The 52,025-nt window shown below is 52.3% G+C and carries 49 protein-coding genes, 1 tRNA gene, 1 pseudogene and 1 riboswitch; of the genes and pseudogenes, 21 read left to right on the forward strand and 30 right to left on the reverse strand.

The window, feature by feature from the left end; translation table 11 throughout:
* Positions 1-116: 116 nt before the first annotated feature.
* From FHC49_RS05575 to rdrA, 14 genes and pseudogenes are all read right to left on the reverse strand, one after another.
* Positions 117-212, reverse strand: a pseudogene (locus FHC49_RS05575) (TA system toxin CbtA family protein); the annotation flags it as partial.
* A 20-nt stretch (positions 213-232) separates the two neighbouring features.
* Complete coding sequence (locus FHC49_RS05580) at positions 233-550, reverse strand: type IV toxin-antitoxin system YeeU family antitoxin (protein ID WP_220439118.1); 318 nt, start codon at positions 548-550, stop codon at positions 233-235.
* An 18-nt stretch (positions 551-568) separates the two neighbouring features.
* Positions 569-790 carry a DUF987 domain-containing protein gene (locus FHC49_RS05585; protein WP_220439120.1) on the reverse strand — a complete coding sequence of 74 codons (222 nt, stop codon included), beginning with the start codon at positions 788-790 and terminating at the stop codon, positions 569-571.
* An 8-nt stretch (positions 791-798) separates the two neighbouring features.
* On the reverse strand, positions 799-1,281 hold the full coding sequence (locus FHC49_RS05590; protein ID WP_220439122.1) for a RadC family protein: 483 nt from the start codon (positions 1,279-1,281) through the stop codon (positions 799-801).
* 8 nt (positions 1,282-1,289) lie between these two features.
* Positions 1,290-1,748 carry an antirestriction protein gene (locus FHC49_RS05595; RefSeq protein WP_181547638.1) on the reverse strand — a complete coding sequence of 153 codons (459 nt, stop codon included), beginning with the start codon at positions 1,746-1,748 and terminating at the stop codon, positions 1,290-1,292.
* An 85-nt stretch (positions 1,749-1,833) separates the two neighbouring features.
* A complete protein-coding gene (locus tag FHC49_RS05600; protein ID WP_181547640.1) occupies positions 1,834-2,070 on the reverse strand; it encodes a DUF905 domain-containing protein in 237 nt (78 codons plus the stop codon).
* Between the two features lie 77 nt (positions 2,071-2,147).
* Complete coding sequence (locus FHC49_RS05605) at positions 2,148-2,558, reverse strand: hypothetical protein (protein WP_220439124.1); 411 nt, start codon at positions 2,556-2,558, stop codon at positions 2,148-2,150.
* A 66-nt stretch (positions 2,559-2,624) separates the two neighbouring features.
* On the reverse strand, positions 2,625-3,062 hold the full coding sequence (locus FHC49_RS05610) for a hypothetical protein (protein ID WP_038434461.1): 438 nt from the start codon (positions 3,060-3,062) through the stop codon (positions 2,625-2,627).
* A 41-nt stretch (positions 3,063-3,103) separates the two neighbouring features.
* Complete coding sequence (locus FHC49_RS05615) at positions 3,104-3,640, reverse strand: DUF4339 domain-containing protein (protein WP_181547644.1); 537 nt, start codon at positions 3,638-3,640, stop codon at positions 3,104-3,106.
* 25 nt (positions 3,641-3,665) lie between these two features.
* Positions 3,666-4,376 (reverse strand): DeoR family transcriptional regulator, encoded by a 711-nt coding sequence (locus FHC49_RS05620; RefSeq protein WP_220439125.1) that lies wholly within the window; start codon positions 4,374-4,376, stop codon positions 3,666-3,668.
* Positions 4,377-4,584: 208 nt separating this feature from the next.
* On the reverse strand, positions 4,585-5,409 hold the full coding sequence (locus tag FHC49_RS05625) for a DUF932 domain-containing protein (protein WP_220439127.1): 825 nt from the start codon (positions 5,407-5,409) through the stop codon (positions 4,585-4,587).
* 96 nt (positions 5,410-5,505) lie between these two features.
* The gene (locus FHC49_RS05630) at positions 5,506-6,369 is read right to left on the reverse strand and encodes a GTPase family protein (protein ID WP_220439128.1); all 864 of its coding nucleotides are present in this window, start codon (positions 6,367-6,369) and stop codon (positions 5,506-5,508) included.
* A 217-nt stretch (positions 6,370-6,586) separates the two neighbouring features.
* Positions 6,587-9,256, reverse strand: a complete 2,670-nt coding sequence (gene rdrB / locus FHC49_RS05635) for an antiviral RADAR system adenosine deaminase RdrB (protein WP_047358926.1) — start codon at positions 9,254-9,256, stop codon at positions 6,587-6,589.
* Complete coding sequence (gene rdrA / locus FHC49_RS05640; RefSeq protein ID WP_220439130.1) at positions 9,256-11,943, reverse strand: antiviral RADAR system adenosine triphosphatase RdrA; 2,688 nt, start codon at positions 11,941-11,943, stop codon at positions 9,256-9,258. The genes rdrB and rdrA overlap by 1 nt, the downstream gene beginning before the upstream one ends.
* Before the next feature lie 636 nt (positions 11,944-12,579).
* Here rdrA and FHC49_RS05645 point away from each other — a divergent pair.
* Genes FHC49_RS05645 through FHC49_RS05655 form a run of 3 tightly spaced genes read left to right on the forward strand, consistent with a single transcriptional unit; the run spans position 12,580 to position 18,401 of the window.
* The gene (locus FHC49_RS05645; protein ID WP_047359256.1) at positions 12,580-14,889 is read left to right on the forward strand and encodes a TerB N-terminal domain-containing protein; all 2,310 of its coding nucleotides are present in this window, start codon (positions 12,580-12,582) and stop codon (positions 14,887-14,889) included.
* A 3-nt stretch (positions 14,890-14,892) separates the two neighbouring features.
* On the forward strand, positions 14,893-16,209 hold the full coding sequence (locus FHC49_RS05650; RefSeq protein WP_220439132.1) for an ATP-binding protein: 1,317 nt from the start codon (positions 14,893-14,895) through the stop codon (positions 16,207-16,209).
* Positions 16,206-18,401 (forward strand): DEAD/DEAH box helicase, encoded by a 2,196-nt coding sequence (locus tag FHC49_RS05655; protein WP_047359258.1) that lies wholly within the window; start codon positions 16,206-16,208, stop codon positions 18,399-18,401. Before FHC49_RS05650 ends, FHC49_RS05655 begins: the two co-directional genes overlap by 4 nt.
* Before the next feature lie 372 nt (positions 18,402-18,773).
* On the opposite strand, the gene FHC49_RS05660 is transcribed toward FHC49_RS05655, so the two are convergent.
* Positions 18,774-19,751, reverse strand: coding sequence for a hypothetical protein (locus tag FHC49_RS05660; protein ID WP_220439134.1), 978 nt, complete (start codon positions 19,749-19,751; stop codon positions 18,774-18,776).
* 125 nt (positions 19,752-19,876) lie between these two features.
* Here FHC49_RS05660 and FHC49_RS05665 point away from each other — a divergent pair, with 125 nt between their 5' ends.
* Genes FHC49_RS05665 through FHC49_RS05680 form a run of 4 tightly spaced genes read left to right on the forward strand, consistent with a single transcriptional unit; the run spans position 19,877 to position 21,282 of the window.
* A complete protein-coding gene (locus FHC49_RS05665; RefSeq protein ID WP_045268639.1) occupies positions 19,877-20,353 on the forward strand; it encodes a RadC family protein in 477 nt (158 codons plus the stop codon).
* Between the two features lie 8 nt (positions 20,354-20,361).
* Entirely contained in the window at positions 20,362-20,583 is a 222-nt protein-coding gene (locus tag FHC49_RS05670) for a DUF987 domain-containing protein (protein WP_007893437.1), read from the forward strand.
* 19 nt (positions 20,584-20,602) lie between these two features.
* Entirely contained in the window at positions 20,603-20,920 is a 318-nt protein-coding gene (locus FHC49_RS05675) for a type IV toxin-antitoxin system YeeU family antitoxin (RefSeq protein ID WP_045268640.1), read from the forward strand.
* 20 nt (positions 20,921-20,940) lie between these two features.
* Positions 20,941-21,282 (forward strand): TA system toxin CbtA family protein, encoded by a 342-nt coding sequence (locus tag FHC49_RS05680; protein ID WP_045268641.1) that lies wholly within the window; start codon positions 20,941-20,943, stop codon positions 21,280-21,282.
* 161 nt (positions 21,283-21,443) lie between these two features.
* On the opposite strand, the gene FHC49_RS05685 is transcribed toward FHC49_RS05680, so the two are convergent.
* Positions 21,444-21,519: transfer RNA gene (locus FHC49_RS05685), tRNA-Ile, on the reverse strand.
* 126 nt (positions 21,520-21,645) lie between these two features.
* Between FHC49_RS05685 and mug the strand changes: the two genes are divergently transcribed.
* Complete coding sequence (mug, locus tag FHC49_RS05690; protein ID WP_185668408.1) at positions 21,646-22,152, forward strand: G/U mismatch-specific DNA glycosylase; 507 nt, start codon at positions 21,646-21,648, stop codon at positions 22,150-22,152.
* 121 nt (positions 22,153-22,273) lie between these two features.
* On the opposite strand, the gene rpoD is transcribed toward mug, so the two are convergent.
* From rpoD to rpsU, 3 genes are all read right to left on the reverse strand, one after another.
* Positions 22,274-24,118 (reverse strand): RNA polymerase sigma factor RpoD, encoded by a 1,845-nt coding sequence (gene rpoD, locus FHC49_RS05695; RefSeq protein WP_185668407.1) that lies wholly within the window; start codon positions 24,116-24,118, stop codon positions 22,274-22,276.
* Positions 24,119-24,271: 153 nt separating this feature from the next.
* Complete coding sequence (gene dnaG, locus FHC49_RS05700) at positions 24,272-26,014, reverse strand: DNA primase (RefSeq protein WP_185668406.1); 1,743 nt, start codon at positions 26,012-26,014, stop codon at positions 24,272-24,274.
* A 238-nt stretch (positions 26,015-26,252) separates the two neighbouring features.
* Complete coding sequence (gene rpsU / locus FHC49_RS05705) at positions 26,253-26,468, reverse strand: 30S ribosomal protein S21 (RefSeq protein WP_001144069.1); 216 nt, start codon at positions 26,466-26,468, stop codon at positions 26,253-26,255.
* Positions 26,469-26,704: 236 nt separating this feature from the next.
* On the opposite strand from rpsU, the gene tsaD reads away from it, so the two are divergent.
* Positions 26,705-27,718: a tRNA (adenosine(37)-N6)-threonylcarbamoyltransferase complex transferase subunit TsaD gene (gene tsaD / locus FHC49_RS05710; RefSeq protein ID WP_202217157.1), complete on the forward strand. Its 1,014-nt coding sequence runs from the start codon at positions 26,705-26,707 to the stop codon at positions 27,716-27,718.
* Between the two features lie 94 nt (positions 27,719-27,812).
* Here the strand turns inward: tsaD and plsY are convergent, their stop codons facing one another.
* Entirely contained in the window at positions 27,813-28,433 is a 621-nt protein-coding gene (plsY, locus tag FHC49_RS05715; RefSeq protein ID WP_185668404.1) for a glycerol-3-phosphate 1-O-acyltransferase PlsY, read from the reverse strand.
* Positions 28,434-28,541: 108 nt separating this feature from the next.
* On the opposite strand from plsY, the gene folB reads away from it, so the two are divergent.
* Positions 28,542-28,901, forward strand: a complete 360-nt coding sequence (gene folB, locus FHC49_RS05720; protein WP_185668403.1) for a bifunctional dihydroneopterin aldolase/7,8-dihydroneopterin epimerase — start codon at positions 28,542-28,544, stop codon at positions 28,899-28,901.
* A gap of 92 nt (positions 28,902-28,993) precedes the next feature.
* Entirely contained in the window at positions 28,994-29,815 is an 822-nt protein-coding gene (gene bacA / locus FHC49_RS05725) for an undecaprenyl-diphosphate phosphatase (protein WP_220439136.1), read from the forward strand.
* A 10-nt stretch (positions 29,816-29,825) separates the two neighbouring features.
* Here bacA and FHC49_RS05730 read toward each other — a convergent pair whose 3' ends face one another.
* Both FHC49_RS05730 and FHC49_RS05735 read right to left on the reverse strand, forming a co-directional pair.
* Positions 29,826-31,067 (reverse strand): multifunctional CCA addition/repair protein, encoded by a 1,242-nt coding sequence (locus tag FHC49_RS05730; protein WP_220439138.1) that lies wholly within the window; start codon positions 31,065-31,067, stop codon positions 29,826-29,828.
* Positions 31,068-31,135: 68 nt separating this feature from the next.
* On the reverse strand, positions 31,136-31,756 hold the full coding sequence (locus FHC49_RS05735) for a TIGR04211 family SH3 domain-containing protein (protein ID WP_185668401.1): 621 nt from the start codon (positions 31,754-31,756) through the stop codon (positions 31,136-31,138).
* 234 nt (positions 31,757-31,990) lie between these two features.
* Between FHC49_RS05735 and FHC49_RS05740 the strand changes: the two genes are divergently transcribed.
* The 3 genes from FHC49_RS05740 to hldE are packed head-to-tail and all read left to right on the forward strand — an operon-like array spanning position 31,991 to position 37,638.
* Positions 31,991-33,292 carry an inorganic triphosphatase gene (locus FHC49_RS05740; RefSeq protein ID WP_220439139.1) on the forward strand — a complete coding sequence of 434 codons (1,302 nt, stop codon included), beginning with the start codon at positions 31,991-31,993 and terminating at the stop codon, positions 33,290-33,292.
* A 21-nt stretch (positions 33,293-33,313) separates the two neighbouring features.
* Entirely contained in the window at positions 33,314-36,154 is a 2,841-nt protein-coding gene (gene glnE, locus FHC49_RS05745; RefSeq protein ID WP_220439141.1) for a bifunctional [glutamate--ammonia ligase]-adenylyl-L-tyrosine phosphorylase/[glutamate--ammonia-ligase] adenylyltransferase, read from the forward strand.
* Between the two features lie 47 nt (positions 36,155-36,201).
* Entirely contained in the window at positions 36,202-37,638 is a 1,437-nt protein-coding gene (gene hldE / locus FHC49_RS05750) for a bifunctional D-glycero-beta-D-manno-heptose-7-phosphate kinase/D-glycero-beta-D-manno-heptose 1-phosphate adenylyltransferase HldE (protein ID WP_185668398.1), read from the forward strand.
* Positions 37,639-37,759: 121 nt separating this feature from the next.
* Here hldE and FHC49_RS05755 read toward each other — a convergent pair whose 3' ends face one another.
* The 4 genes from FHC49_RS05755 to ubiK form a co-directional block, all read right to left on the reverse strand.
* A complete protein-coding gene (locus FHC49_RS05755) occupies positions 37,760-37,819 on the reverse strand; it encodes a type I toxin-antitoxin system Ibs family toxin (RefSeq protein WP_220439160.1) in 60 nt (19 codons plus the stop codon).
* 242 nt (positions 37,820-38,061) lie between these two features.
* Complete coding sequence (locus tag FHC49_RS05760; RefSeq protein ID WP_220439145.1) at positions 38,062-39,723, reverse strand: flotillin family protein; 1,662 nt, start codon at positions 39,721-39,723, stop codon at positions 38,062-38,064.
* 29 nt (positions 39,724-39,752) lie between these two features.
* Positions 39,753-40,382 (reverse strand): OB-fold-containig protein, encoded by a 630-nt coding sequence (locus FHC49_RS05765; RefSeq protein ID WP_220439146.1) that lies wholly within the window; start codon positions 40,380-40,382, stop codon positions 39,753-39,755.
* A 242-nt stretch (positions 40,383-40,624) separates the two neighbouring features.
* The gene (gene ubiK / locus FHC49_RS05770; RefSeq protein ID WP_185668395.1) at positions 40,625-40,906 is read right to left on the reverse strand and encodes a ubiquinone biosynthesis accessory factor UbiK; all 282 of its coding nucleotides are present in this window, start codon (positions 40,904-40,906) and stop codon (positions 40,625-40,627) included.
* A gap of 121 nt (positions 40,907-41,027) precedes the next feature.
* Positions 41,028-41,177: riboswitch (FMN riboswitch) on the forward strand.
* 107 nt (positions 41,178-41,284) lie between these two features.
* Between ubiK and ribB the strand changes: the two genes are divergently transcribed.
* Positions 41,285-41,938 carry a 3,4-dihydroxy-2-butanone-4-phosphate synthase gene (ribB, locus tag FHC49_RS05775; RefSeq protein ID WP_185668394.1) on the forward strand — a complete coding sequence of 218 codons (654 nt, stop codon included), beginning with the start codon at positions 41,285-41,287 and terminating at the stop codon, positions 41,936-41,938.
* 63 nt (positions 41,939-42,001) lie between these two features.
* Here the strand turns inward: ribB and zupT are convergent, their stop codons facing one another.
* Entirely contained in the window at positions 42,002-42,775 is a 774-nt protein-coding gene (gene zupT / locus FHC49_RS05780) for a zinc transporter ZupT (protein WP_185668393.1), read from the reverse strand.
* A gap of 195 nt (positions 42,776-42,970) precedes the next feature.
* Between zupT and ygiD the strand changes: the two genes are divergently transcribed.
* The gene (gene ygiD / locus FHC49_RS05785; protein WP_220439147.1) at positions 42,971-43,759 is read left to right on the forward strand and encodes a 4,5-DOPA dioxygenase extradiol; all 789 of its coding nucleotides are present in this window, start codon (positions 42,971-42,973) and stop codon (positions 43,757-43,759) included.
* A 3-nt stretch (positions 43,760-43,762) separates the two neighbouring features.
* On the opposite strand, the gene FHC49_RS05790 is transcribed toward ygiD, so the two are convergent.
* The 3 genes from FHC49_RS05790 to tolC all read right to left on the reverse strand — a co-directional run bounded on the left by FHC49_RS05790 (position 43,763) and on the right by tolC (position 47,214).
* A complete protein-coding gene (locus tag FHC49_RS05790; RefSeq protein WP_220439162.1) occupies positions 43,763-44,923 on the reverse strand; it encodes a glutathionylspermidine synthase family protein in 1,161 nt (386 codons plus the stop codon).
* Positions 44,924-44,928: 5 nt separating this feature from the next.
* Positions 44,929-45,609, reverse strand: a complete 681-nt coding sequence (locus FHC49_RS05795) for a DUF1190 family protein (protein WP_185668391.1) — start codon at positions 45,607-45,609, stop codon at positions 44,929-44,931.
* A 180-nt stretch (positions 45,610-45,789) separates the two neighbouring features.
* On the reverse strand, positions 45,790-47,214 hold the full coding sequence (tolC, locus tag FHC49_RS05800) for an outer membrane channel protein TolC (protein ID WP_185668390.1): 1,425 nt from the start codon (positions 47,212-47,214) through the stop codon (positions 45,790-45,792).
* Between the two features lie 210 nt (positions 47,215-47,424).
* Here tolC and nudF point away from each other — a divergent pair, with 210 nt between their 5' ends.
* The 5 genes from nudF to parE all read left to right on the forward strand — a co-directional run bounded on the left by nudF (position 47,425) and on the right by parE (position 51,897).
* Positions 47,425-48,057, forward strand: coding sequence for an ADP-ribose diphosphatase (gene nudF / locus FHC49_RS05805; RefSeq protein WP_220439148.1), 633 nt, complete (start codon positions 47,425-47,427; stop codon positions 48,055-48,057).
* The gene (locus tag FHC49_RS05810; protein WP_185668389.1) at positions 48,054-48,479 is read left to right on the forward strand and encodes a DUF1249 family protein; all 426 of its coding nucleotides are present in this window, start codon (positions 48,054-48,056) and stop codon (positions 48,477-48,479) included. Before nudF ends, FHC49_RS05810 begins: the two co-directional genes overlap by 4 nt.
* 92 nt (positions 48,480-48,571) lie before the next feature.
* Positions 48,572-49,399: a 3',5'-cyclic-AMP phosphodiesterase gene (gene cpdA / locus FHC49_RS05815; protein WP_220439157.1), complete on the forward strand. Its 828-nt coding sequence runs from the start codon at positions 48,572-48,574 to the stop codon at positions 49,397-49,399.
* Positions 49,399-49,974 carry an esterase YqiA gene (gene yqiA / locus FHC49_RS05820; protein ID WP_185668387.1) on the forward strand — a complete coding sequence of 192 codons (576 nt, stop codon included), beginning with the start codon at positions 49,399-49,401 and terminating at the stop codon, positions 49,972-49,974. The genes cpdA and yqiA overlap by 1 nt, the downstream gene beginning before the upstream one ends.
* A 27-nt stretch (positions 49,975-50,001) precedes the next feature.
* Positions 50,002-51,897, forward strand: a complete 1,896-nt coding sequence (gene parE, locus FHC49_RS05825; RefSeq protein ID WP_220439158.1) for a DNA topoisomerase IV subunit B — start codon at positions 50,002-50,004, stop codon at positions 51,895-51,897.
* Positions 51,898-52,025: the final 128 nt, after the last annotated feature.

The raw sequence follows: 52,025 nt of genomic DNA on the forward strand, positions 1-52,025 counted from the left end.
GGCTTTTTTTACGCACTGCGGTTAATGATTTCATGGATAGCGTCCACCATATTTGGTGTCCACTATCCTCTCAGGAATATCAGGATCTGCCAGACGGTGCTGAGACGACGCTTACGTTGTTCCAGCAGGCGTGTCAGTAACATTTGCCAGACAGCCACGGGCGACAGACAGGGCTTCGTCGCCCGTGAAATTGTAGCAGGTAGAGTTTTCATGTTTGCTCTCGTGAAATTCGTTAGCGTTGAGTGGGATAGACGGCGATGTATACATAGCCGCAACTGCCAAGAGTGTCGGCTTCGCAGGTGAAACCGTTGTGGTACAGGGTGACACAGTGGGCATGGCGGGGATTCATTTCACCAGTGGTCAGCATCGATTCCATCTGGCTGATAAAGTGCGGGAATGTTTCATCCAGCTTCCGGCATTCAGCGTCACTGAATTTACCGGTGATACTGGCCCGGTCAGCCAGATAGTACAGCCGGTTGTCCTCCTGTACCAGACGGGCTCCCAGACGCGGCGTGGTATCCCGCTGCAGGCCCCATGTAATGTTGCTCATTTATAACCACCTTTATTGTCAGTTCAGAGTGATACCCATCAGACAGGCATAGGGACCGTTGCGGTCCTGGCGGCGTTCGGCGTATACCGCCAGCACGCCGGGAATGTCAGGAACGGCCAGACCGGTGTAATGACAGATACTGCCATGCCACTGGTATCTGCCGGTGCAGTATCGAAAAATGCGGGAGGCCGGATGCTGACGGTAAATCGTCATCGCCCGGCGTTTACTGATAATTTTCATGTCATACCTCAAAGCAAACCGTGTTCAGCAAACGACAATATCTGCGTGCCACCGACAATGAGATGGTCAGGAACACGGATATCAACGAGCTGAAGCGCCTGCACCAGACGCTGCGTGATGGACTTATCTGCCTGGCTGGGTGTGGTGTCACCGGAGGGATGGTTATGCGCCAGTATCACTGCTGCCGCATTGAAGTACAGGGCGCGTTTGACCACCTCACGGGGATGCACCTCGGTGCTGCTAATGGAACCGGCAAACAGAGTTTCGTGGGCAATCAACTGGTTCTGCTGGTTCAGATACAGCACCATAAACTCTTCGCGCTCCAGCCCCGCCATTTTCAACCGAAGCCAGTCGCGGGCGGCCTGAGTAGAGGTGAATGCCACGCCTGTTTCGCGCAGGTGTCGGTCAAGCAGGGTTAAGGCGCGTTTTACAATATGTTTTGCGGTCAATGGAAGTGCCGGAGCCTGTGGGATAAGTGACTGTTCCATCATGAATATCCTTAATCAATAATGCGAAAAATGGCGTGGAATTCAGGATGCTGCAGGGCGTAATACCGCAGGCGGTAATAGTGCTCTGTCATGGCATCGCATTCGGTGCGACAGGCGTGATGGCTGTATTCAATCATGCAGATAGCAATACCTGCGGCTTCTGCGCTCATTTGCGCACCATTGCCGTTCATGCCGTTGAACAGATACCATTTATCGTCACCGTCAGCATCAGGGGCCATAAACGCGCCGCCATTACGGAGCGTGTAAAAGGACCAGATACCACCGCTGTACTCATCACAAAAGCGCTCCATCCAGGCGAAAATACGGGGTTCCAGCGATATCCACTGCGGGATATCGCCAAAATACAGCGGCCAGAAATCGAGACGCTGCTCGTCAGGTACCAGGGTTGCAGTAAGGTCAAATTGAGGTTCATTAGCGGACATCAATTCGCGCTTAGTTTGTGTCGTCATGGATATTCTCCGTCAATAAAAACGCCAGCGACGATGGCTGGCGTATGGGAAATAAAGGACATGCAGGGATGATGAATAGGTGTGGTCAGTAGGAGGATGCTCTGAGGATGCCTGACTTGCGGATATAACGGTTAAGCCCTTCACCAGCATCAGGTTCAAAGCACCACGCCCGCCAGACCATTCGACCTTCAGAGTCACGAACCACCAGGCGGAAGTGGCTGCGCTGGTCATCTTCAACAGCGATATTTTTATACCGGCGGGTAACCGCTTCAGCCTGCTGTCGGGTGAACGGTCCCGGTGGCAACATATGAGATTCAGACATTCGGTGTACCTTAAAAGCAAAAGCCCCTGACGCAGACGCGTTAGGGGCTTTGGGAGTATGCAGGTGTCGGGTGATTGTCAGTAACCGGTTTGTACCTTATACAGCCGCAGGGTTTTGCTGCCCCGTACAATTTTCACATACAGGGCATTATCTTTCGTGCCACGCACAAAACCGGCCTGCACATCGCCCTTACAGTCACCACCATCGTAAGGAATGTTGACACCGGTCTGGCGCACGAGGTCGATAATCCCGAAGCTTAAGTCTTCACAGGCCGGGCCCGGCAGGTCGTGAATCAGGGCAAATTTATGGTCGTCGCTGACACCGGTCAGTGAGCACATGGAGGTATTGATGTCGTTTCCCTGGCACCAGTACTCCTGGCCGGGATTGTCTTTATCCATAAGGCTTGCCGGAAGCTGAGCGGCACCGGCACTGAAGGCGGTAAGTGACAGAATGAGGGCGGGTATAGCAGAGGTCAGTATTTTCAGCATGGTCTTCGTCCTGAATTAATCCAGCCCACAGTGGGGCAAAATAAGAGTGGTTGATATCGGGTGTTATCAGAAGCGCCGGTAGCGAAACAGCTCTTTGCCCTGGTAAAGTGCCACCAGGTCGTCATATTCCGGCTTCTTCTGGTTGGGCTTAAAGGTCACTACCGTGCCCGGACGGCACAGGTCTTTTACGGTGAGACCGAATTTCTTGTCCGGAGTAATGGTGAATCCCTTCGACACATCGTTGTGCATGATAGTTATCCAGCCCCACAGGCCACCTTCGCAGTCTTTAAAAGGTGCTGAACGCACCGTGACCATCCCGCCCTGACGGTCAACAGACATGGCTTCGCATTTTCCGGTAACCTGACGATGCGCATCACACCAGAAAATATTCCCATTGTTGTCATTGACGACTGCAGGTAGCGTCCGGTTATAGGGCTGGGCCTGAGCCCCGGCACAAAGCAGAAGGCTGCCGGTAATGCCCAGTATTTTAATTAGTGTTTTCATTACGTTGGTCCTTAACAGAGAAAGTATCAGGTAGCGGTGATTCAGGCCCATACGGTCAGGGCCAGCATCACAATCCATACCCAGAAGTAAGCCGGTTTCTGACCGAGGGTTTTCGCCCGACGCCACAAATAGAACGGCACCAGCCAGGCCAGTTTGCCGAACATGGTGGTATCCACTCCGGCATTACGCAGGCGTCGCTCATCGAGATACCCCAGAGCGATATTGAGCAGCAGCGTGATAAACCAGTACTGCCCGCCCGAGACAGCCTCATATGCCTCGTCAAAAGACATTCCGTTCAGCCCTGCAGTCCACAGCTCGAGCGCATAACCAATGAAGGGAGCAAATGCCAGCGTCCATGCCACTCCACCCGGAATGCGGTTCCCCGGCAGCGCTGGTGGTGTGGTGCTGTGGAGTAGCGCTGAAGCCAGCGGGGTGGCGGAGACCGGTTGCCAGTCCGGCATGCCCTGTCGCCACACCAGCGTGGCAGCGGTGAGTTCACCGCGCGCAATCAGGCCAGTGATGTCGTCCTCGGTCACATTGTCGTGACGTATGCCATTTTTCTCGTAATGCCAGGTCATAGCTTTTCCTTCTTAACAGAGGTAATTAAATCATTGTGTTGTCCGGCTTCTCCTCAGAGGGACCAGGAGACAGGACTTCGCGGATACAGCTGAAGTGCGGAAGGGCCTGGATAAAGCCCGCCTGTGTGGTTAACTGGCAGAGACGTTTTCGCGGGGTAAAAGTGGTGTTCAGAACTGTCACCGCATGGATGGTCGCCAGAGGATGCACGGTGATATACCCGTTAAGTTCACCAGTGAGGTACCAGCAGCCGTCGAGTGATATCAGGCGGTATGGGGCCAGCCCGTCACAGCGCTCTCCCTCGGCCAGCAGCAGTACCCGCTGGCAGGCGGTAATGGCACTGACGAGACGGTAGAACACCAGTGAGATGGCCGGGGACACAGAATGTGGCGGCTGCCATACCAGACACGGCATCCCTCCGGCAGTGAGCAGCATGCCAGCCAGACGCCGGTCCAGCCCCGGAAAAATATCGGCCAGTCCTGCCCGGTGAGCAAAGGTCAGTGCATCCAACTCGCCCTGTACGCCCCCACCGGTGCTGCGCAGGCGGCATTGCCCCCGTCGATACTCAAGGTCGAGGTATATCAGCCGTTCGCGAAAATCCCGTCGCAGGGTACGGACTGACACACCAAACTCTGCAGCAAGCCGCGCCATGTTCAGCGTTTCACCGGCAACCAGGCGGCTGATTATCAGTGACAGCCTGACAGCCAGCCGGTCATGACGGCGCTCTGCCTGTGTCATCTTAAATCTCCGTAATAGTTAACTGACTGAATATGAAATGATTCTAAAGAGGGGGGCGGACAGGTTATGGACACGGGATGAACTATTTTTTATCTGCCTCCGGAAGCAGGCCCGACGCGGCACACCGTGAGATGCGGTGAAAAAACACTCAATCCAATGGAGGCAAAACGGACAGGGAGTGTCCTTTCCTAACATGCTGATAACAAGCTCAGGACTGAAACCCACTCAGCATCGCTTCAGCCATCACCCAGAGAGCCCGGTTGAGCCTCACATCTCCGTCGATACTACGCACGGCACGGGTATGCGTTCGCCCGCCTTTTGCACTCCGACCACTGAGCCCGCCCTTAATCAGGTTCTCCTGAATACGCTGGTATGTGGTCCATAGATCATTGCTCTCATCCTGCCAGCGGCGTGGGGATAGTATCTGAGGTGCTGTCACCGGCTGGTGGTCCTCACCGAAACGGTACGTCAGTGCAGCCTGTGCCAGAGCCTGTTGTGCTGGTGGCGGCAGCATCAGCGACTGCATGGCATCTCGCTTCTCTTCCACACGGTCAAAAATACCCAGCACTTCATACGCCCCCTCAATCACCTGACTCACGACATCTCCTTTGTGCGGCACCCGCACCTCGCCAAACGACTCACCGCAGACGAGTCCGTTCTGGCACACCGCACGGAATAATCCCGGCAGCATCTGATACGAGCTGGTGCCGTCATGAGAGTTGAGCAGAATGATTTCCGGGACTTGCTTGTCGGTAATTTGCCCCTCCCGACGCAGGCGCAGCATGTGCTTTGTGTGCTCGCGGCGACCTGGGTCACGCACTCTGGTCTGACAGGCAAAGAAGGGCTGAAAGCCTTCGCACTGCAGACTATCCAGCAGGGATATGGTGGGTATATATGTGTATCGTTCACTGCGGGATTCGTGTTTGTCCTCGCTGAAAACACTGGGCACTACACGAAATAGCTCTTCGCGGGTTAACGGACGGTCACGACGGATAAGATTTGATGCGCCAAAGCGCGAAGCCAGACGTGTCATAAGCAGACTCCTCATGATGGGAAAATAAAGACAGAAAAGCCCTGCCGCTCAATCGCGGCAGGGCTCAGGAAACTACGGGTTAGAGGGAGTAAGTGTTCAGAAGAAGAAATTCCAGACGGCACGAGCGACCGATACCACGGTGTCGCGTGCAGCCTGAATGATTGCCCGTATTGGGGGTGGTATCAGTGGCATGGAACTTATTGTGTCCAGTACCGAGCCGACCGTTTCACCAAAATCGTCACGCGCTTTTTTATTAACGGCATTGGTACGAAGCGGAGCACTAAGCTGTACTGCCACCGGACTGCTGGCCTCACGTGGTAAGCAACGGATCATCCGTTCAGACATCACCCGCAGCCCCCACTGCAAACGTACCGACACCGCACAGACAGGGTTTACAGGTTGGAATAGCTCATGTAACAGGCCGATTTTGCGGCTGATGTTTTGTTTCTGTTCAGTGGATAATTTATCACCACCGCTGGTGGGTTCAGCTTTATCTGCCTGACTGATAACAAATAGCATCTTATGCCGGTATGCCTCACCTATCACCTGTCGGTAAAAATATTCATCCACCGCCAGTGCCCGGTCATCGGCCTTAATCAGCCACAGTATCAAGTCGAGCCGGGGAAATTGTTCACGGTACAGCGTGGCATACTCGCTATCGCGAACGCCACTTTCGCCCACTCCGGGCAGGTCCACGATGGTCATATAGCGCTTTCCCAGCTGCAGGCGAAAGCACAAGGGCTCGCGTGTGCAGGCTGTAATATCATTGACTGGCGACACCTCCCCGGCAAACAGTGCATTGCACAAGCTGCTCTTACCCGCGCCGGTTTTCCCCATAATGCCTATTACAGGCTCGTAGTGGGTTAACTGATTTATCTGCTGCAGAATGCGTTCAGATACCCACTGGGGCAGACCAGAAAGCGAGTTCTGCATGGGCAGCAGGCCGTCAGAATTTTTCATCGCAACTCCTTTAAAATATAGAATAAAAAAACGGCAGAACAGTGAAGTTCTGCCGTAATGTTCAGAGAAATAATATATATTTGAATATTTTTAAAAGTTTAGTATTTGCTTTGATAGAGGAGTGCGCCGAATAATATAAATTGCATATTTTCGCGAAGACTTAGAGTCGCTAGACATAGTCAATTTAAAATTTTTTTTGGCAACATGCTCTCACTAATTAAATTGGCTCAAATACTTGCCGGTGGTTGCGATGAAATTGCTCAAGACTGTACTGTCGCAGTGTTTCCAGCCAGCGTTCGGCTACAGTGCGGCCAACCTTCAACTCCAGTGCAGCTTCACGTAACAATAGGAATTCTGTGCGTAGTGTAGTCGGCATAATACCGGGATCGTCGGTATTCACAAGCACTCGTACCGGCCCACGCCGCAAGCCATAAAGATTGGCTTCCGCACCGTTATCAAGTACAGATTCATCAGGTGGATGCCACCGGAAGATTGGGTGCTCAGCATGCGACTTTAACCGCGCAATATAAACATTGGATGTTGGATTAGCCTCTATGATTAGTCCCAACTGATCGTATTCGTTCAGCAACCAGTCCTGCAATGCATGCATAAAATCTAGTTCGGCTGTGGTTTCCACATCCTCGAGAAGATCGTTGTTGTGCTTACTACCAAAATGGGCTTGCACTAGGCTTTCATCACCCACTCGAATAACCACTAACTGTTTTTCCTTCCCACTACTCAACCATTCATGACGTGCAAAATACAGTTTACTTGCCATACTCGTACCATTGACTAATTGTTTATGGTCCGGTAGAGCGATACTTTCCTTTGATTGCAATGGCCAATCATTACGTAGTCCTTGCCAGCTGTAATGGCAGTTTCGTCGCAATAACCATGATGCAAATAAATCATCTGCTGTCGCGGATCTTAAAGGTGAACTATCAAAATCAGCAGGGCTAGAACCCAAACTATGTAGACTCATTGGATCCGGTACCTGCCACCAGCAGGACTCGCGCCAAAAACGGGCAATACGCCTAGTAAGCAGCGGTAATACCTGCTGAGCCAAGGGCAAACATGCACTCAGTAGGCTAGCGTGGTGCCATAGCCATACAAGATTATCCAGATGCTCATCAAGCGTCAGGATCATCTCACCTTGCCGTTTTGCCCAACGTTTGGGGTCAATGCCTAGCGCTAAGGCATGTCCTAGTCGATCTCCCTCGCGCATTTGACAAAACTGCACTGTTTCGTCTACATGTCGCATTCCTGAGGCGGGATGGGCGTAATCTTCTCCGGCATGGATGCTCAGATGAAAACCAGAGCAAGCCAACTCACCAGCCTGTTTCGATTTGAAGCCACTGCGCAGCCAGCGTAGTACCGGTGCAAACCATTCGATCTTCAACGCATTTTCATCACCAGCCACGTCCAACCCGCGAAACCATCGCGCTGGCTGAAAGCGGAAATTAGAGTTTAGATTTCCTCCCATGAATTCGGATGCAACCCAGCCAGACCCGCTTTGCAGATTACATACGAGGTCTTCAGCTTGTTTCCATAACCCCTTAATATCCGGTCTCGCATGCTGGTTTTTTTGATGTGTGGCAGAACGCAAGAAATGGCCGCAAAACTGCCACTTTTCCAGCGCGTGCATGCTCGCTAACGCCTTTGTATCCAGTGGTATCTCATGTTCGCCAAAAATATATGGTGGCTTGGGTAATTGCAGTCCTTCTCTCGCTATTAATTCTTTGGCGATTCTCTTAGCGAATTTTGGAGCAAAGACTGAAGGTGTGCTTTTTATCTCTGCCACGTCTCCCTGCCCCATCCATACACGCTGGACTCTGCTTGCAATATCACCTCCACGTCCAAGTGCTGGTTTGAAGTAACGTTCAACAAAACGTGTTAGCCCTTGACCATCCATAATCAGAGTACGGCGTAGAAGGTTAACGGTCTGCCAAAAGCACAAAGTGGCGGCACGTTGGAGTGGGTGGGTATTAGGTGAACGGTAGAGGCTGCACAGATACAAATATAGCCATAACCAACGGTTGGCTCGACCATATTGCATAGTACGAGCGAATTCACCCAACAGCCATTCGGACGAACCAATTTTAGCCGCAACGAATCGATTGGCGAGCACTTCCCAGTTGGGTAATTCTTTTGGTTCATCCATTCGAGTGGATAGGGTATTAAGAATACTTGGCCATCCTTGCTCCTTATCAAGGAGCAAAATCAATAACTGCCGCGCCCTTCTTTGTAGAGGCTGCAAAATCTCGTGTTGTTCTTCTTGCCAAAATCCATCTCTTTGACTAAGTGTCTTCTCATTTTTGCTCAATAAATGACCATCAAGGATAATGCAATCAGTAGTGATCCCTCCCCAATGTACATGCCCTTCAGCAAAAGGCTGGGAGGGATTGCTCGAAGGTGCGAAAAACGTTGTTTGGGCAGATAGAACGCGGTGAATATCATGGATGGCTGGCTGCGGGATATCTTCCAACCACTGAGCCAAGTGCCAACCAACCAGAAGAGTTGGATCCAACCCTGCCGCAAGACGCACATATGCCTTAACCTCACGCTCTCGGTAACTGAGCAGATCGCCATTTCGCAGCAATAGTCGTTGTTGTAAGTCATGCAGCCAAGGTAACTCTGGTGTCAGCAACAACTCACCAGCACACATTTTCCCCATCAGCTGACGAACATCGGTAAGTCGATGCTCTCTCGGATAACGAGCCTCTACACCCTCGACTAGTAAATGGTAGAAACGATCTTGAAGTTTTTCCCAAAAACCAGCTATAAATCCTTCAGATGTTGGCTGTAAACTTTGCCACAACCATGCAGCCAATCTTTCATCACCATAAAAGCATTCGGCGGCGTGTTCGCTTAGGGTTCTCTGGAGCATTAGCTATTATTTTCCGGATGCAATTTAGTTAACCGTGTTTTGAGATTTTTCACGATAATATCATTTACCCCAAATTGAGCTTCAAGATTTTCCAAGAGCTCCCTTGCTGAATCAGGATCATCTTTTAGTTGAAGTTCGATTTTCGTCCAAGGGATCCTGTCTGTTTCAGGTAAATTAAGTTCTTCTAACAATACCTCTTTGGCAGTGCGTACAGAGGGCCATTCAACCTCAATCAACTCATCAATCCATTTTCTCAGAGGGTGTTCTGCCAGACAATAACTGATAGTTCGGGTACTTTTTCCGTATGTACTTCGAATTTGGTAGGGCTCATTATCATTTTCAATTTGCGAATTACTAGGTGCAAAAGGGCCCACATTGATGTTGAAATGGTCATTCTTTTCAAAATTATTTAGTTTGTCTGCATTTAGATTGGTAGTTGCAACCACATTAGGTAAACCAAATAATTCACCTTTTTCAAAACTGCCAAATGCAGACCAAGTTGCGTAAAAAGTATGAGCCACCATATTCATTGCAATCCCAACATTTTTCATGCCACTAGGGATTTTCTCGTTACTAGCAAGTTGGCTATATACCTTGTTAAACACTTTATAGACCAGCCAGGGTGAAAGTTCGACTTGCTCAAGATTGTGCTCTTTGCGCCAATTATCAATATCATTTTGCAAAACAACAATTGGATCAAATTCATCACTAGGCTCTGCTACTGTTTCCGCTTCACCAGTTATATTTTGTACTCCTGTTGTGCTTCTATTTTCAGTCTTTAAGTAATCAATCAACAGTGTTTTAGTGGGGGCCAATGCTCGGGTGGAAAAGAATGGTGCACGACTCAATATAGTCTGCAAGTCTTCACGAGAAATAGGGCCTGCAATACTGGAAATAATTAGTTCAAAGATACGACCAATATTCAGAAGCATGGTTTGTTTAGCATTGGTATAGAAGTTGTACTGAACAAGCAGGTTGATCAAAAATGTAGCCTTCTTCTTCCCTTCATCATTTAGAACAATCCTCTCAATCATACCTTGATAATCCCATGCTGTAGCTGCATTAATGCCGACTTCTGCCACAGGATAAGGTAAAATGGTTTGATGAGATTTTAGACCAATAAGCCATTCTTCAGGTAAGCGTTCTTCCAGTGCACTTGCCCATGCTGATAGATCAGAAGTTTTGTCAAAAAAAGCAAGATTAGCTGTATTATGTGTTAGTGGTTGGAATAGAGGTGTATCAAAAATACTGCCTTGACGTACTAATGAATCAGTATTTGTCCAATTTTGCCAGTATTGTTTGGCGATTAGCACCAGATAAACCGCACCAGCTTTGGATTCAAAACGGAAATAGTCCGCCATTTTTACGGCCAGATCATTTTTCGTTATGTTGTTTTTATTATCATTCTCTACCTTGTCAAATGAATAATCAACTGGCGATAGTTCTTTCATTTTTTCGGTAAATAGTTTGTACGCATCGGTATACTCTCGCTTTGATTTTTCGCTTAGCTCTTTATGCTTATCCTGAAACGCTGCTATTACTTCTAATGGCACCGTTGGCATCTGCCAAACTCGGCGAACTTCCAATTCATTTTTAGCGGTACGAATTGCATCAGGTAATAAAGCAATAAAACTGCTGCAATGGCCAATCAGTTGGGTTAAGCTGCGAATAGACGGTATTGGTAAAATAATACGGCTATCCTCTTGTCCATTTACAGGTCCAGATATAAAAATTTCCAACCAGGCGATGAAATTACGCAATGGCATAATGTCACCGAACTTTTCGCTACGTAAATAGATGTCTGTCTGTTGCCAATAGCTGCTGACTGCTGGCATAGTCAGTCTACGCGGGAAAGGTAGAATTTTTCTTTGGTATTCTTCAGCTAATTCCAGTGACCTTTCATACGCTGACTCCGCTAGGTAGTCCGAGTCTTTTATCAAACGTCCATGGAAATCACGCCAAGTCACTTCATGATATAGAGCCCGGTCACCACTGACGATTGGTAGTACATAAGGCGTTGTCATATAGCGGCGGATTATTTCTAGGTTTTCAAAAGCTCGATTAAGAGAAGTGTCTACGTCGTCAATCGGTAGAACCAGCAGCTTTTTACCTAGAAGATGCACAGCTTCACGAAAAAAGTCTTGCACGCTGTCGGCTAGGTGTTTATTACCATACATAGCACGTACTTTGTCCATGCCAGAGTGTTCTTTCTGTGTATCGACCGCTTCCAACGTGTGTGCGAGCTTGTCTAAAGCTCGGTTGAGCGCACGTGACTGTTCAGGTTTGTTGCATTGAGCCTGTTTTATCCCATCGTCGTGCAGAACTGCCGCCACTATGATATGAAGGAACAATGATTCGCCGTCCTCCAGAAGGGTTGGATCGATCGGTTCCATAATGTGGATATCTGAAAGCAGATCATTATGTTCCAGTTCAAGATAACGTTTGAGGTTTACCAGCACGGCTGTTTTGCCAGTGCCACGTGCTCCATCGATCGAGATAGCATTGTGTGCTCGCAACTCGTTTAATGATTTGTCTTTTGCCTCGATTGCACGATTCCTCGCTTGCCGGATCAGTACTGCCAATTGCTCGTAAATTTCCTCACGAGGTAGCAAGGTATTGGCGTCATGAAGCACGGCAGTTTCGCCGACATTGAGTGGGATATATTTGTTTTTCTCTTGCTGAGTCATATGCGGCACCTGGTATAAGCCTCTCGGCAATATGCCGCGGCATGTAATAACTATCTATTATCTTACAATTAACGTCGTAAAGATTGTTAGATGACAAAAGTATTTTCATGATTGATATTCAGATTACTGACATAAGTCAGCGGAGATACTTAGTTATATGTGATCTATGTCTCATTTTTAAGTCACGGAAATGCCACCAATGTCCGCTTTGGTATTAAGAGGGCAAAGTGAATTGCTTCTTGCCCCATGAGTGAAATGGGGAGATTAGAGATGATGTTGATCTGGCCTAAAAGATTTTGCAGCTAAACACATTGTCACTCTGCTCAGCGTATCGGGAAGTTTCACGATGTAGCGACCAGCTCTAGCTCTTTGGAGCAATCGCTTGCATATTAAAGCAGCAGCAACACAACCCGATTCGGAGGCGAATAGCCCAACAGAAATTCGTACATTTTGAACACACCTTCTGGTTCACATGCTTAATCAATAATTATTTCTTTTAAATCAATGAATTAATTTTGATTGCATTTTGGTTTGAACCCTTGCGATTTAGACGTATTATTTTAAGATTAATCCACTTGCCCAACCTTCATTGCTGCTTGTGAGTGTGCGTGAGGAATGATTTTAAGGTTATATATCATGGAGTTATTGAAGTTTCTGGCAGCGATTTTAGTAATTTACTTGTTGTTTTTTAGAAAGAAAAAACGTAAATCTCCAAAGTCTTATGCTTCAAGCCCCGTGAAAGCACCGCCAAAAGAATGGATCGCTGACATCAAGAAAAAAGAGACGGTTGTGCGAAACGATGATAGTGAAGATAACAACCTTGCAACCTTTACATTGAGTGGTGGCCGGGGTGTTGAACTTCGGGAGACAACCAATCATTACCAGAGCACCTCAAAGTCAGTAGGTGCATTAGCTCGCTGGGTACTTCCGGGTGAAATGATAACTGTAGCTGGTGTAACAATTAGCGGTGGCCACATTTACATGGGGCAACGTATGAAGCCCTCTAGTCAGGAGTCAGGCGGCTATTATGACGATGGAAGTGAGGCATCATTAATTGATGATACATGTAAGATACAACCCACTTCGTATCTTTACGAAGACAGTTCATTAGGATACTGGCCCAGTTTTTCCTCTCTTTCCCCTGAAGCACGCGGTGCGTATGTTAGTTGGCTTGCCAGCGATAGGTCCGACCCATCGTGTCCTATAGGCTATGTTTTTATATACCTCTACGGTCTGGAAAGAAAAGCGCTTGTAGATTCCACTTACCAAAAATTCCCTGCTGCTGAGTTCAGCAGCCTGTTCAATGAAGTCGCTCGGTTAAGATCGGTATTCATTGAGAACCGCTCCTTCCGTGTATATTCGACGCAATTGCTCGAAGCCATGTCTATTCTGCGTCCGGATTTGGGTTTAACCACTGTGCTCGATAGCGATTCTGGTTTCAGCAACGGCATGCAATTTAAGCTGGCTCTGGCAAAAACTGTACATGAAGGAGTTCCTGTATCAGCTGAACTGGCATTGAACTGGGTAATAAACCATACCGAGTATTCGCTGCGTACCCCGGCTCGCCGCTGTGCTAAAGAGTTTGCTGCGCTTTTCAAACGGCGTTACACCCTCAAATATGGTGAAGGGATGGTCGTTAAGGCGAATAAAACGCGCCTAAGGTTAGATTACACACCAGCAAGTCCTAGTTTGCGAGGTGTCCGACTTCCTGTTCCTGACCTGCCTGATCCAAGTGCATTGAAGGGACCTGTCCAAAAAATTATGGCCCTTGCTGACATATGTACAGATGAACTTGATGCTTACAGTCGCTACCTTGGCCGGAAAGGTACGTCAGTCAATGATACGGCTGCAATTATGTTGCTCCCTTCAGAGATCGTTAATGAAAGCGCAGAAAAAATATTAAGCTCATTCAAACGCTGGGCTGATGAGGCGATCCTCGAAAAAGAGGGGCGAGTATCAGTTGCTGACTTTTGGGCACATATGAATGCCAGCTGTCCAACTAAAATCAATAAAAAAGAGGCCGACTTGATGCAGGCCTTTGCTCTGAAGATGGGTTACGGTCTGGCACCTGACCCGTATTATCACCATGTGAAGGCGGATGTTGATGGGACACTTGTTCTATTCCCTGCCGCCGAAGGTGGACGCTTCTCACCTTCTCCTGAATTTATCTCAGCAGTAATGACGCTCAGATTAGGGGCGATGGTCGCCTTGATTGACGATTCCCTTGATCAAGCTGAACAGAAAGTTCTTGAGAATGCCATCAACAACAATCCTGTCTTCACCGATGATGAAAAGCGCTCTCTACATGCGTACTTAACGTGGCAACTTCATACCCCAGCCAATATGACGGGAATGAAAAGCAGGGTTGAGTTGATGGGGGCTGCGGAAAAGGCTGCTGTGGGTAAAGTTATCGTTAGTGTTGCCTGCTCAGATGGAACAATAGCGCCTGCCGAAATTAAACAGCTTGAGAAGATTTATTCAAGTTTGGGTCTGGATCCCTCATCTGTCTCGAGCAATATCCATCAGCATTCTGCAACTGAACATGATCTCGTCTCGTCTGTACCAACTGATCAGCCAACGGCAGGGTTCACACTGGATGCTAATGTACTTGCCCGACACGAATCTGCCACGGATGATGTTCGTAAATTACTGAACACAATTTTCACCGAAGAAGAACCGGAAGAGCCAGAAAGCGCACCTGCCTCATTAACGGAGGCGGGGGGCCTTGATTCCGCACATAGCCAGCTTTATCGCAGTTTGCTGGAGAAAGAACAGTGGTCCCGGAAAGAGGCGACAGAATTGTGCGGAAATTTGAACTTGATGCTCGGCGGTGCGCTTGAGGTGATCAATGACTGGTCCTATGCGGTGGTTGATGCTCCGGTACTGGACGATACCGATGATGATATCTGGGTTGACCTGGAAATTGCCAAAGAATTAGAGGGATAGTGAATGTCTGTAACACGTATAAGAGTGAAAGAACGCGACGCTATTATTCAGTCACTTAAGTCAGGTGTAACGCCAAGGATAGGCATTCAGCATATCCAGGTTGGCCGCGTGAATGAGATCACCGCTCTCCATCAGGATATTGAGAGGATTGCTGACGGTGGTGCAAGCTTCAGACTTATCATCGGTGAATATGGTTCTGGTAAAACGTTCTTTCTGAGTGTTGTGCGCTCTATTGCGCTGGAGAAGAAGTTGGTGTCAGTCAGTGCTGACCTTTCTCCTGACAGACGTATTCACTCATCGGGAGGTCAGGCTCGTAATCTTTATTCTGAGCTCATGAAAAACATGTCCACCAGAAACAAGCCGGATGGTAATGCGTTACTTAGCGTTGTTGAAAGGTTCGTTACGGAGGCAAGGAAGGAAGCTGACACGGACGGCTCCGAGGTTTCATCAGTTATTCATAAACGCCTGGCAGCACTATCAGATATGGTCGGTGGATATGACTTTGCGAAGGTCATTGATGCATTCTGGCGGGGGCATGAGCAGGATAACGAAACGCTAAAATCCAATGCCATTCGCTGGTTGCGTGGAGAGTACAATACTAAAACTGATGCCCGTCACGATCTCGACGTTCGGACTATTATCTCAGACGCTTCATTCTATGACTCTTTGAAGCTGATGAGCCTTTTTGTCCGCCAGGCTGGCTATGCCGGTCTTTTGGTCAGCCTCGACGAAATGGTGAACCTCTTTAAACTGAATAATACGCAAGCAAGAACAGCGAACTACGAACAGATTTTGCGGATCCTGAATGACTGCCTGCAAGGTTCAGCCGAGAACATTGGTTTTATCCTCGGGGGGACGCCAGAGTTCCTTTTCGATCCGCGCAAAGGTCTTTACAGCTATGAGGCGCTCCAATCACGTCTGGCGGAAAATCGGTTCGCGCAAAAAGCAGGAGTGATTGACTACTCGTCTCCTACTTTGCATCTTGCCAGCCTCACCCCTGAGGAACTGTATATTTTACTGAGAAATCTTCGCCATGTTTATGCAGGCGGAGATCCAGAGAATTATCTGATTCCAGATGAGGCACTGACTGGATTTCTGCATCACTGTAGTAAAACCATTGGAGATGCTTACTTCCGTACCCCCCGTAATACCATAAAAGGTTTCTTGGACATGCTGGCCGTGCTGGAACAAAACAGAACGATGAATTGGCAAACACTAATCGAGGGTGTGGCGATTGAAGAGGACAGGCCCAGCGATATGGATGACGCCATTGTAGAGGAAAGCGATGACGATGACGGACTGGCGAACTTCAAACTATGAGCAGTGCCTATGATAGTCTCGATCCTCGCGTCCGTAAGTGGGTTTACAAGCAGGGGTGGTCTACATTAAGGCCCTTGCAGGAGAGTTCTATCCCGGCAATTTTAGCCCGTGATCGAGACGTGCTAATCAGTGCAGGCACAGCAGCGGGTAAAACAGAGGCTTTCTTTCTTCCTGCCTGTTCGGCAGTTGCAGATCTCACTAATGGATTTGGCATCGTCTATATCAGTCCGTTGAAGGCATTGATTAACGATCAGTACCGTCGTCTTGAGAGCCTTGGAGATGCATTGGAAATGCCAGTGACTCCCTGGCACGGGGATGTGCCACAAAGCAAAAAGAAGAAGGCTCGGACAAACCCTGCTGGCATTTTACTGATTACACCTGAGTCACTTGAGTCTTTGCTCATAAATTCAATGGGCTGGCTCAAACAGGCGTTTTCTTCAGTCGCATACATCGTTATTGATGAGTTTCATGCTTTTATTGGCTCAGAGCGTGGTGTACAGCTGCTTTCTCTGCTCAATAGAATTGACCATGTGCTAGGACGCCAGGTAAATCCAATTCCCCGCGTTGCGTTGAGTGCCACGCTGGGGGAACTGGAGAAAGTGCCCGAAATGTTGCGCCCGGACAAACGACTTCCCTGCGTAACTGTTACAGATAGTAATAGCACGGCCACTCTTCAGGTACAGGTCAAAGGGTACCTGGAGCGAGTGAACCAAAAAGAGGAAGAACTTCAGAGTTCAGCTGAACATGACGTTTGCGCTGACATTTTTAGACTTTGCCGTGGCGATTCTCATTTGGTCTTTGCAAACAGCCGAAAGCGCACTGAAAGTATTGCGGCAACGCTGAGCGACATGTGTGAGGAACAAATTGTTCCGAATGAATTTTTCCCCCACCATGGTTCCCTTGCCAAGGAATTACGTGAGGCGCTTGAATCTCGTCTTCAGAAAGGTAATTTGCCCACAACTGCTGTTTGTACAATGACGCTTGAGTTGGGAATTGATATCGGTAAGGTTAAGTCGGTTATCCAAGTTACGCCTCCGCATTCTGTTTCCAGTCTGCGTCAGCGTATGGGACGTTCTGGGCGACGCGACTCCCCATCAGTTCTAAGAATGCTAATTACAGAAAATGAGCTTACTGTAACTAGCAGTATCGTTGACCACCTACGGCTGCAGTTGGTCCAGTCGATGGCAATGATCAGATTGATGATCTCTAAACAATGGTTTGAACCAGCAGATGCTCGACAGATGCATTATTCCACGCTGTTGCACCAGATTCTTGCTATTACGGCACAATGGGGCGGAGTTCGTGCCGACCAGCTCTGGTCACAACTATGCCAGACAGGGCCGTTTAGAAATGTAGATTTAAACGATTTCAAAAGTCTGCTTAAACATATGGGAACCTGTGGCCTGCTCACTCAACTTGCTAGCGGCGAAATGGTTGTTGGGGCAGAGGGTGAGAAACTGACTAACCATTACACGTTTTATGCCGTGTTCAATACACCGGAAGAGTTCCGCATTGTCACCGGAAACAGAACCCTTGGAACAGTGCCTGTGGACTCCCCACTGCTACCAGACCAACATATCATCTTCGGTGGGCGGCGCTGGAAAGTGACAGAGATCGAGACAGAGAAAAAAGTTATCTATGTAGAGGCGACCAAAGGCGGTCAGCCACCACAATTTAGTGGGGGAGGAATGTCTGTTCATGATGCCGTACGTCAGGAAATGCTCGCTATCTATAGGGAAAGTGATTACCGCATAGCGATAGGTAGCAAGAGAGTCGATTATGCCGATTCTGCCGCCAGAAATCTATTTGCTGAAGGCTGTAGTAACTTTCGGCATTATGACCTGCAAAATGAATATTTTATTACGAGCGGGCAACACTGTTACGTAATTCCCTGGATGGGGGATAAAGTTGTGAATACGATTACAGCCTTGCTCCTACGCTGTGGTTTTAAAGCAAATTCGTTTGCTGGTGTTATAGAAATCGATAATTCAAGTGTAGCTTCCGTTCAGCACGCGCTTAAAGAAATACTGTTGTCAGGCTTGCCATCTGCATTTGATCTTGCTACAGATGTTCCAGAAAAGCACTTGGATAAATATGATGATTATTTACCAGAATCCCTTCTTGCGAAGGGATTTGGGGAAAGGGCGTATGATATAGCAGGTGCACGCATCTGGCTGCAAAAAAATCTTTAGTAATATAATGTTGTATTTAGGGTTTAAATAAGTTAACTATATCCTAAATTTATTTACCTGTTGATTTGCTAGGCTTCAACCCCGGGGGGTTGCCAGGTGTATCTTTATTATCACGTCGACGTTGATCCGGTTTTCCTGTCGATTTAACAATTGGCTTTGGACCTGGTTTTAGACCCATGATAGTTTTCCTTTTGAAATTTAAGAGAAAGACTCTCAGCATCAATATTATTGATGTTTTGAAAATTATCAATGGAAGCGAGCAATGTTTCAATAATTAACTCTAAATATGCGAACAGTGTCAGCTTTAGGGACTAAGTGGTTAGATCTGATGGAACTGACCACTTAGTCCCAAAATATAATATATTTATAAGTTTAAGGGCTAACGATAACTCTTATATCCGATCCGGAAATACTTTTAATGTATGAGTAACTCGTTCCAAGCACTGCTAACTGACCGCTAGAAATTTTTGTAGCTGAAATAGCAGGTTGTACTATAGCAAACCTGAAAACCAGTTCGTGATCATGACACTTATTTCGCAATATCTCGAGTTGTTCTGGGAGTCCTTTTAGGATTCTATCAAAACCGATTGGAAGCGACTTTTGATAACGATCCATCAAACGATCAAAAAACTTCTCACCCGTATATAACCATTTTACAGATCTGGATGCCTGACCACACACTTCGTAAACATCGTTCACGCGGGCTCCTGGTATAGCCACTCCATCAGTCAAGGAACAATATTTGCAGTGAAATAAATCAATATGAATGACATTTTTACTTTCACGAATTGCAACGAGATCGGCGATTTCACCTGCACCATCATCATTGAATACTATACTGTAATCATCAGCAATCTTGTTGTAAGTAAATCCCTGTACACTATCAAAGCGTTTTTCTGCACGCATTGATTCCTGATGAATTTTAGTTGTCCCCCAATCCCATACCTCAAGTAGAGAGATTGGCAGTTTTATATCTACACTGTTGGGCGAGAAATAACGATAATTACCTAGAAGCATTGACCCATCGACACTTAGTAGCACCAGTGGTTCGCTATCCAAGTATTCATCTAACGGAACCTCTTGAGATAATGAAATTTTCAAACCGGGGCAGTGTGTTTTGTAGCCATCCTCCAATAGCTTAATATTGATCTTTGTAATTAGATGTTCCAATCCATCTGTATCTGCGACGTACACAGGAATACTTAAAGTTAGGTCATCATCATAATTTGGCTTGCCCAGAACAATATCAAGAAGGTTGAACCTCTCTCCCTGAAAAATAAGAGATATTTTTTGTTCATTCTCGATTGCTATGGACTCAGGCTGACCTGCCCCCACGATTAGATACAACACTCAGTTAGTAACGTCGGAATCTTCATTCTCAGAATGACCCTTTCTCCAGCCCGCTGCAAATTCAGACGGTGTCTGATAATTCAGACGCCATTCTGCGTATTATCGACTGACCGAAGGAGCAACAGATGAAACAGCTTTCCTTTTTACCCGGCGAGATGACGCCACAGGACCGGCGTCTCATTCAGCGGGCGCTCAGGGCGCTGGACCGGCACCTGCATGAACCCGGGGTGGCCTTCACCTCCTCACACGCTGTCCGTGAATGGCTGAGACTGCATATGGCCGCACTTGAGCGGGAAGAGTTCCGGGCGTTGTATCTGGACAACCAGAATCAGTTGATTGCCCATGAAACGCTCTTCACCGGCACGATTAACCGTACTGAGGTGCATCCCCGGGAAGTGGTCAAACGTGCTCTGCACTTCAATGCCGCAGCAGTAATACTGGCGCATAACCATCCTTCCGGCGAGACGACACCCAGCCTGGCTGATAAAACCCTCACGCAGCGACTGGTGCAGGTGCTTCAGTTGGTGGATATCCGCGTTCCTGACCACCTGATTGTCGGCGGCAGGCAAATCTATTCGTTCGCAGAACACGGTCTGCTGTGAGGTATGACATGAAAATTATCAGTAAACGCCGGGCAATGACGATATACCGCCAGCATCCTGAGTCCCGAATCTTTCGCTACTGCAGTGGAAAATATCAGTGGCACGGTAGCGTCTGTCATTACACCGGCAGGGACGTTCCGGATATCACCGGAGTCCTCGCGGTATACGCCGAACGCCGCCAGGACCGTAACGGGCCCTATACCTGCCTGATGAGCATCACCCTGAACTGACAATAAAAGGAGAGCCGCCATGACCCACATCATCTGGGGCCTGCAGCGGAATATCACGCCGCGCCTGGGAGCCCGTCTGGTACAGGAGGGCAACCGACTGCACTACCTGGCTGACCGGGCCAGCATCACCGGTATGTTCAGTGACGTCGAATGCCTGAAGCTGGATGACACATTCCAGCACTTTATCCGCCAGATGGAATCGATGCTGACCACCGGTGAACTCAGCCCCCAACATGCCCACTGCGTCACCCTGTACCACAACGGTTTTACCTGTGAAGCCGACACCCTTGGCAGTTGCGGCTACGTATACATCGCCATTTACCCCACTCAGCGTTAATTACCTTCACGAGAGCAAACATGAAAACTTTACCTGCAACAACTCTGCGGGTGGTGAAGCCCTGCCTGTCACCCGTGGCTATCTGGAAAATGTTACTGACACGCCTGCTGGAACAGCACTATGGTCTCACCCTCAACGACACACCGTTCAGTAAGGAACGTGTTATACAGGAACATATCGATGCCGGGATCTCGCTGGCTGATGCCGTGAATTTTCTGGTGGAAAAATACGAACTGGTGCGTATCGACAGGAAGGGGTTTAGCTGGCAGGAACAATCCCCTTATCTCCGGGCTGTAGACATTCTGCGAGCACGGCAGGCAACTGGCTTGTTGCGGCAAAGCCGTAAAAATTTGGTACGGTGAATATTACAGGCAGTGCTACTGGCTTTCATCACTATCCGGGGATGCTGGCAGCGAGATGAAGAGGGCAGGGTAGCAATTCCTTACCTGACCCATTACCTGACCCAAATTGCATCCAAAGAAAAAGGAGTTAGACGATTTCTCATCTAACTCCTTGTTTTATCTGGTGGCCCCTGTTGGGTTTGAACCAACGACCAAGCGATTATGAGTCGCCTGCTCTAACCACTGAGCTAAGGGGCCAGGTAGCGGACGATTATAAAGTAACAACGGGCGCCAATCCAGCGTTAAGCGTGCACATGCTGTTTTTATAAACAATGCATTTTCAATTCGTTATACTGATCTCACGATGTATTGGTCGAGAAAATTATGGTTAAGGATATTATTGATTCGGGGCTGCGGGTGCTGTTCTGCGGCATCAACCCGGGGCTGTCATCTTCTTCTCTGGGCTATCCCTTTGCCCATCCGGCGAACCGCTTCTGGAAGGTGCTACATCTCGCCGGTTTCACCGAGCACCAGCTCAAGCCGGAAGAGGCGGAGCAGATGCTGGCATTCCGCTGTGGCGTGACCAAGTTGGTTGAGCGCCCGACGGTACAGGCGAGCGAAGTTACCCTGCAGGAGTTGCGCAGCGGCGGGCAGGAGTTGATTGAGAAGGTTGAGCATTACAAACCTGCCGCATTAGCCGTTTTGGGCAAGCAGGCCTTTGAGCGCGGCTTAGGGCAGCGCGGGGCGACGTGGGGCAAGCAAACGTACATGATTGGTGATACCGAGGTGTGGGTGCTGCCAAACCCGAGCGGGCTGAGCCGAATTACGCTGGATAAGCTGGTAGAGGCGTATCAGGAACTGGACGTGGCGTTGAAGGCGCGCGGGTTATAGGCGTTGAGACGATCCCGGCGCCGCTGCGCTTGGCCGGGCTACAGGCCGGAGTAGCGCTCCGGATTAGCAGGCGAAAAAAAAGCTCCCATCAGGGAGCTTTTTTACGTTCTTACTGGGGCGATTAATCGTCCAGGAAGCTACGCAGCACTTCAGAACGGCTTGGGTGACGCAGTTTACGCAGCGCCTTCGCTTCGATCTGACGGATACGTTCGCGGGTAACGTCGAACTGTTTACCCACTTCTTCCAGCGTGTGGTCGGTGTTCATATCGATACCGAAACGCATACGCAGGACTTTTGCTTCACGGGCGGTCAGGCCAGCCAGAACGTCGTGGGTGGCAGCGCGCAGGCTCTCGGTGGTCGCAGAGTCCAGCGGCAGCTCGAGGGTGGTATCCTCGATGAAGTCACCCAGATGCGAATCTTCATCGTCGCCGATTGGCGTTTCCATGGAGATTGGCTCTTTGGCGATTTTCAGCACCTTACGAATCTTATCTTCTGGCATCAGCATGCGCTCGGCCAGCTCTTCCGGCGTCGGTTCACGACCCATCTCTTGCAGCATCTGGCGGGAGATACGGTTGAGCTTGTTGATGGTCTCAATCATATGCACCGGAATACGGATGGTGCGCGCCTGGTCTGCGATAGAACGGGTGATCGCCTGACGGATCCACCAGGTAGCGTAGGTGGAGAACTTGTAGCCGCGACGGTATTCAAACTTATCTACCGCTTTCATCAGGCCGATGTTGCCTTCCTGAATCAGGTCAAGGAACTGCAGACCACGGTTGGTGTATTTCTTAGCGATAGAAATAACCAGACGTAAGTTTGCTTCAACCATCTCTTTCTTCGCACGGCGGGCTTTCGCTTCACCGATGGACATACGACGGTTGATATCTTTAACCTGCTCGATGGTCAGGCCGGTTTCTTCTTCAATCTGCTGCAGTTTCTGCAGGCTACGCATAACGTCTTCTTTCACGTCGTGCAGCTTTTCAGACCACGGCTTGTTCATCGCGATAGCCGCGTTGAACCAGGTTTCGCTGGTTTCGTTGCCGGTGAAGAGGGTGATGAAGTTCTTCTTCGGCATTTTGCACTGTTCAACGCACATCTTCATGATGATACGTTCCTGGGTGCGCACGCGGTCCATCATGGTACGCATGCTGTTTACCAGGTAGTCGAACTGCTTCGGTACCAGACGGAACTGCTTGAACACTTCAGACAGCTTCAGGATCTCTTCCTGAGCGCTGGCGTGGCTACGGCCTTTTGCTTTGATCGTGTCGCGAGTGATTTCGTACTGAGTACGCAGCTCGCCAAATTTCTCACGTGCCAGCTCAGGGTCGATGCTGTTGTCATCGTCGCTGCTGTCGTCGCTGTCTTCGTCTTCGTCTTCATCGTCGTCGTCCATCTCTTCCTGAGACAGTTCGGAACCGACGTGAGTGGCGGTAGGCGCCATATCTTCTTCAGCGTTCGGGTCAACGAAACCGGTGATCAGGTCAGACAGACGCGCTTCTTCAGCTTCAACGCGATCGTACTGTTCCAGCAGATAGGTAATGGCTTCTGGGTATTCGGCAACGGAACACTGAACCTGGTTGATCCCGTCTTCGATGCGTTTAGCGATGTCGATTTCGCCTTCACGGGTCAGCAGTTCTACCGTACCCATTTCGCGCATGTACATGCGCACCGGGTCGGTGGTACGCCCGATTTCAGATTCCACGCTGGACAGAACCTGTGCAGCCGCTTCTTCTGCGTCTTCATCAGTGTTGTTGGAGGTTTCAGCCAGCAACAGATCATCGGCATCCGGCGCTTCTTCCATCACCTGAATGCCCATGTCGTTGATCATTTGGATGATGTCTTCGATCTGATCTGAATCGACGATATCTTCCGGCAGATGGTCATTGACCTCGGCATAGGTCAGATAGCCTTGCTCCTTACCACGTTGGACAAGAAGCTTGAGCTGTGACTGCGGGTTTTGCTCCATAAGACGGTATCCACACTTAATTCATTTGATTGGTGTCGGTCGGCGAACGAACCGCCAACATTTAAAGCGAGGGCGTACTTATATTAGTGCCGCTGCGCCTCGAGCGGCTGTCGGGGGCTTCCCGATCGGTATTCGGCACTTAAGCCGTTGAATTCATTTTTTTTCCAGGGCCTGTCTGATTTCCCAGAACTCCCTGCGTTCTTCACTGCTTAAACCGTGCGTGCGATCGCGAGCTATCAACTCTTCCTGTCGCTGTTCAAGCATTGAATCAAAAATTCGGTTGAGCGTGTCGGTGAACATTTTTTCAACGTTCTCATCCTTTATATCGTTCCAGGCTGAGAGTTTTTCAAGTGTTGAGTATTCACTTGTGCCACGATAATTCTCTAACAGCTGGCCCGTTGTCAGGCCCGGCTGCGCAACGCATAGACTTACGAGCTCGGTGAACAGGTTGAGCCCTGGTAGCTTCGTCTGACTCACCCCATGCATTGGGGGGACAAGTGGTGCCAGATTTGGGTTTTGCACCAGCAGTCCTATCAGTATACGCATAGGCGTCTGTTTTATCTGCTGGGTCGGGCGTACAACACCACTTTCTGCCTGTTTTGGCATTAAACGATCAAGCTGTGCGTCATCAAAAATGCCGAGCTTCAGGCCCAGCGTCTGACGCAACTGAATACGGTGCGCATCGCCAGGTACCTGGCTGATTAACGGTAGCGCCAGCGCTGCGAGCTGCGTGCTGCCATCTGGCGTACTCAGATCAACCTGTGGTAAGAGGCTGTTGAACAAGAACACGGAGAGCGGTTGTGCATGCTCCATCCGGGCTTCAAAAGCCTCTTTGCCTTCTTTACGTACCAGCGTATCCGGGTCTTCACCGTCGGGCAGGAACATAAAGCGTAGCTGACGACCGTCGGTCATGTAAGGCATGGCCGTTTCCAGCGCTCGCCATGCGGCATCGCGTCCGGCGCGGTCGCCGTCGTAACAGCAAATCACGTTATTCGTCGCACGGAACAGCATATGGATGTGGTCGGCCGTGGTCGATGTACCCAGCGAAGCGACGGCATAGTTAATACCGTATTGCGCCAGGGCGACGACATCCATATAACCTTCGACAACCAGCAGGCGCTGGGGTTCCGCGCTATGCTGCTGGGCTTCATAAAGGCCATAAAGCTGACGACCCTTATGGAAAATATCGGTTTCCGGGGAGTTGAGGTATTTCGGCGTATCGTTACCTAATACGCGGCCACCAAATCCAATCACCCGGCCTCGTTTGTCGCGAATCGGGAACATCACGCGATTGCGGAAACGGTCGTACGTTCTTCCCTGGTCGTTGTTGACCAGCATTCCGGCATCGAGCAGCAGCTTTCTGTTGTCGACATTACCGCCGAAACGTTTTAAGGCGTTATCCCAGCCTGGGGGTGCAAAACCAATAGCAAAACGCTGGACAATCTCGGCGCTAAGGCCACGTTGCTCCAGGTACTGGCGTGCAGGCTCGGCGATGGGTTGCGTGAAGGATTGCTGATAAAAATCATTTAATCCTTCCATGAGTTGATAGAGATTCTGTCGTTGATGACGTTCTATCTGGCTCAGGCCTGTTCCGGCTTCATACGGCACTTCAAGATTGTGCATGGCCGCCAGTTCTTCAACGGTTTCAACAAACTCGAGCTTGTCGTAGTTCATCAAAAAGTCGATGGCGTTACCGTGCGCGCCGCAGCCGAAGCAGTGGTAAAACTGCTTATCACCGTTCACGGTGAAAGAGGGGGTTTTCTCGTTATGGAACGGACAGCACGCATGGTAATTCTTGCCCTGCTTTTTCAGCTTCACTCGAGCATCAATCAGATCGATGATGTCGGTGCGTGCCAGCAGGTCATTGATGAATACGCGTGGGATTCGTCCAGCCATAAGCCCCGTTTATTTACACTTCATCCTTCAAACTGTCTCTGCGTTGGCTGCGTTCGTTCACCTCTATCACTTACTGATGTAAGCTCTGGGGATTCACTCGCTTGCCGCCTTGATACAGCATGAATGATTTTGCGTAAATGCTGATTTATAAACGAAAACAAGCCGCGCATTCCTTTCGGAAGCACGGCCTTGCAACTACAACTCGGTCTGACAATTGAGAGCCGATGCTCTCAAGAGATTAGTACAGACGAGTACGGCGTGCGTTTTCGCGAGCCAGTTTCTTCGCGTGACGTTTCACTGCAGAAGCTTTAGCGCGCTTACGTTCGGTAGTCGGTTTTTCATAGAACTCACGACGACGAACTTCCGCCAGAACACCTGCTTTTTCGCAGGAACGCTTGAAGCGACGCAGAGCTACGTCGAACGGCTCGTTTTCACGTACTTTAATTACCGGCATGTGCCTCTCACCTTTGATTAATTCGGTTTGCTGCTGGCATCAGCGCCAGCTTATTTCAAAATGGTGCGGAATTTTACTGCAACTACTGCTGCTTTGTAAAGCACCGGAGCCTTTTTTGAAATGAACTTTTTAAGGGTGAGGAGTATACACGAGGCTGCTTCCTGGGGCGAACAATGTTTTACAAGCCGGGATAGAAAACCTAAACTGCGCGGTATTGAAACGAGGTAAATATAGCCATGCGTGTACTGGGTATTGAAACATCCTGCGATGAAACCGGCATCGCAATTTATGATGATGAAAAAGGTCTGTTAGCCAACCAACTGTATAGTCAGGTGAAATTACATGCTGACTACGGCGGTGTGGTGCCTGAACTGGCCTCGCGCGATCACGTGCGTAAAACGGTGCCCCTGATTCAGGAAGCCTTAAAAGAGGCCAATCTGACGGCGAAAGATATCGACGCCGTTGCCTATACCGCAGGGCCGGGTCTGGTCGGTGCGCTGCTGGTTGGCGCAACCGTGGGGCGCTCGCTGGCGTTTGCCTGGAACGTGCCGGCCATTCCGGTACACCATATGGAAGGTCACCTTCTGGCGCCAATGCTGGAAGATAACCCGCCTGAATACCCGTTTGTGGCATTGCTGGTCTCCGGCGGCCACACGCAGTTGATTAGCGTCACCGGCATTGGTGAGTACACCCTGCTCGGCGAGTCGATTGACGACGCGGCCGGTGAAGCCTTTGATAAGACGGCGAAGCTGCTCGGCCTGGATTACCCAGGTGGCCCGATGCTGTCGAAGCTTGCCTCGCAGGGCACGGAGGGGCGTTTCGTCTTCCCACGTCCAATGACCGACCGTCCGGGCCTGGATTTTAGCTTCTCCGGCCTGAAAACGTTCGCGGCCAATACCATCCGTAACAACGAGGCTGACGATCAAACCCGTGCCGATATCGCCCGTGCATTTGAAGATGCGGTGGTGGATACGTTGATGATCAAGTGCAAACGCGCGCTGGATCAAACCGGTTTCAAACGTCTGGTGATGGCAGGTGGCGTGAGCGCCAACCGTACGCTGCGTGCGAAGCTGGCGGAGATGATGCAAAAACGTCGTGGTGAAGTGTTCTACGCGCGTCCGGAATTTTGTACCGATAACGGTGCAATGATTGCCTATGCGGGGATGGTGCGCCTGAAAACCGGCGTGAATGAGTCGCTGGGTGTGACCGTTCGCCCACGCTGGCCGCTGGCTGAACTGCCTGCCGCGTAAGATATGACAGAGGGTAGCCCGGGCGAGGCATTTTCGCCGACCCCGGGGCTTTCCCGGCGTCGCGTTGCTCGGCTGGGCTACGTCAGTTACTCTATTATTCCTCTTCTTTCTTCTGCTTACGCTTTTTCAAACGCGTCCAGATTTTTGTCTCCTGACGTCGCCATAGGCGCTGAATATTGTCATGATGACGCAACAGAATCAGACATGAGAGCATCGATACCGGGAAAGTGTACTGGGGTTTAAACCACCAGACGTAGAACGGTGCGACCAGCGCGCTGACGATGGCGCCGAGAGACGAATAGCCGCTGAGCAAAATGGTCAGCAGCCAGGTTCCGGCCATGACGCCGGTGAGATCCCAGCCGATAGGCGCAATGGCGCCAAACGCGGTGGCAACGCCTTTACCGCCCTGGAAATGGAAAAATACTGGCCAGATGTGGCCCAGACAGGCGGCGATCGCCACCAGGCCTAACCAGAATGGGGAGAGGCCAAGGGCGTAAGCGCCCCAAACGGGCAGCATCCCTTTCAGGACGTCGAAAATCAGAACGGCTGCGGCTGCGCCTTTTCCGCCGATGCGTAACACATTCGTGGCACCGGGGTTACCGGAACCACTGTCGCGAGGATCGGGTAACCCCGCGATGCGGCAGACCAGAATGGCGCTGGAAATTGAGCCGCAAAGGTAGGCAAGAAGGATCATGCCAGGCTCGATTGCACTCATAACGCTGTTCCATTTTGAAAATGTCGAAGTATTCTCTGCATCTGTGGATAATACGCATAATTCGCCGGGAGTGGTATCCGGTTTAGCCTAAAAACCAAGCAGGTCGTGATGGATATTGTATTTATAGAGCAACTTTCGGTAATCACCACTATCGGTGTTTATGATTGGGAACAAACCATTGAACAGAAGCTGGTGTTCGATATCGAATTAGGCTGGGATAACCGCAAAGCCGCCGCCAGTGACAACGTAGATGACTGCCTGAGCTATGCTGATATCAGCGAAGCGGTCGTTAATCACGTTGAGGGTAGTCGTTTTGCGCTGGTTGAGCGCGTAGCGGAAGAGTTGGCTGAACTGTTGATGTCTCGCTTTAACTCCCCGTGGGTGCGTATCAAAGTCAGCAAACCGGGGGCGGTTGCCCGTGCGGCTAACGTTGGCGTTATCATTGAGCGTGGCCATAATCCGAAATAAAAGTATCACTCGTCATATTATTTAAACCAAAATGATTTATACCGGTCTTAGAGCCGGGTTTATTTTATTGTTTACTTTTTAAGGGTTTATTAATGAGCGATATACACTCGCTGCTGGTCGCGGCAATTTTGGGTGTGGTCGAAGGATTGACGGAGTTTCTGCCCGTATCCAGCACCGGTCATATGATTATCGTGGGCCACCTGCTGGGGTTTGAAGGTGAGACTGCGGACACTTTTGAAGTGGTTATCCAGTTGGGCTCGATTCTGGCCGTGGTGGTGATGTTCTGGCGTCGCCTGTTTGGGCTGATTGGCATCAACTTTGGGCGTCCACCGGTTCACGAAGGTGAAGGCTCCGGGCGTTTATCGCTAATTCATATTCTGCTTGGCATGATCCCCGCCGTGGTGCTGGGACTGGTGCTGCACGATAAAATCAAATCGCTGTTCAACCCGGTTAACGTGATGTACGCCCTTATTGTGGGCGGCCTGCTGTTAATCGCAGCCGAGTTGCTGAAGCCGAAAAAGCTTAGTGCGGTGGGCATTGATGATATGAGCTATCGTCAGGCCTTCGCGATTGGCTGCTTCCAGTGTCTGGCGCTGTGGCCGGGCTTCTCCCGCTCCGGGGCGACGATTTCTGGCGGTATGCTGATGGGCGTGAGCCGCTATGCGGCCTCTGAGTTCTCGTTCCTGCTGGCGGTGCCAATGATGATGGGCGCGACGGTGCTGGATCTCTATAAGAGCTGGCACTTCCTGACCGCTGCCGATATTCCGATGTTCGCCGTGGGCTTCGTGATGGCTTTCCTGGTCGCCCTGGTGGCTATCAAAACCTTCCTGCAGTTGGTGAAACGAATTTCGTTTATTCCGTTCGCTATCTACCGCTTCATCGTGGCCGCCGCCGTCTACGTGGTCTTCTTCTGATGAACTGCCCTCAGTCTTTGGGCTGAGGGCAACGTTTTTCCTTCCAGTTCGCAACCGCCTGAATTCGCCGACGCGTCAGCTCTTCACGAATCTCCGGCCCTTTAAAGCCATCGTCGATAACCTCTTTGTTGCCCACCGCTTTCGCCACCTGCCAGGCTTCACGCAGCAGGCGGCCCTGCGGATAGTCGCAGGCTTCAAAGTGGGTGCGACCGCGCACATCTGCTTCGCTGGTCAGCGCAATCTGCTCTACCCGCTGTGGCTTGCGCCAGGCATCGATGGAGTCAAACAGCTTCACCAGGGTTTTGGGCTGCAGGATCGGCAGGGTATGGATGAGGTCGTGGAACTCGGCAACCAGCTTTGCCAGGTCGCGCATTTCATTTGGTACCTTCAGGCGCTGGCAAAGCTGTTCAACCAGCTTCACGCCCGCCGGGCCGTGGCCGTGATGGCGAGGCCAGAACGCCTTTGGTGTTAAGCCTTTACCTAAATCGTGGCACAGTGTTGCAAAGCGCACATCAATCTCCGGGCTCAGCATTGCCGCCATGGTCACCGTCATCAGCGTATGGACGCCGGTATCAATTTCAGGGTGCCACTTTTCCGGCGCCGGGACGCCGTACAGCGCATCAATTTCTGGGAACAGGACTTTCAGCGCGCCGCAGTCGCGCAGCGTCTGGAAGAAAACCTGAGGATTGCGGGTGCCGAGCGCGTTTTCCGTCTCTTTCCACACGCGCTCCGCCGTGAGATGCGCCAGTTCACCGGCGTTGGTCATCTCACGCATCAGCGTCATGGTTTCATCGGCAATACGGAAGCTCAGATGGGCATAGCGCGCGGCAAAGCGCGCCACGCGCAGCACGCGCAGCGGGTCTTCACCGAAAGCAGGGGAGACGTGGCGCAGAATGCGCTGTTGAAGGTCGGCCTGACCGCCGTAAGGGTCAATAATAGTACCGTCGGCATCCTGAGCCAGGGCGTTGACGGTTAAATCACGGCGCAGCAAATCCTGCTCCAGCGTGACGTCCGGGGCGGCATAGCAGGTAAAACCGGTATAGCCCGAGCCTGATTTGCGCTCGGTTCGGGCCAGCGCATACTCTTCGTGGCTTTCAGGGTGCAGGAAAACAGGAAAATCGCGGCCTACCTGCTGGTAGCCCGCGTCGAGCATTTGCTGCGGCGTGGCGCCGACCACCACCCAATCTTTATCTTTGACCGGTAGCCCTAACAACCCGTCCCGAACTGCACCACCGACCAGATAACTCTTCACGCCACGCTTCTCCTCGTCTCTTATCTTTGATGATGATACGAAAGAAGCACAGAGAACGCGAATCAGGGTTAGTTCATCCAGCGATCTTTACGCTTACGGCTTGGAATGATGTGTGGCAGCACCAGACCGAGGAGCAGGCCAACACCCAGCACGCCGCCGCCGTACATAAACCACTGCATAATGATGGTGCGCTGCTTGTCATCCAGCTGCAGGTTGGCGGCATTCACTTTTTTCTGCGCGACGATAAGCTCATTTTTCAGCTTCTGGTTTTCATTTTTTAAACCATTAATCACGCTATCGCTCTCAGCGACCTTTTTCTGCATTTCTGCGGTGCGCTGGTTCCAGGTGGTGTCGATATTATTGAGCTTGTCGGTCAGGGTTTTGACCTGATTTTCCAGATCCGGCACGCGAATACGCAGGCTTGGCGTGGCGGTCAGTTCTTTCAGCGGGATCCACGCGGTGCGGCCGTTGCTGTCGCGTACCTGGCCGTACTGGGTCGTGTCATTAGTCTGCAGCAGGGTGACTTCTTCGCCCGCGTTCAGGGAGCCTGCCAGACGGTAGTTATCGCCCGGGCCGCTGCGGACCCAGGTGTTCAATTCGTCGGAAACGTAGCGCTTTTCATCAGCATGAGCAATGGTTGAAGCGGTAAGTGTCAGTAAAGTAATGGCAATTAAGCGTAATTTTGGCATCAGATCATCGTTTTTGTCATAAAAGTGGAACGATAGTAGTGGCAACAGTCTGACGACGCAAAGCATTCTGCGGCAATCAGAATCCTCCAGGAGGAAAAAACGCCATCAGCGATTAGCCCGACAAATTGCGCATTGCATGGCAATTTGTCGCAAAATACTATCTACTGACAAAAAGAATACCTGTAAGTTCGCCGCAAAGGTATTTCCGGGCAACGAAACCACAAGAATTCAATCATGGCTCAAGAAATCGAATTAAAATTTATCGTCGATAACGCTGGCGTCGAGACGCTGCGTAACCACCTTCAGACCCTCAACGCCGAGCACACACCACCGGCTCAACTGCTGAATATCTATTATGAAACCGCCGATAACTGGCTGCGTCGCCACGATATGGGGCTGCGTATTCGGGGCGATAACGGTCGCTATGAGATGACGATGAAAATCGCCGGGCGCACCGTGGGCGGTTTGCATCAACGTCCTGAATACAATATTGATATCAGCACGCCTGAACTGGCGCTCGACAAACTGCCTGCGGAAGTCTGGCCGAACGGCGAGATGCCGCAAGGGCTGGCGGAGCAGGTTCAGCCGTTGTTCAGCACCGACTTCTTCCGCGAGAAGTGGGTGATAGCGCAGGGGAAAAGCCGCATTGAGGTCGCGCTGGATCTCGGCGACGTCAAGGCCGGTGAGCATCAGGAAGCCATCTGCGAGCTGGAGCTTGAACTGCTGAGCGGTGAAACCGCTGACGTGCTGACGCTGGCGAAACAGTTGGCGGAAACCGGCCTGCTGCGCCAGGGCAGCCTGAGCAAAGCTGCGCGCGGATATCATCTCGCGCAGGGCAATGAAGACCGCGTTATCAAACCGCTGACCATTCTCTCACTGCCGCCGAAAGCGACGGTAGGCCAGGCGCTGGAAGCGGCGCTGGAAGAAGCGCTTGCCCACTGGCAGTACCACGAGGAGCTGTGGCTGCGCGGCAACAAAAAGGCAAAAGTTGAAGTGCTAAATGCCCAAGGTCTGGTTCGCCATATCCTGACGCTGTTCGGCGGCATTGTGCCGCGTAAGGCGAGCGCCGCGCTGCGAGATGGCCTGACCCAGGTTGATGCGCTGATGGCGAGCGATGCGTCCGCACACGATGCGGTGTTCAGCCGTGAAACCGCGCTGACGAAGCTTGCCTATACCGAATGGCTGGTGCTGCGCGGCTGGGAGGCGTTCCTCGATGCCAAAGCAGAGGACAAACTGGCGGACTCCTTTAAACGCTTTGCCGATATTCATCTGTCTCGTCAGGCCGCAGAACTGCGCACCGTCTTTGCCTACCCGCTGGGCGACGCCTACGCAGATCAACTGCCGCGCCTGAAGCGTGATATTAATACCGTTCAGCTGCTGGCCGGCTATTACGATACCGAGCAGGCCGATCGCTGGCTGGCGAATTGGCAGGGGCTGCGCCACGCTATCGAAACCCGCCAGCACATTGAAATTGAACATTTCCGCAATGAAGCTCTGTCGGTTGAGCCGTTCTGGCTACACAGCGGAAAACGTTAATTAACTTCAGGGAACCCGCGTATGACGCCGCTTTCTTCGCAGTTACAGCAGCACTGGCAAACGCTCGTTGAGCGTGCCCCGGAGGATTTTCCTCTCGAGGCGCTCGGTAGTGAAGCACAGGCTGTTTTCACCTTTAGTGATTTTGTTCAGCAAAGTTTAACGGCGCATCCTGAGTGGCTGGCGTCGCTGGAAAGCGACCCGCCTCAGGCGGATGAGTGGCGGCAATATGCGGGTTGGCTCCAGGCGGAGCTGGCAGAAGTCTATGATGAAACGGCGCTAATGCGCGCCCTGCGGCTATTCCGCCGCCGGGTGATGGTGCGGATTGCCTGGGCGCAGGCGCTGTCGCAGGTATCTGAAGAAGATACGCTACAGCAGCTAAGCCACCTGGCAGAAACGCTGATCGTCAACGCGCGCAACTGGCTCTACGAGGCCTGCTGCCGCGATTGGGGTACACCGTGCAGTGCCGAAGGCGTACCGCAGCCGCTGCTGATCCTCGGGATGGGCAAGCTGGGCGGCGGAGAGCTTAATTTCTCCTCCGATATCGACCTGATCTTTGCCTGGCCAGAACATGGCAGCACCCAGGGCGGCCGTCGTGAACTCGATAACGCGCAGTTCTTTACCCGTCTCGGTCAGCGTCTGATTAAGGTGCTGGACCAGCCGACGCAGGATGGCTTCGTCTACCGCGTTGATATGCGCTTACGGCCGTTTGGTGACAGCGGCCCATTGGTGCTGAGCTTTGCGGCGCTGGAAGATTATTACCAGGAACAGGGGCGCGACTGGGAGCGCTATGCGATGGTCAAAGCGCGGATCATGGGCGATGACGATGGCGTATACACCAGCGAGTTGCGGGCGATGCTGCGACCGTTCGTCTTCCGCCGCTATATCGACTTCAGCGTGATCCAGTCTCTGCGTAATATGAAAGGGATGATCACCCGCGAAGTGCGTCGCCGTGGCCTGAAGGACAACATCAAGCTCGGTGCGGGCGGGATTCGCGAAATCGAGTTTATCGTCCAGGTCTTTCAACTAATCCGCGGCGGGCGAGAGCCGATGCTGCAAAGCCGCTCACTGCTGCCAACCCTTAAAGCCATTGAAACCCTGAATCTGCTATCGGAAACCGACGCGCAGGCGCTGCGTGAAGCGTATCTGTTTTTACGTCGCCTCGAAAACCTGCTGCAAAGTATCAACGACGAACAGACGCAGACGCTGCCCGGCGACGACCTCAACCGCGCCCGTCTGGCGTGGGGGATGCATTTTGCCGACTGGGCCACGATGACCGCGCGTCTGGATGCGCTGATGGCCGAAGTCCGCCGCGTCTTTAACGAACTGATCGGCGATGATGAAGAGCCATCGCAGGAAGAGCAACTTTCGGAATCCTGGCGCGAGCTGTGGCAGGACACCCTGCAGGAAGATGATTCTCCGTCGGGGTTGGTGCACCTCAGCAGTGATGACCGCCATCGCGTGCTGTCGCAAATTGCCGATTTCCGTAAAGAGCTGGATAAACGCACCATTGGCCCGCGCGGGCGCCAGGTACTGGACTCGCTGATGCCGCATCTGCTGAGCGAAGTGTGCTCGCGTGAAGATGCCACGGTGCTGCTCACGCGCATTACCCCGTTGCTGAGCGGCATCGTTACGCGTACTACCTACCTCGAATTATTAAGCGAATATCCCGGCACTCTAAAGCATCTTATCCGCCTGTGCGCAGCTTCACCGATGGTGGCAAGTCAATTGGCGCGCTACCCGCTGCTGCTGGATGAGCTGCTCGACCCCAACACGCTTTACCAGCCGACGGCGACCGATGCCTATCGTGATGAGCTGCGTCAATATCTGCTGCGTGTGCCGGAAGAGGATGAGGAGCAGCAGTTGGAAGCCTTGCGCCAGTTTAAGCAGGCGCAACTGCTGCACATTGCTGCCGCTGATATTGCTGGTACGTTGCCGGTGATGAAGGTCAGTGACCACTTAACCTGGCTTGCAGAAGCGATGATCGATGCGGTTGTCCAGCAGGCGTGGGTGCAGATGGTGGCGCGCTATGGCCAGCCAACGCACCTGCGAGAGCGCCATGGTCGCGGTTTTGCGGTCATTGGCTACGGCAAGCTTGGCGGCTGGGAACTGGGCTACAGTTCGGATCTGGATCTGGTGTTCTTGCATGATTGCCCAATGGATGCGATGACCGACGGCGAACGAGAAATCGACGGCCGTCAGTTCTATCTGCGTCTGGCGCAGCGCATTATGCACCTGTTCAGCACCCGAACTTCGTCCGGGATTTTGTATGAAGTTGATGCCCGTCTTCGCCCGTCCGGCGCGGCGGGTATGCTGGTGACCACCGCCGAATCATTTGCCGATTATCAACAAAACGAAGCGTGGACCTGGGAGCATCAGGCGCTGGTGCGCGCCCGCGTGGTTTACGGTGACCCGCAGCTGCAGCAGCAGTTTGACGACATTCGCCGACAGATCCTGACTACCGCGCGGGAAGGCAGCGCGCTGCAAACCGAAGTGCGTGAGATGCGTGAAAAAATGCGTGCTCATCTCGGCGGAAAACAGCGCGATCGTTTTGATATCAAAACCGACGCGGGTGGGATCACCGATATTGAGTTTATTACCCAGTATCTGGTGCTGCGCTACGCCCACGAGAAGCCGAAGCTGACCCGCTGGTCGGATAACGTGCGTATTCTCGAACTACTGGCGCAAAACGACATTATGGACGAGCACGAAGCACAGGCGCTCACCCGCGCCTACACCACGTTGCGCGATGCGTTACATCACCTGGCGCTTCAGGAGTTGCCGGGAAATGTCGATTTATCAAGCTTCGTTCGGGAACGTGAACTGGTCAGCGCCAGCTGGCAGAAGTGGCTGGTTCAACCGTGAAATGTGCTATTATCGCGCCAAAATTTTGATTCTCCCAGGAGACAAGAATGAAAGTAACGCTGCCGGAATTTGAACGCGCAGGAGTGATGGTGGTTGGCGACGTCATGCTGGATCGCTATTGGTATGGCCCAACCAGCCGTATTTCCCCGGAAGCCCCGGTTCCCGTGGTGAAGGTGGAAACTATCGAAGAACGTCCTGGCGGCGCGGCAAACGTGGCGATGAACATTGCGTCCCTGGGGGCGGGTTCGCGTCTTGTTGGTTTAACCGGCATTGATGATGCGGCGCGTGCGCTGAATAAAGCGCTGGCCGACGTTAACGTGAAGTGTGATTTCGTTTCGGTACCGACGCACCCAACCATCACCAAGCTGCGCGTGCTGTCGCGCAACCAGCAGCTGATCCGCCTGGACTTTGAAGAAGGCTTTGCCGGCGTGGATCCACAGCCGCTGCACGATCGTATTCAAAGCGGTCTGCCGAGCGTTGGCGCGCTGGTGCTCTCCGACTACGCCAAAGGGGCGCTGGAAAGCGTACAACAGATGATCCAGCTCGCGCGCAAAGCGAACGTGCCGGTGCTGATCGACCCGAAAGGCACCAACTTCGAACGCTATCGCGGCGCAACGTTGCTGACGCCAAACCTTTCTGAATTTGAAGCCGTAGTCGGTAAGTGCAAAGACGAAACCGAAATCGTTGAGCGTGGCATGAAGCTGATTGCTGATTACGATCTCTCCGCGCTGCTGGTGACACGCTCCGAGCAGGGCATGACGCTGCTGCAGCCGGGCAAAGCGCCGCTGCATCAGCCGACGCAGGCGCAGGAAGTGTACGATGTGACCGGTGCGGGCGATACCGTTATCGGCGTGCTGGCGGCGACGCTGGCTTCCGGCAAAACCCTGGAAGAGGCGTGCTTCTTTGCCAACGCCGCGGCGGGCGTGGTGGTGGGTAAACTGGGTACCTCCACCGTTTCACCTATCGAACTGGAAAACGCCGTGCGCGGTCGCGCGGACACCGGCTTTGGTGTGATGAGCGAAGAAGAGCTGAAGCAGGCGGTTGCCGCTGCCCGTCGCCGCGGTGAGAAAGTGGTGATGACCAACGGCGTGTTCGACATTCTGCACGCGGGGCACGTATCCTATCTGGCGAATGCACGCAAGCTGGGGGATCGTCTGATCGTCGCGGTGAACAGCGATGCGTCAACCAAGCGCCTGAAAGGCGAAACCCGCCCGGTTAACCCGCTGGATCAGCGCATGATCGTGCTGGGCGCGCTGGAGTCCGTCGACTGGGTGGTGTCGTTTGAAGAAGATACACCACAGCGCCTGATTGCCGGGATCCTGCCGGATCGTCTGGTCAAAGGCGGTGACTATAAGCCAGAGCAAATTGCCGGTAGCGAAGAAGTGTGGGCGAACGGTGGTGAAGTGCTGGTGCTGAACTTTGAAGATGGTTGTTCTACCACCAATATTATCAAGAAGATTCAGCAGGACAGCGATAAATCGTGAATGCGGGAGGCGCATCGAACATTCCGTCTTTCGGCGCTCCTCGCGGTTGACGCTGCTGTTTTTTCGACCTAAAGTAAAGGAATAAGGGTGAGAGGGGATTTCTCCCCCCTCTGATTGACTGTTAGTAAGTGGCGAAACTTATCAGTAACAGCACAACCAGTATGATGACGAGCTTCATCATAACCCTTTCCTTATTAAAGCCCCTTCTTCGGGAGGGGCTTTCCCGTTTCAGCCCCTTGCTGACAGCGCGATTGTTCGCGAACGTCCTGACTGGTACAAGAGTTACCCCTCTCTATTTTTTATTACTGGAGCGTCCGCGCAAAAACAGCGAATCTGTGGCGCTGAAAGGGCGCGTCTGGGATAAAAAAATCCCCGGCTTTTAGGGCCAGGGATGAGGTGTGTAACGGCTTTGCGAGGACGCGACTAGGCTTCTTTTTCGTGCGCAGTCGGTGAATTTAACGGTGTGGTCAAAGTATTAAGCGAACCGCCGGACAGGCCGATCTCGTTTAACAGCGAATCGATCAGCGGTGCTTGGGTACGATAAGAGAGGGCGGCAGACAGCGCCTGCTCTGCCAGATTGCCACCGCTTACGCCATTGCCTGCGGTGACTTCACCCACCGCGCCGCCGCGATTCAGGCCATCAACCTGAATGATCTTAATGCCGTCGATAGACTTCATGGGCTCAACGGACTTCTCAATGACGGCAGGCAGAGACTGCAATAACGCCAGCTTGAATTTGAGGCTGGTTTGTTCGTTGGAAAGCACGTTGATAGCGTCGTTCAGCGCGCGCTGCGCTTCGGCTTCCGCCAGCCCTTTTTTACGCGTCGCCTCCGCCAGTTCGACAATTGCCGCCGCCTGCAATTCCGCAGCTTCCTTCTCGGCTTTTGCTTGTACGGTCAGTTCAACTGCCTTTGTTTCAGCATCCTGTGCGGCGGCAATCAGCGCAACCTGTTTGGCGCGATCCGCTTCTGCCGTCTGACGGGTAGTTTCTACATTCTGCTGAGCGCGAACCGCCTCGGCTAGCGCATCGTTGGCGCGTGCTTCTGCCTGAGACTGCTGTTCGGATTTCGCGGCGATGGCGATGGATTTCGTCTGATTAGCAATTTCCGTTACCTGCTGCTGTTCGATCTCTTTAATCCGAACTTCACGCTCGGCCTCAACTTTTCTCGAACGAACGGCCTGCTCGCGCTCAATTTCCGTTTCCTGGATCTGGCGTTCGGCAAGAATACGCGTCTGTTCCGCTTCGCGATGGCGCTCAGCTTCAAAGGCGGCAATTTTGGCGTTCTGCTCGGCAGTGCGGGTTTTCACCTGCTGTTCCTGCTCAAGCGTCATAAAGGCTTCCTGTTGTTCGATTTCCAGCTTGCGCGATAGCGCATCGCGGTTTTTCTCTCTTACCGCAACTTCCACGTCCTGCTCGACTTCGTTACGTTCGCGACGACGACGCTCTGTTTCCTGAGTCAGCTTTGTCAGACCTTCGGCGTCAAAGGCGTTGTTCGGGTTGAAATGCACTTTTTCCGTCTGGTTAAAGTTGGTTAACGAGACGCTCTCCAGCTCCAGGCCATTTTTTGACAGATCTTCCGCGACGGTATTCTGCACACCCTGAACGAAGTTTTCACGGGTATCCTGCAGCTCATGCATTGTCATCTGCGAGGCCGTGGCGCGTAAGGCATCAACGAACTTATCTTCGATCAACACGCGTAAATCTTCCGGAGACAGCGTGCGCTGACCCAGCGTTTGTGCGGCAGTCGCAATGCCTTCAACCGACGGTTTAACGCGGACGAAAAAGGCAACAACCACATCAACTCGCATACGATCTTTGGTGATCAGACTGTCGACGGTAGAACGGCTAACCTCAAGTTTGAGGGTATTCATGTTGATGGGAATAATTTCGTGGAAGATTGGCATCACAATTGCGCCGCCACTCATCACCACTTTCTGTCCGCCAAGCCCGGTTCGCACAAATGCTTGCTCTGCGGAGGCGCGACGATAAAGACGGGCAAAAATAATCCCGATAATCAATAAGACGACAACCGCGACAACGGCGGTAAACATCCATGAAGGTAGCATGCCAAAAATATCATCCATTATGTCGGTCTCTTAAGGTCAAAATACAATTACAAAATATTCGGCCAGGGATTACGTTCGGCCAAATAACGCGTTGCGGAAAGACGGTCGAGAATCAGTACCTTGTCTCCTTTTTTAAACGCGTATCCTTCTTCAGGTTCTAACAATAGGTAATGAGTTTGTCCGAATTTATCGGTAAATTTGCCCTCGCAGGGTGTGCCGGCAATCGCGGAATGCCCGGTAATTATCGCCATGTAGCCGATATAATCATCCTCAGCGAGGGCGGAGCTTTCATCGCGGGGGAGCCACGGAGCAATGATTTTTCCGCTGTAACGCACGGCGAAGACTGAAACAATAAAACATGCTGGGGTGAGTAGTAGGTTGCTGAGGGGCGCTCCCAGGAGCATGACCCAGCCATGCTGGAAAAGGATGCCGAAGAGCCCGAAAAAACCGGCCAATAAACAGAGCACAACTAATAACGGAATACGCCCAATATTCAGAAAATGAATCACCTGTCCGATATTACCAGACGACAAAGCATCATAATTATCGAGATGGGCATCGAGTGCGCCAGAGAGATAATGGCCAAAGGCCAATGAGATTATTTCAAGCACGCCGATAAGAAGAACAAATGTTAGTGCAAACAGGTAGGGACTATTATATTCCGTTAATAAAATCATGCTTCATTCCCCCTGCAATAGCTTTCCCTGGGCGATGGTTTTTCTCTTGTTCTTATAGCGTGTCACGATAGCATATTCTGGCCGGATCGTTTAATCCGGAAAGGGATTTTTACCCCTCAGATTTCGTGGGGAAGTACGTGCGTGGTGAGAGGGGAATGTGCATTATACACAGCTCCATAGTGCTTTCCGGAGCATACTGAAATCAGGAAATGTGTAAACGGGCCGTACGGCCCGCTTTAGTTTTACTTTGGCTCCACCGGAGCGGGGCTGACATTTTCAACGGACTGGCGGTTTTCCAGCTCGCTAATCCGCTGTTCCAGCAGCGCCAGCTTCTCACGCGTACGCAGCAGAACCTGAGTCTGCACGTCAAACTCTTCACGGCTGACCACATCAAGGCGCGTCAGCTGCGACTGGATCACCTGGCGAACTTTCTTCTCAATATCATCACCGAACTCACGCAGACCTTTCGGCATAGACTCGTGGACCTGGCGGGCGATTTGTTCAATTTTTTTCGGGTCGATCATCTCTTGTTCCCTGATTCTGTCGGCATGAAGGCTATTGTAGTGTCTTATCCCGGTGCGATAAACCAGAATTGTTCGAAGCTTATGCATTGCCGAAGATAGTCATTGGCGTTATAGTAAGTACGCTTATTCTCAGGGCGGGGCGAAATTCCCCACCGGCGGTAAATCAGCTACGGCTGAAAGCCCGCGAGCGCTTCCTATGAACATGGGAAGGTCAGCAGATCCGGTGTAATTCCGGGGCCGACGGTTAGAGTCCGGATGGGAGAGAGTAACGATTCAGTTGGGTTAAGCACCCGCTCGCGTTATCTATTTGCCGTTATATCGGCACTCCTAAGACTGCCCTGATTCTGGTAACCATAATATTAATGAGGTTTTTTTACCATGAATCAGACGCTACTTTCCTCTTTTGGTACTCCGTTCGAACGCGTTGAAAACGCGCTTGTTGCTCTGCGCGAAGGTCGCGGTGCGATGGTGCTGGACGACGAAGATCGCGAGAACGAAGGCGACATGATCTTTGCCGCCGAAAACATGACCGTTGAACAAATGGCGCTGACTATCCGTCACGGTAGCGGCATCGTTTGTCTGTGTCTCACCGACGAACGTCGTAAACAGCTGGAACTGCCAATGATGGTAGAAAACAACACCAGCGCTTACGGCACCGGCTTTACCGTCACTATCGAAGCGGCTCATGGCGTGACCACCGGCGTTTCTGCCGCTGACCGTCTGACCACCGTTCGCGCGGCGATTGCCGACAACGCGAAACCTTCCGATCTGAACCGTCCTGGCCACGTTTTCCCACTGCGCGCGCAGGCGGGTGGCGTGCTGACCCGTGGCGGTCACACCGAAGCGACTATCGATCTGGTGACGCTGGCAGGCTTCAAACCAGCAGGCGTGCTGTGTGAACTGACCAACGACGACGGTACCATGGCGCGCGCGCCAGAGTGCATCGAGTTTGCGAAGAAACATAACATGGCGCTGGTGACCATCGAAGATCTGGTAGCCTACCGTCGTGAGCACGAGCGTAAAGCCAGCTAATCTAGCGGCCTACGTGATGAAGCCCGGTTTGCGATATGCACCGGGCTTTTTTATTGCCTGACGTTAGCCAATGCCCATTGACTGTAATACCACCAGGCTCATCCCCATAACCGACATGCCGCACAGCACGCCGTAGCTGGGGTTGTTGTTAGGGTCAATCTCTTTGGCCAGCGGCATCAGTTCATCGACCGAAAGGGCGACCATAATCCCGGCGACCGCCGCCATAATCGAGGCCATCAGCACCGGTGACACCATGCTGCCAAGGATCGCCCACGCCAGCACGCCGCCCAATATTTCCGCCATGCCCGAAATTCCCGCCCAGAACACCGCTTTGCGCTTTGAGCCCGTGGCGGCGTAGACCGGCCCGGCAACCGCCAGCCCTTCAGGAATATTGTGCAGTGCCACGGCGAGCGCAATGCCGAAGCCTAGCTCAAGGTTGTTGCTGGCAGTGACGAAGGTGGCAATACCTTCCGGGAAGTTGTGCAGGCTGATGCCAAGGGTTAACAGCACGGCGGTGCGGCGAATGTTGCGCGGCAGCGGCTGGGTGTTTTTCTGCATCAGATCCTGCGGATGCGCATGCGGCAGGATGTGATCGAGTGCAAAATAACCAATGAGGCCGACGACAAACATCCCGTAACCCAGCACTGGCGACATTCCCGGCGTGCCGAGCGCGGCGGGCAGCATCTCCATTAATGAGATCAGCAGCATAATGCCGGCGGCGAAGCCGAGCGAGAAGGCGAGTACCCGGTTAGACGGCTTTTGCCCGATCACCCCGAGTATGGCGCCGATAAAGGTGGCAGCCCCTGCCAGTAATGTCAGAATCAGCGGTACCGACATCGCTTACTCCTTATGATAATGATTATCATTCATGATATTGAAAATCGTCAGCCGTGGCGAGAGGCGACGCTATTCTTTACTTCATCCTTACATTCAAATTTTCTGAAGATCATCATCACGCTTATCTGAGTTTATCCTCACTCAAAACGGGTTAATGTGGTGTTATTAAATTATGCCCTCTGGAAGGATAACATCATGTCTCGTAGCCGAATGCCAGCACTGTTTTTAGGTCACGGTAGCCCGATGAACGTACTGGAAGATAACCTCTATACCCGTACCTGGCGGCATCTGGGTGAAACGTTGCCACGCCCAAAAGCTATTGTGGTGGTGTCCGCGCACTGGTTCACTCGCGGCACGGGCGTGACGGTGATGGAAACCCCGAAAACGATCCATGATTTCGGCGGCTTCCCGCAGGCGCTGTACGATACCCATTACCCTGCTCCGGGCTCCCCGGCGCTGGCGCAACAGTTGGTTGAACTGCTGGCTCCGGTTCCGGTCACGCTTGATAAAGAAGCCTGGGGCTTTGACCATGGCTCCTGGGGCGTGCTGATTAAGATGTACCCGAATGCGGACATCCCGATGGTGCAGTTGAGCATCGACAGTACCAAGCCAGCGGCATGGCACTTTGAGATCGGTCGTAAGCTGGCAAGCCTGCGCGATGAAGGCATTATGCTGGTGGCGAGCGGTAACGTGGTGCACAACCTGCGTACGGCGAAATGGCACGGCGATTCAACGCCTTACCCGTGGGCGACGTCGTTTAACGATTATGTGAAGGCGAATCTAAGCTGGAAAGGGCCGGTTGAACAGCATCCGCTGGTGAACTATCTGGCGCATGAGGGCGGTTCGCTGTCGAACCCAACGGCGGATCACTTCCTGCCGCTGCTTTATGTGCTGGGTGCCTGGGATGGCGAAGAGCCCATCACGATCCCGGTAGACGGTATCGAAATGGGCTCCTTGAGTATGCTGTCGGTGCTAATCGGTTAACGATTATTCGACGAAAATGTGGGGATAGAAGCGTGACAGATCCTGAGTGATCAGCGCTCTGTCCTCACGAATGCCAATCCCGGCAGGTTCGTCGTTAATCAGCCAACTGCCAATCAACATGTAGCTATCACCAAACTTCGGCAGCGGATGGAACTGCTGCACGATCATCCCTTCTTCGCCGTACGGCCCTTCCACCTGCTCGATGGTTTTACCGTTCTCGACGATCGAAATGTTGGCGCCTTCGCGGGAGAAGATCGGCTTCACCACGAATTTGTCCATCTCTGGGTGATCATCTTCGGCAAAGTAGGCCGGCAGCAGGTTCGGGTGATCCGGGAACATCTCCCACAGCAGCGGCAGCAGCGCTTTGTTAGAGATGATGCTCTTCCAGGCCGGTTCCAGCCAGCGCACGCCAGCATCTTCGAGCTTGGTGGAGAACATCTCGCGCAGCATGTATTCCCACGGATAGAGTTTGAACAGGTTGCTGATTACCTGATCCTGCAGATCGGTAAACTGGCCTTTCTCACCCAGACCGATCTCATCAATATAGAGGAACTCGGTCGCTACGCCAGCTTCAGCGGCGCAGTCCTGCAGATACTGCACGGTACCGCGATCTTCGACGGTGTCCTGGCAGCAGGTCAGATGCAACAACTGGAAGCCGTGTTGTTCGCGCAGCACGTTGAAGCGCTCGATGATCTTTTCCTGCAGGCTGTTGAACTGATCGCTGCCTTCCGGCAGGTTGCCCGCGTTGATCTGATCTTCGAGCCAGATCCACTGGAAGAACGCCGCTTCGAACAGTGACGTTGGGGTATCGGCGTTATTTTCCAGCAGCTTCGGTTCACCGGTGCCGTCCCACGCCAGATCGAGGCGCGAGTAGAGCGACGGCTGCTGCGTTTGCCATGACTGGCGCACGAAGGTCCAGGTGTGCTTTGGAATGCGGAACTTCGCCATCAGCTCATCGCTGGCGATGACGCGTTCAACCACTTTCAGACACAGCTGATGCAGTTCAGCGGTAACCTCTTCCAGCTTTTCAACCTGCTCCAGCGTCAGCTTGTAGTAGGCCTCTTCACTCCAGTACGGCTCGCCGTACATGGTGTGAAAGTTGAAGCCGTACTCCGTTGCCTTTTCACGCCAGTCCGGGCGCTCAGTAATGCTGATTCTTTCCATGGTCATCAGCCGCCCATTGAACGGGTGGTGGTGCCCGACGCGCTACGCTGCATGGTGGACTGTTTCGCCACGGACTCACCGAAGCCGCCGCGAGTCACGGTGCTGGTGGTTGCCGGTTTTGGTGCCATAGCGGTTTTCGGTACGTTCATCGAACGGCCCGGCTGCGCTGCGCCGTAGTTTTTACCGCCGGCATCGGTGTATTTACCGTAGGCCGGGCTGGATGGGTTCTTCGAGGTGAAGACCGGCTGCTGCTGGTAGCCACCCATGCCGCCGCTCATCATACGGCCCATCATGTAGCCCGCCATCAGCGGCATCCAGAAACTGCCGCTGCTTTGCGCTTGCGCCTGGTTTTCACCGCTGGCAGGTGCCATACCGGCCTGCGCCGGTGCCTGCTGGCACTGGCCTTCGCCAAATTCAGCTACGCAGTCTTCACGGCTGGCGTACTTCGGCGCGGTACGTTCGGCTTCTTTCAGCGCGTTATCGAAGGTGGTTTTACACTCGGCGCTTTTGCCCGGATTCGCTGCAGAGCAGTCGTCCGCGTTCTGATAGAGCGTGACGGTTTCGTCAGTTTTTTCACAGCCTGCCAGCATGAATACCGCGGTAACGGCTAATGCGACTGGCGTGAGGTGACGCGCGCCCCAGCTTTTACGAAAGGCGGCGTGTTGAATATTGTTCGTCCGTTTCATTGTGTTCTTCCTGGACCCAGTAGAGTGGTATTGCAATAACGCTCAGGATAGTGGATGAGTGGTTGAAAATGAAGCGAAGAAGGGCGTAAAGCGGCGGATCTTTACGTTGCCTTACGTTAGCGCAAGAGAATGAAAAAAGGGCCCGCATAAAGCGGACCCTTTTCAGTACGGCGAGAGGCCTTAGCGCAGACGCGCTTTGCTGGTCGCCGGAGAGGTGTAGCCGTCCGCTGAAGCGTCCTGCTGCGGGTTCTGCGGCGCAACGCTGTCGGTAGAGGTCGCGACGGTTTTACCCAGCGCATTGTTCAGCGCAATCAGATCCTGCTCGTTGAGCGTACCCAGCGCATTTTTAATATTCAGCTGGTTGATCAGGTAGTTATAACGCGCGCTGGAGAGCTGCTGCTTCGCGTTGTACAGCGTGGTGGTGGCATCCAACACGTCAACGATAGTACGCGTACCCACGGAGTAACCCGCTTCCATCGCGTCTAATGAACTCTGTGCAGAGACCACGGCCTGTTTGTAGGCGTTGATGCTGCTGATAGAGGCGTTGATGTTGTTGAAGGAAGAACGCACGGTCTGAACAACGGAGCGGTGCGCGCTCTCCAGCTGCTCGCTGGCGCCGACGAAGTTGTACTGCGCCTGTTTCACCTGCGAGTTAACCATCCCGCCCTGGTACAGCGGCAGGGAGAAGCTCAGGCCAATTTTGTTCTGGCCGGCGTCGTTGTCGTCGTACTGGGAACTGTGGGTTTTAGAGCCGCTGTAGGAGGTGTTTGACACCCCGGTAGAGGCGTTCAAATCCAGCGTCGGCAGATGGCCGTCCTGCGCCTGGCGAATCTGCTCACGCGCCAGGTCCTGGTTCAGGCGAGCCTGCAACAGGGAGAGGTTACGGTTTTCCGCTTCTTTCAGCAGCGAGTTAACGCCCTGCGGTTTGTCTGTTTTAAAGCTGTCGACGTTCAAAGACGCCAGCTCTGGGTAGTAGTTACCGGTCACCTGACGCAGCGCTTCAACGGCGTTGTCGAGGTTGTTACGCGCGGTCACTTCATTCGCCAGTACGGTATCGTACTGTGAACGGGCGTTCTGCACGTCGGTAATCGCCACGAGGCCCACGTTAAAGCGCTGAGTGGTTTGATCCAACTGGCGGTAAATCGCCTGTTTCTGCGCTTCGGTGTAGGAGAGTGAGTCAATCGCGCTCAGCACGTTAAAGTACGCCGTGGCGGTATTCAGGATCAGCGTCTGCTGATCGGTCTGATAGGTCACGTCCTGGATGCCTGCCGCTTTTTCCTGCAGGGTCAGAGCACGCCATTTGGACATATCAAACAGGCTTTGCGTTAACGTCAGCGAGCCGCTGGTCGCGTTGGAGTTCACGCCGTTATTGTCGCGGAAGCCATTGGTATAGGTATAATCGGCACCCAAACCTAACTGCGGTAACAGCGGGCTACGCGCTTCGTTGATCTTTTCGAATGCGGCATCGCGGTCTGCTGCGGATTTACGGAGATCTGGGTTACTGGTACGTGCCTGCTGATAGACCTGTAACAGGTTCTCTGCCTGGCTCATTGTACTGAAACCCGTAAGGCTCAGACCAATAAGGATGGGGAGCAATTTCTTCATTTGCATTTGCATTCCTTGTTGTGAAGCTTAGCGCTGATCTAATTCACAGAAAAAATATTCGCCGATTGTACCAGAGTCTGCCACGTTAAAAAGTTGTCGTAATGTGCCATCTGGCGTTAATTTGCACCAATCTACCACAGAGAGAGTGGATCCTAAGATAAACGGATTTTAAATCCACAATTTCATCATAATTACAGCATAGGCAAGGCCATGACAAAATCACGTAACCCAGTGGTTACCCTCTCGAAAAACGATGTAGAAATTATTGCACGAGAAACGGTATATCGCGGTTTTTTTTCGATTGATGTGTACCGTTTTCGCCATCGTCTGTTCAACGGCGAGATGAGCGGTGAAGTCCGGCGCGAAATTTTTGAGCGCGGTCACGCTGCAGTCTTGCTACCCTTTGACCCAGTGCGTGACGAAGTGGTGCTGATTGAGCAAATTCGCATTGCGGCCTATGACACCAGTGAAACCCCTTATCTGCTGGAGATGGTAGCCGGCATGATTGAAGAGGGTGAAAGCGTAGAGGATGTGGCGCGTCGCGAATCGCAGGAAGAGGCCGGGCTTGAACTCGGCCGGGTAAAAGAGTGTCTGAGTTATCTGGCAAGCCCTGGCGGCACCAGCGAGCGCCTGACCATTATGGTGGGCGAAGTGGATGCAACAACGGCCAAAGGTATTCATGGCCTGGCGGATGAACACGAAGATATCCGGGTTCATGTGGTAAGCCGGGAGTACGCTTATCAATGTGTAGAAGAGGGAAAAATTGACAACGCAGCCTCTGTCATCGCTTTGCAATGGCTACAGCTGCATTATCAGGACTTACGAAAAGAGTGGACCAAATGAAGCGTTACACGCCTGACTTCCCAGAAATGATGCGCCTGTGCGAGACCAATTTCGCACAATTACGTCGCTTACTGCCGCGCGTTGATGAAGCCGGCGAAACGGTGAACTATCAGGTGGCCAATGCGCAATATCGGTTAACGATAACAGAATCAACCCGCTACACTACGCTGGTAACGGTTGAGCAGACGCACCCGGCGGTGAGCTACTGGAGCCTGCCGTCGATGAGCGTGCGGCTGTATCATGATGCGATGGTGGCTGAAGTGTGTTCAAGTCAGCAGATCTTTCGCTTCAAAGCGCGATATGATTATCCAAATAAAAAGTTGCATCAACGCGACGAAAAGCATCAAATTAATCAGTTTTTAGCTGATTGGCTAAGATACTGTTTAGCACATGGAGCGATGGCGATTCCGGTTTGTACATAGCACCTTTCAGGCTGTATCTGGGACGCTGCCAGCGATGACGCAGCATGAAAGGATGATGTGTATGTTTGCATCGTGAAACCTAAGGACACCATTTGGAAAGCCTTTTAAACCTTCCTCTGGCTGGTGGGGCCAGTGTCAGGGTACTGCAAATCACTGATACTCACCTGTTTGCGGAAAAAGATGAAACGCTGTTAGGCGTGAACACCTGGGCAAGCTATCACGCCGTCTTGCAGGCTATTCATGCCTCGGCGCGTGACGTTGACCTGGTGGTGGCAACGGGCGATTTAGCGCAGGATCACTCATCCGCGGCCTATCAGCACTTTGCTGACGGCATCGCGAGTTTCGCTGCACCCTGCGTTTGGTTGCCGGGGAATCATGACTTCCAGCCATCCATGTACAGCACGCTTCAGGACGCGGGGATCTCCCCGGCCAAGCGCGTACTGGTGGGCGAAAACTGGCAGATCCTCCTGCTGGATAGTCAGGTGTTCGGCGTGCCGCACGGCGAGCTGAGCGAGTTCCAGCTTGAGTGGCTGGAAAAACGGCTGGCGGAAGCGCCGGACCGGCACACGCTGCTGCTGTTGCACCATCATCCGCTGCCAGCGGGATGCAGCTGGCTCGATCAGCACAGCCTGCGTAACGCAGGGGCGCTGGATAATGTGCTGGTGCGCTACCCGCGCGTAAAAAACCTGCTTTGTGGCCACATTCATCAGGAACTGGACGTCGACTGGAACGGCCGCCGCATCATGGCGACGCCGTCAACCTGCGTACAGTTTAAACCGCACTGTGCCAACTTCACGCTGGATACCGTTTCCCCTGGGTGGCGCTGGCTTGAGCTGCATGACGATGGTTCATTAACCACCGAAGTCTGCCGCCTTGCCGGGTGCGAATTCCATCCTGATACCGCATCTGAAGGTTATTGATGTCGACGCTTCTTTATCTGCATGGATTCAACAGCTCTCCGCTGTCAGCAAAGGCTACGGCGCTGAAGCAGTGGCTGGCGGAGTACTATCCCGACGTGAATATGCTGATCCCGCAACTGCCGGCCTATCCGGCGGAAGCGGCGGAGATGCTGGAAGCGCTGGTGCTGAAACACGGCGGTGAACCACTGGGCATCGTGGGGTCATCGCTGGGCGGCTATTATGCAACCTGGTTATCCCAATGTTTCATGCTGCCAGCGGTGGTGGTGAACCCGGCGATACGCCCGTTTGAGCTGCTGGTGAATTTCCTTGGGCCGAATGAGAATCCCTACACCGGGCAGCAATATGTGCTAGAGTCACGCCATATTTACGATCTCAAAGTCATGCAAATTGACCCACTGGAGGCACCGGATCTTATCTGGCTGCTTCAGCAGACCGGCGACGAAGTGCTTGATTACCGCCAGGCCGTGAACTATTTCGCCTCCTGCCGACAAACGGTAGAGGAGGGCGGTAATCACGCATTTATCGGCTTTGAAGATCACTTCACACAGATTATCGATTTTCTGGGGTTGCATTAAGCAGCGCCAACTACCTACGAATAGATCATGACGCAATCTTCTTATAACGCTGATGCCATTGAGGTACTCACCGGGCTTGAGCCGGTTCGCCGCCGCCCGGGGATGTACACAGATACCACACGCCCGAACCACCTTGGTCAGGAAGTGATTGATAACAGTGTGGATGAAGCGCTTGCCGGACACGCGAAGCGTGTTGAGGTTATTCTTCATGCCGATCAATCACTGGAAGTGATCGACGACGGTCGCGGCATGCCCGTCGATATCCACCCGGAAGAGGGCGTACCGGCGGTTGAGCTGATCCTCTGTCGTCTGCACGCGGGCGGTAAGTTCTCCAACAAAAACTATCAGTTCTCCGGCGGCCTGCACGGCGTGGGGATCTCGGTGGTCAACGCCCTGTCGAAGCGCGTTGAGGTCAACGTTCGCCGTGATGGTCAGGTTTACACCATTGCGTTTGAAAACGGCGACAAGGTGGAAGATCTGCACGTCACCGGTACCTGCGGTAAACGTAATACCGGGACCAGCGTCCACTTCTGGCCGGACGAAAGCTTCTTCGACAGTCCGCGTTTTTCCGTTTCCCGCTTAAGCCACCTGCTGAAAGCGAAAGCGGTACTCTGCCCCGGCGTTGAAATCGTCTTTAAAGACAAAGTGAACGACACCGAACAGACCTGGTGCTACGCCGATGGTCTGAACGACTATCTTTGCGAAGCCGTGAACGGCCTGCCGCTGCTGCCGGAAAAACCGTTTGTCGGTAACTTCTCCGGCGAAACCGAAGCGGTGGACTGGGCGCTGCTGTGGCTGCCGGAAGGCGGCGAGCTGCTGACTGAAAGCTACGTCAACCTGATCCCGACCATGCAGGGCGGGACACACGTCAACGGCCTGCGTCAGGGTCTGCTTGACGCGATGCGCGAGTTCTGTGAATACCGCAACATTCTGCCACGCGGCGTGAAGCTGTCGGCGGAAGATATCTGGGACCGCTGCGCCTACGTGCTGTCGGTGAAGATGCAGGATCCGCAGTTCGCCGGGCAGACGAAAGAGCGTCTCTCTTCCCGTCAGTGCGCGGCGTTTGTCTCTGGCGTGGTGAAAGATGCCTTCAGCCTGTGGCTGAACCAGAACGTCCAGGCCGCCGAGCTGCTGGCCGAAATGGCGATTTCCAGCGCCCAGCGTCGTCTGCGCGCGGCGAAAAAAGTGGTGCGTAAAAAGCTCACCAGCGGCCCGGCGCTGCCGGGTAAACTGGCCGACTGTACCGCGCAGGATCTCGCCCGCACCGAACTGTTCCTCGTCGAAGGTGACTCCGCAGGCGGTTCTGCCAAGCAGGCGCGCGATCGTGAATTCCAGGCGATCATGCCGCTCAAAGGTAAGATCCTCAACACTTGGGAAGTCTCTTCTGATGAAGTGCTGGCCTCGCAGGAAGTGCACGATATTTCCGTGGCGATCGGTATCGATCCGGACAGTTCGGATCTGAGCCAGCTGCGCTACGGCAAGATCTGTATCCTCGCGGATGCTGACTCCGATGGTCTGCACATCGCGACGCTGCTGTGCGCGCTGTTCGTGAAGCACTTCCGCGCGCTGGTGAAAGAAGGTCACGTCTATGTGGCGCTGCCGCCGCTGTACCGTATCGATCTGGGCAAAGAGGTTTACTATGCCCTGACCGAAGAGGAAAAAGCGGGCGTGCTGGAGCAACTCAAACGTAAAAAAGGCAAGCCGAACGTCCAGCGCTTTAAAGGTCTGGGTGAGATGAACCCGATGCAGCTGCGCGAAACTACGCTCGATCCGAACACCCGCCGCCTGGTGCAGCTGTACATCACCGATGAAGATGAACAGCAGACTGATGCCACCATGGATATGCTGCTGGCCAAGAAGCGTTCGGAAGATCGCCGTAACTGGCTGCAGGAGAAAGGCGATATGGCGGAGCTGGAAGCCTAAAACCTTGCCGGATGGCGCTTCTGTACGACCGGATACATAGGTAACACTTCAGACCGGGAACATAGGTAACACTTTCCTAGTCTATCCGGATAATACTACGGCTTTTCCGGTCATAGTAAGCAAGCGTT

Origin of the sequence: Kluyvera sp. EC_51 (assembly GCF_019584505.1) — a bacterium.
GTDB lineage: Bacteria > Pseudomonadota > Gammaproteobacteria > Enterobacterales > Enterobacteriaceae > Kluyvera > Kluyvera sichuanensis.

Excerpts from the sequence above, each read along its gene's own strand:
- FHC49_RS05580 (WP_220439118.1), bottom strand. The coding sequence starts at position 550 with ATGAGCAACATTACATGGGGCCTGCAGCGGGATACCACGCCGCGTCTG.
- FHC49_RS05585 (WP_220439120.1), bottom strand. The coding sequence starts at position 790 with ATGAAAATTATCAGTAAACGCCGGGCGATGACGATTTACCGTCAGCAT.
- FHC49_RS05590 (WP_220439122.1), bottom strand. The coding sequence starts at position 1,281 with ATGATGGAACAGTCACTTATCCCACAGGCTCCGGCACTTCCATTGACC.
- FHC49_RS05595 (WP_181547638.1), bottom strand. The coding sequence starts at position 1,748 with ATGACGACACAAACTAAGCGCGAATTGATGTCCGCTAATGAACCTCAA.
- FHC49_RS05600 (WP_181547640.1), bottom strand. The coding sequence starts at position 2,070 with ATGTCTGAATCTCATATGTTGCCACCGGGACCGTTCACCCGACAGCAG.
- FHC49_RS05605 (WP_220439124.1), bottom strand. The coding sequence starts at position 2,558 with ATGCTGAAAATACTGACCTCTGCTATACCCGCCCTCATTCTGTCACTT.
- FHC49_RS05610 (WP_038434461.1), bottom strand. The coding sequence starts at position 3,062 with ATGAAAACACTAATTAAAATACTGGGCATTACCGGCAGCCTTCTGCTT.
- FHC49_RS05615 (WP_181547644.1), bottom strand. The coding sequence starts at position 3,640 with ATGACCTGGCATTACGAGAAAAATGGCATACGTCACGACAATGTGACC.
- FHC49_RS05620 (WP_220439125.1), bottom strand. The coding sequence starts at position 4,376 with ATGACACAGGCAGAGCGCCGTCATGACCGGCTGGCTGTCAGGCTGTCA.
- FHC49_RS05625 (WP_220439127.1), bottom strand. The coding sequence starts at position 5,409 with ATGACACGTCTGGCTTCGCGCTTTGGCGCATCAAATCTTATCCGTCGT.
- FHC49_RS05630 (WP_220439128.1), bottom strand. The coding sequence starts at position 6,369 with ATGAAAAATTCTGACGGCCTGCTGCCCATGCAGAACTCGCTTTCTGGT.
- rdrB (WP_047358926.1), bottom strand. The coding sequence starts at position 9,256 with ATGCTCCAGAGAACCCTAAGCGAACACGCCGCCGAATGCTTTTATGGT.
- rdrA (WP_220439130.1), bottom strand. The coding sequence starts at position 11,943 with ATGACTCAGCAAGAGAAAAACAAATATATCCCACTCAATGTCGGCGAA.
- FHC49_RS05645 (WP_047359256.1), top strand. The coding sequence starts at position 12,580 with ATGGAGTTATTGAAGTTTCTGGCAGCGATTTTAGTAATTTACTTGTTG.
- FHC49_RS05650 (WP_220439132.1), top strand. The coding sequence starts at position 14,893 with ATGTCTGTAACACGTATAAGAGTGAAAGAACGCGACGCTATTATTCAG.
- FHC49_RS05655 (WP_047359258.1), top strand. The coding sequence starts at position 16,206 with ATGAGCAGTGCCTATGATAGTCTCGATCCTCGCGTCCGTAAGTGGGTT.
- FHC49_RS05665 (WP_045268639.1), top strand. The coding sequence starts at position 19,877 with ATGAAACAGCTTTCCTTTTTACCCGGCGAGATGACGCCACAGGACCGG.
- FHC49_RS05670 (WP_007893437.1), top strand. The coding sequence starts at position 20,362 with ATGAAAATTATCAGTAAACGCCGGGCAATGACGATATACCGCCAGCAT.
- FHC49_RS05675 (WP_045268640.1), top strand. The coding sequence starts at position 20,603 with ATGACCCACATCATCTGGGGCCTGCAGCGGAATATCACGCCGCGCCTG.
- FHC49_RS05680 (WP_045268641.1), top strand. The coding sequence starts at position 20,941 with ATGAAAACTTTACCTGCAACAACTCTGCGGGTGGTGAAGCCCTGCCTG.
- mug (WP_185668408.1), top strand. The coding sequence starts at position 21,646 with ATGGTTAAGGATATTATTGATTCGGGGCTGCGGGTGCTGTTCTGCGGC.
- rpoD (WP_185668407.1), bottom strand. The coding sequence starts at position 24,118 with ATGGAGCAAAACCCGCAGTCACAGCTCAAGCTTCTTGTCCAACGTGGT.
- dnaG (WP_185668406.1), bottom strand. The coding sequence starts at position 26,014 with ATGGCTGGACGAATCCCACGCGTATTCATCAATGACCTGCTGGCACGC.
- rpsU (WP_001144069.1), bottom strand. The coding sequence starts at position 26,468 with ATGCCGGTAATTAAAGTACGTGAAAACGAGCCGTTCGACGTAGCTCTG.
- tsaD (WP_202217157.1), top strand. The coding sequence starts at position 26,705 with ATGCGTGTACTGGGTATTGAAACATCCTGCGATGAAACCGGCATCGCA.
- plsY (WP_185668404.1), bottom strand. The coding sequence starts at position 28,433 with ATGAGTGCAATCGAGCCTGGCATGATCCTTCTTGCCTACCTTTGCGGC.
- folB (WP_185668403.1), top strand. The coding sequence starts at position 28,542 with ATGGATATTGTATTTATAGAGCAACTTTCGGTAATCACCACTATCGGT.
- bacA (WP_220439136.1), top strand. The coding sequence starts at position 28,994 with ATGAGCGATATACACTCGCTGCTGGTCGCGGCAATTTTGGGTGTGGTC.
- FHC49_RS05735 (WP_185668401.1), bottom strand. The coding sequence starts at position 31,756 with ATGCCAAAATTACGCTTAATTGCCATTACTTTACTGACACTTACCGCT.
- FHC49_RS05740 (WP_220439139.1), top strand. The coding sequence starts at position 31,991 with ATGGCTCAAGAAATCGAATTAAAATTTATCGTCGATAACGCTGGCGTC.
- glnE (WP_220439141.1), top strand. The coding sequence starts at position 33,314 with ATGACGCCGCTTTCTTCGCAGTTACAGCAGCACTGGCAAACGCTCGTT.
- hldE (WP_185668398.1), top strand. The coding sequence starts at position 36,202 with ATGAAAGTAACGCTGCCGGAATTTGAACGCGCAGGAGTGATGGTGGTT.
- FHC49_RS05760 (WP_220439145.1), bottom strand. The coding sequence starts at position 39,723 with ATGGATGATATTTTTGGCATGCTACCTTCATGGATGTTTACCGCCGTT.
- FHC49_RS05765 (WP_220439146.1), bottom strand. The coding sequence starts at position 40,382 with ATGATTTTATTAACGGAATATAATAGTCCCTACCTGTTTGCACTAACA.
- ubiK (WP_185668395.1), bottom strand. The coding sequence starts at position 40,906 with ATGATCGACCCGAAAAAAATTGAACAAATCGCCCGCCAGGTCCACGAG.
- ribB (WP_185668394.1), top strand. The coding sequence starts at position 41,285 with ATGAATCAGACGCTACTTTCCTCTTTTGGTACTCCGTTCGAACGCGTT.
- zupT (WP_185668393.1), bottom strand. The coding sequence starts at position 42,775 with ATGTCGGTACCGCTGATTCTGACATTACTGGCAGGGGCTGCCACCTTT.
- ygiD (WP_220439147.1), top strand. The coding sequence starts at position 42,971 with ATGTCTCGTAGCCGAATGCCAGCACTGTTTTTAGGTCACGGTAGCCCG.
- FHC49_RS05790 (WP_220439162.1), bottom strand. The coding sequence starts at position 44,923 with ATGGAAAGAATCAGCATTACTGAGCGCCCGGACTGGCGTGAAAAGGCA.
- FHC49_RS05795 (WP_185668391.1), bottom strand. The coding sequence starts at position 45,609 with ATGAAACGGACGAACAATATTCAACACGCCGCCTTTCGTAAAAGCTGG.
- tolC (WP_185668390.1), bottom strand. The coding sequence starts at position 47,214 with ATGAAGAAATTGCTCCCCATCCTTATTGGTCTGAGCCTTACGGGTTTC.
- nudF (WP_220439148.1), top strand. The coding sequence starts at position 47,425 with ATGACAAAATCACGTAACCCAGTGGTTACCCTCTCGAAAAACGATGTA.
- FHC49_RS05810 (WP_185668389.1), top strand. The coding sequence starts at position 48,054 with ATGAAGCGTTACACGCCTGACTTCCCAGAAATGATGCGCCTGTGCGAG.
- yqiA (WP_185668387.1), top strand. The coding sequence starts at position 49,399 with ATGTCGACGCTTCTTTATCTGCATGGATTCAACAGCTCTCCGCTGTCA.
- parE (WP_220439158.1), top strand. The coding sequence starts at position 50,002 with ATGACGCAATCTTCTTATAACGCTGATGCCATTGAGGTACTCACCGGG.